53 protein-coding genes (1 of these 53 running past the window's edge) are annotated in these 57671 nt (G+C 59.8%); 15 read left to right on the top strand and 38 right to left on the bottom strand.

The window, feature by feature from the left end:
• Window positions 1–1843, bottom strand: partial view of a lytic polysaccharide monooxygenase gene (locus G547_RS23095; RefSeq protein WP_169449447.1) — the 5' portion only. It extends 17 nt beyond the left edge of the window; 1843 of the gene's 1860 nt are visible here — the first part of the coding sequence; its start codon is at window positions 1841–1843; its stop codon lies beyond the left edge, outside the window.
• Between the two features lie 776 nt (window positions 1844–2619).
• Between G547_RS23095 and G547_RS0112165 the strand changes: the two genes are divergently transcribed.
• The 6 genes from G547_RS0112165 to G547_RS0112140 all read left to right on the top strand — a co-directional run bounded on the left by G547_RS0112165 (window position 2620) and on the right by G547_RS0112140 (window position 9177).
• On the top strand, window positions 2620–3213 hold the full coding sequence (locus tag G547_RS0112165; RefSeq protein ID WP_027330095.1) for a uracil-DNA glycosylase family protein: 594 nt from the start codon (window positions 2620–2622) through the stop codon (window positions 3211–3213).
• Window positions 3214–3314: 101 nt separating this feature from the next.
• A complete protein-coding gene (locus G547_RS21255; RefSeq protein ID WP_084645957.1) occupies window positions 3315–5168 on the top strand; it encodes an extracellular solute-binding protein in 1854 nt (617 codons plus the stop codon).
• A gap of 30 nt (window positions 5169–5198) precedes the next feature.
• Window positions 5199–6269: a microcin C ABC transporter permease YejB gene (locus G547_RS0112155; RefSeq protein ID WP_027330094.1), complete on the top strand. Its 1071-nt coding sequence runs from the start codon at window positions 5199–5201 to the stop codon at window positions 6267–6269.
• A 14-nt stretch (window positions 6270–6283) separates the two neighbouring features.
• Window positions 6284–7306 carry an ABC transporter permease gene (locus tag G547_RS0112150; RefSeq protein ID WP_027330093.1) on the top strand — a complete coding sequence of 341 codons (1023 nt, stop codon included), beginning with the start codon at window positions 6284–6286 and terminating at the stop codon, window positions 7304–7306.
• A 2-nt stretch (window positions 7307–7308) separates the two neighbouring features.
• Window positions 7309–8922 carry an ABC transporter ATP-binding protein gene (locus tag G547_RS0112145; protein WP_027330092.1) on the top strand — a complete coding sequence of 538 codons (1614 nt, stop codon included), beginning with the start codon at window positions 7309–7311 and terminating at the stop codon, window positions 8920–8922.
• Between the two features lie 63 nt (window positions 8923–8985).
• Window positions 8986–9177 (top strand): CPXCG motif-containing cysteine-rich protein, encoded by a 192-nt coding sequence (locus G547_RS0112140; RefSeq protein ID WP_027330091.1) that lies wholly within the window; start codon window positions 8986–8988, stop codon window positions 9175–9177.
• 401 nt (window positions 9178–9578) lie between these two features.
• On the opposite strand, the gene G547_RS0112135 is transcribed toward G547_RS0112140, so the two are convergent.
• From G547_RS0112135 to G547_RS0112115, 5 genes are all read right to left on the bottom strand, one after another.
• Entirely contained in the window at window positions 9579–10343 is a 765-nt protein-coding gene (locus G547_RS0112135; RefSeq protein WP_245573475.1) for a slipin family protein, read from the bottom strand.
• A gap of 63 nt (window positions 10344–10406) precedes the next feature.
• Window positions 10407–11840 (bottom strand): NfeD family protein, encoded by a 1434-nt coding sequence (locus G547_RS0112130; RefSeq protein ID WP_036188366.1) that lies wholly within the window; start codon window positions 11838–11840, stop codon window positions 10407–10409.
• A 171-nt stretch (window positions 11841–12011) separates the two neighbouring features.
• Complete coding sequence (locus G547_RS0112125; protein ID WP_027330088.1) at window positions 12012–13598, bottom strand: hypothetical protein; 1587 nt, start codon at window positions 13596–13598, stop codon at window positions 12012–12014.
• A 26-nt stretch (window positions 13599–13624) separates the two neighbouring features.
• On the bottom strand, window positions 13625–16111 hold the full coding sequence (locus G547_RS0112120; protein ID WP_027330087.1) for a LamG domain-containing protein: 2487 nt from the start codon (window positions 16109–16111) through the stop codon (window positions 13625–13627).
• A 2-nt stretch (window positions 16112–16113) separates the two neighbouring features.
• The gene (locus G547_RS0112115) at window positions 16114–17340 is read right to left on the bottom strand and encodes a hypothetical protein (RefSeq protein ID WP_027330086.1); all 1227 of its coding nucleotides are present in this window, start codon (window positions 17338–17340) and stop codon (window positions 16114–16116) included.
• A gap of 495 nt (window positions 17341–17835) precedes the next feature.
• Here G547_RS0112115 and G547_RS0112105 point away from each other — a divergent pair, with 495 nt between their 5' ends.
• From G547_RS0112105 to G547_RS0112080, 6 genes are all read left to right on the top strand, one after another.
• Window positions 17836–20646: an HzsA-related protein gene (locus G547_RS0112105; RefSeq protein WP_036188362.1), complete on the top strand. Its 2811-nt coding sequence runs from the start codon at window positions 17836–17838 to the stop codon at window positions 20644–20646.
• A gap of 419 nt (window positions 20647–21065) precedes the next feature.
• A complete protein-coding gene (locus tag G547_RS0112100) occupies window positions 21066–21752 on the top strand; it encodes an SH3 domain-containing protein (protein ID WP_245573474.1) in 687 nt (228 codons plus the stop codon).
• Window positions 21722–22363 (top strand): outer membrane beta-barrel domain-containing protein, encoded by a 642-nt coding sequence (locus tag G547_RS0112095; protein WP_027330082.1) that lies wholly within the window; start codon window positions 21722–21724, stop codon window positions 22361–22363. The genes G547_RS0112100 and G547_RS0112095 overlap by 31 nt, the downstream gene beginning before the upstream one ends.
• A gap of 23 nt (window positions 22364–22386) precedes the next feature.
• Window positions 22387–22863, top strand: coding sequence for a TlpA family protein disulfide reductase (locus G547_RS21250; protein ID WP_036188358.1), 477 nt, complete (start codon window positions 22387–22389; stop codon window positions 22861–22863).
• Complete coding sequence (locus G547_RS0112085) at window positions 22860–23093, top strand: DUF4266 domain-containing protein (RefSeq protein ID WP_036188355.1); 234 nt, start codon at window positions 22860–22862, stop codon at window positions 23091–23093. Before G547_RS21250 ends, G547_RS0112085 begins: the two co-directional genes overlap by 4 nt.
• Window positions 23080–24258, top strand: a complete 1179-nt coding sequence (locus tag G547_RS0112080) for a DUF3570 domain-containing protein (protein WP_027330080.1) — start codon at window positions 23080–23082, stop codon at window positions 24256–24258. Before G547_RS0112085 ends, G547_RS0112080 begins: the two co-directional genes overlap by 14 nt.
• 33 nt (window positions 24259–24291) lie before the next feature.
• Here G547_RS0112080 and G547_RS0112075 read toward each other — a convergent pair whose 3' ends face one another.
• The 30 genes from G547_RS0112075 to ftsY form a co-directional block, all read right to left on the bottom strand.
• Window positions 24292–25125, bottom strand: a complete 834-nt coding sequence (locus G547_RS0112075; protein WP_169449446.1) for a putative porin — start codon at window positions 25123–25125, stop codon at window positions 24292–24294.
• Between the two features lie 209 nt (window positions 25126–25334).
• Window positions 25335–25517: a PLDc N-terminal domain-containing protein gene (locus G547_RS0112070; RefSeq protein ID WP_027330078.1), complete on the bottom strand. Its 183-nt coding sequence runs from the start codon at window positions 25515–25517 to the stop codon at window positions 25335–25337.
• A gap of 75 nt (window positions 25518–25592) precedes the next feature.
• Window positions 25593–26561, bottom strand: coding sequence for an AgmX/PglI C-terminal domain-containing protein (locus G547_RS23410; protein ID WP_027330077.1), 969 nt, complete (start codon window positions 26559–26561; stop codon window positions 25593–25595).
• The gene (locus tag G547_RS0112060; RefSeq protein WP_027330076.1) at window positions 26561–27073 is read right to left on the bottom strand and encodes an ExbD/TolR family protein; all 513 of its coding nucleotides are present in this window, start codon (window positions 27071–27073) and stop codon (window positions 26561–26563) included. The genes G547_RS23410 and G547_RS0112060 overlap by 1 nt, the downstream gene beginning before the upstream one ends.
• Window positions 27070–27588 carry an ExbD/TolR family protein gene (locus G547_RS0112055; RefSeq protein ID WP_027330075.1) on the bottom strand — a complete coding sequence of 173 codons (519 nt, stop codon included), beginning with the start codon at window positions 27586–27588 and terminating at the stop codon, window positions 27070–27072. The genes G547_RS0112060 and G547_RS0112055 overlap by 4 nt, the downstream gene beginning before the upstream one ends.
• Window positions 27589–27635: 47 nt before the next feature.
• A complete protein-coding gene (locus G547_RS0112050) occupies window positions 27636–28322 on the bottom strand; it encodes a MotA/TolQ/ExbB proton channel family protein (protein ID WP_027330074.1) in 687 nt (228 codons plus the stop codon).
• 174 nt (window positions 28323–28496) lie between these two features.
• Window positions 28497–28793, bottom strand: coding sequence for a hypothetical protein (locus G547_RS21245; protein ID WP_051235363.1), 297 nt, complete (start codon window positions 28791–28793; stop codon window positions 28497–28499).
• Entirely contained in the window at window positions 28790–29458 is a 669-nt protein-coding gene (locus G547_RS0112040) for a tetratricopeptide repeat protein (protein ID WP_051235360.1), read from the bottom strand. The genes G547_RS21245 and G547_RS0112040 overlap by 4 nt, the downstream gene beginning before the upstream one ends.
• A complete protein-coding gene (locus tag G547_RS0112035) occupies window positions 29445–32297 on the bottom strand; it encodes a tetratricopeptide repeat protein (protein ID WP_027330072.1) in 2853 nt (950 codons plus the stop codon). Before G547_RS0112035 ends, G547_RS0112040 begins: the two co-directional genes overlap by 14 nt.
• Window positions 32294–34177 (bottom strand): tetratricopeptide repeat protein, encoded by a 1884-nt coding sequence (locus tag G547_RS0112030; protein WP_027330071.1) that lies wholly within the window; start codon window positions 34175–34177, stop codon window positions 32294–32296. Before G547_RS0112030 ends, G547_RS0112035 begins: the two co-directional genes overlap by 4 nt.
• Window positions 34174–34743 (bottom strand): hypothetical protein, encoded by a 570-nt coding sequence (locus tag G547_RS0112025; protein ID WP_051235383.1) that lies wholly within the window; start codon window positions 34741–34743, stop codon window positions 34174–34176. The genes G547_RS0112030 and G547_RS0112025 overlap by 4 nt, the downstream gene beginning before the upstream one ends.
• A gap of 111 nt (window positions 34744–34854) precedes the next feature.
• Window positions 34855–35859, bottom strand: coding sequence for an FAD:protein FMN transferase (locus G547_RS0112020; RefSeq protein ID WP_027330069.1), 1005 nt, complete (start codon window positions 35857–35859; stop codon window positions 34855–34857).
• A 15-nt stretch (window positions 35860–35874) separates the two neighbouring features.
• Window positions 35875–36654, bottom strand: a complete 780-nt coding sequence (locus G547_RS22735) for a type II secretion system protein N (protein WP_051235357.1) — start codon at window positions 36652–36654, stop codon at window positions 35875–35877.
• A gap of 15 nt (window positions 36655–36669) precedes the next feature.
• Complete coding sequence (gene gspM, locus G547_RS0112010; protein ID WP_027330068.1) at window positions 36670–37152, bottom strand: type II secretion system protein GspM; 483 nt, start codon at window positions 37150–37152, stop codon at window positions 36670–36672.
• Window positions 37149–38402 (bottom strand): type II secretion system protein GspL, encoded by a 1254-nt coding sequence (gene gspL / locus G547_RS0112005; protein ID WP_027330067.1) that lies wholly within the window; start codon window positions 38400–38402, stop codon window positions 37149–37151. The genes gspM and gspL overlap by 4 nt, the downstream gene beginning before the upstream one ends.
• A gap of 15 nt (window positions 38403–38417) precedes the next feature.
• Entirely contained in the window at window positions 38418–39488 is a 1071-nt protein-coding gene (gene gspK / locus G547_RS21235; RefSeq protein ID WP_051235354.1) for a type II secretion system minor pseudopilin GspK, read from the bottom strand.
• Between the two features lie 7 nt (window positions 39489–39495).
• On the bottom strand, window positions 39496–40194 hold the full coding sequence (gene gspJ, locus G547_RS0111995) for a type II secretion system minor pseudopilin GspJ (RefSeq protein ID WP_027330066.1): 699 nt from the start codon (window positions 40192–40194) through the stop codon (window positions 39496–39498).
• On the bottom strand, window positions 40178–40591 hold the full coding sequence (gene gspI / locus G547_RS21230) for a type II secretion system minor pseudopilin GspI (RefSeq protein WP_051235352.1): 414 nt from the start codon (window positions 40589–40591) through the stop codon (window positions 40178–40180). The genes gspJ and gspI overlap by 17 nt, the downstream gene beginning before the upstream one ends.
• Window positions 40588–41163, bottom strand: a complete 576-nt coding sequence (locus tag G547_RS0111985; RefSeq protein WP_036188350.1) for a prepilin-type N-terminal cleavage/methylation domain-containing protein — start codon at window positions 41161–41163, stop codon at window positions 40588–40590. Before G547_RS0111985 ends, gspI begins: the two co-directional genes overlap by 4 nt.
• Window positions 41163–41615: a type II secretion system major pseudopilin GspG gene (gspG, locus tag G547_RS0111980; RefSeq protein WP_036188346.1), complete on the bottom strand. Its 453-nt coding sequence runs from the start codon at window positions 41613–41615 to the stop codon at window positions 41163–41165. Before gspG ends, G547_RS0111985 begins: the two co-directional genes overlap by 1 nt.
• Before the next feature lie 33 nt (window positions 41616–41648).
• Window positions 41649–42884 (bottom strand): type II secretion system inner membrane protein GspF, encoded by a 1236-nt coding sequence (gene gspF / locus G547_RS0111975; RefSeq protein ID WP_027330063.1) that lies wholly within the window; start codon window positions 42882–42884, stop codon window positions 41649–41651.
• Window positions 42885–42896: 12 nt separating this feature from the next.
• Window positions 42897–44459 (bottom strand): type II secretion system ATPase GspE, encoded by a 1563-nt coding sequence (gene gspE / locus G547_RS0111970; protein WP_027330062.1) that lies wholly within the window; start codon window positions 44457–44459, stop codon window positions 42897–42899.
• A gap of 3 nt (window positions 44460–44462) precedes the next feature.
• The gene (gene gspD / locus G547_RS21225) at window positions 44463–46466 is read right to left on the bottom strand and encodes a type II secretion system secretin GspD (protein WP_051235350.1); all 2004 of its coding nucleotides are present in this window, start codon (window positions 46464–46466) and stop codon (window positions 44463–44465) included.
• Between the two features lie 15 nt (window positions 46467–46481).
• On the bottom strand, window positions 46482–47543 hold the full coding sequence (gspC, locus tag G547_RS21220) for a type II secretion system protein GspC (RefSeq protein ID WP_157209858.1): 1062 nt from the start codon (window positions 47541–47543) through the stop codon (window positions 46482–46484).
• Between the two features lie 300 nt (window positions 47544–47843).
• Complete coding sequence (gene trmB, locus G547_RS0111955) at window positions 47844–48539, bottom strand: tRNA (guanosine(46)-N7)-methyltransferase TrmB (RefSeq protein WP_027330061.1); 696 nt, start codon at window positions 48537–48539, stop codon at window positions 47844–47846.
• Window positions 48540–48630: 91 nt separating this feature from the next.
• Complete coding sequence (locus G547_RS0111950) at window positions 48631–49014, bottom strand: DUF423 domain-containing protein (RefSeq protein ID WP_342664692.1); 384 nt, start codon at window positions 49012–49014, stop codon at window positions 48631–48633.
• A 94-nt stretch (window positions 49015–49108) separates the two neighbouring features.
• Window positions 49109–49966, bottom strand: coding sequence for an RNA polymerase sigma factor RpoH (rpoH, locus tag G547_RS0111945; protein ID WP_027330059.1), 858 nt, complete (start codon window positions 49964–49966; stop codon window positions 49109–49111).
• Window positions 49967–50119: 153 nt separating this feature from the next.
• Window positions 50120–51127: a permease-like cell division protein FtsX gene (ftsX, locus tag G547_RS0111940; RefSeq protein WP_027330058.1), complete on the bottom strand. Its 1008-nt coding sequence runs from the start codon at window positions 51125–51127 to the stop codon at window positions 50120–50122.
• Window positions 51124–51792: a cell division ATP-binding protein FtsE gene (ftsE, locus tag G547_RS0111935; RefSeq protein WP_027330057.1), complete on the bottom strand. Its 669-nt coding sequence runs from the start codon at window positions 51790–51792 to the stop codon at window positions 51124–51126. Before ftsE ends, ftsX begins: the two co-directional genes overlap by 4 nt.
• 16 nt (window positions 51793–51808) lie before the next feature.
• Window positions 51809–52888 carry a signal recognition particle-docking protein FtsY gene (ftsY, locus tag G547_RS0111930; RefSeq protein WP_027330056.1) on the bottom strand — a complete coding sequence of 360 codons (1080 nt, stop codon included), beginning with the start codon at window positions 52886–52888 and terminating at the stop codon, window positions 51809–51811.
• Window positions 52889–52967: 79 nt separating this feature from the next.
• On the opposite strand from ftsY, the gene rsmD reads away from it, so the two are divergent.
• From rsmD to G547_RS0111915, 3 genes are all read left to right on the top strand, one after another.
• The gene (rsmD, locus tag G547_RS0111925) at window positions 52968–53564 is read left to right on the top strand and encodes a 16S rRNA (guanine(966)-N(2))-methyltransferase RsmD (RefSeq protein ID WP_027330055.1); all 597 of its coding nucleotides are present in this window, start codon (window positions 52968–52970) and stop codon (window positions 53562–53564) included.
• Between the two features lie 100 nt (window positions 53565–53664).
• Window positions 53665–54156 carry a pantetheine-phosphate adenylyltransferase gene (coaD, locus tag G547_RS0111920; protein ID WP_027330054.1) on the top strand — a complete coding sequence of 164 codons (492 nt, stop codon included), beginning with the start codon at window positions 53665–53667 and terminating at the stop codon, window positions 54154–54156.
• Window positions 54157–54159: 3 nt separating this feature from the next.
• Complete coding sequence (locus G547_RS0111915) at window positions 54160–55089, top strand: DMT family transporter (protein ID WP_027330053.1); 930 nt, start codon at window positions 54160–54162, stop codon at window positions 55087–55089.
• A 13-nt stretch (window positions 55090–55102) separates the two neighbouring features.
• On the opposite strand, the gene G547_RS21215 is transcribed toward G547_RS0111915, so the two are convergent.
• Together G547_RS21215 and G547_RS23600 are read right to left on the bottom strand one after the other, a co-directional pair.
• Window positions 55103–56968: a ShlB/FhaC/HecB family hemolysin secretion/activation protein gene (locus G547_RS21215; protein WP_051235346.1), complete on the bottom strand. Its 1866-nt coding sequence runs from the start codon at window positions 56966–56968 to the stop codon at window positions 55103–55105.
• Window positions 56969–57008: 40 nt separating this feature from the next.
• On the bottom strand, window positions 57009–57671 hold a 663-nt coding region (locus G547_RS23600), incomplete at its 5' end, for a hypothetical protein (protein WP_036188342.1).

Here is a 57671-nt window from a genome sequence, read left to right as displayed (position 1 = left end):
CAGTGACTTCCGGCACGTCTGCGGCGCCTGAGCCCTGGAAACCAAACTCTACAGACTCGCCCGGCTGAATGGTGCCGTTCCAGCCCATATCACTGGCGGTGTAGGGGCCGGAGCCCGATACTTCCGCGTTCCAGCTGTTGGTCACCTGAGTGCTGCCACTGTAATCCCAGGAAACGTTCCAGCCATCGATCGCGCTGGAACCGTCATTGGTAATCACAATAGCGGCGGTGAAACCACCGTTCCATTGATTCTGGATAACATACTCGCAGTTGCCACCGGTCGGGGCGCTGGAGGATGCAACAGAGCTGGCTACGCTGGAGGCGACCGAGCTGCTCTGAGAAGAGCTGCTGTCACCGCCACCGATGATGCCGTAAGGGTCCGGCTGTCCGCTGCAAGTGGTTGCGCCGACGCAGCTCTGCCCATTCTCATAACCCCAGCCGGAGTCCTGACCGTCACACAGCGGAGTGGTCGTTCCGTACCAGTTGCACTGCTGACCGGTGGTCGGCTCGGAGCTTGAAGAAGAGGAGCTGGAGTCGTCCTGCGTTTCGATCTGCAGATAAGCGCCCGTGTAGTTGGACGGCACCTGTGCAAACACCCGATTCTCGGTTGCACTGTTCACCGCTTCAACATCACCATTGTCATTGAGCACGCCTACGCGAACGTCGGTATTCTCGCTGTTGACCTCGTTGGCGAGCGCATAAGACCAGGCGCTGGCCGTCGTGGTATCGCTGGAGATAACGAGGGGATTGGTAGGCAGGTACACGTCCTCACCATCGTTGGTCACCAACCGCAACTGCACTTCGTCACCCTCGGACAGGTTTTGTGCCTCATTGGTGAGAGGACCGATGGCTTCCCAGCTGGTGCCAGTAGCCGGTATGTGAGTAAAGATGTAATCGGCACTGTCACTGCCATCACTATTGCTCACTTGCAGACGAACGGTTACGTCATTCTCGACATCAGTCTCCGCCAGAGTCAACGTCGTGCTCACACCATCGGTGCCACTCAGGCTATAGGTGGCATCGTCACCGGGTTCAACACTCCAGTTATAGCTGAGATTGCTGCCCTGAGAGTTAGAGGCGCTCAGCTCAATCGTACCCGCACCAGCAAACACGCTGTTGCCCGGGTTGGCATTGATGCTGGCCACCACCGGATCCGGTCCGCCATTGCCACCGCCGAACTCAACGTCCACGCAGCTGTGGAAGCGCTCATAGGTAAAGTAGTTCCGGCCCCATTCGGCGTAGATCACGTGACGACCTTCGCGCTCGGGTACCGTACAGGTGGTGTGGAAAAGCGATTCGCCTTTCTCCGGAACGATGTTTGGTGTGGCACTGGGGTTGCTGTCGTCGTAACCGGTCAGGTCACAAAACGGTTCGCTTTCGAAATCATCCCAGCTCAGGGGCTCACCAACCTGATAGTCAAAGCCCGGCTTGGTAATGTAATAAACAAACTCTTCAGTATCGCCGAAGTGCGGCCCCCAGGAGATATCCCAAGTGAAGGTTTGCTCGCCCGCACTGATCTGGTTGGTGGGCCAGTCGATGGGTTTGTCCCAGGGGGTAGCGCCACCATCCCAGGTTTCACTGTCAAAACCACAGACGTTGTCGGGCAGTGGCGTTACACCTTTTCGACCCACATCGTGCGTGAGAATGCTCATGAACTGGTAGCCGCTGGTAAAATCATTTTCAAACGCCTCGGCGCAGGCGCTACCGGGTTCTGCTGTATCCGGCTTGGTAATCGCGCCACAAAACCAGGCGCGCGAAGCCGGCTCGGATACCAGCCCGTGCCCCACCGCACTGGCCGATAATGCTAAAGCCATTGAACCGAATAACACATTTTGATACCGCATAGATTATCCCTCTTATTGTCGTTGAGCGAATTCGCTCGTTCATAAAATACGCACGCTGCCGTTCACCCGTTTCATTGCTCGGGTACCGACAACCGACGCGTATCGGACTTACCTGACGTCAGCGTGACTACGCCACTCCCAGGGCCTACGACTGACGCTGCTTCGGTCGCACTTACCGGCGCGACCGACTCCTTTAACAAACTGCTTGAAGCCAATCCATTGTTCTACAATCCATTGCTTCGAAGGGATGCTGAGTTTCGAAAAACGCTTATTGCGTTTTTGAATGTGACGTCGACGCCCTTATTTCGGCTATTATTGTAAATACCGCGTCCATCAAGCATCCGAAAAACTAGCACAGACCCTCTCACTTACCCATGGCTCTGTTAGACGGATTCTTCCTAACCGAAGCTCACTTATGGTCCTAATAAACATAACAGATTCAGGCAAAATTATGAGCCCGTGACCCTAAGTCAGGGGCTCACACATTTTTTTGTTTTCAGGACGCCTAGCTTCCAGATTTTGGCGCACAAAAAATATGAAACCGCCCACATCTCCGACAGAGAGTGACCGAATATTCGACATATCGACGTCAAATACCACAAAGCGATTTGAGGAGAGGGTTGAACAAATCGTGAGATGGCAATTTTAACGCCGTGCCAGCATCGTCGTTCATTTTGTAAAACGCGGATAGAAGTGGGGCGGGCAGTCCTCTACAATTCGACATTTACCAATTCGACATTCAGCGTCCCTAAGTTTTTTGGAGAACGTCCGCCCCTATGAGCCCGACCAATGACTGGCGTTCGTTATTGAAGGATGTGCGCCAATGCACACTCTGCTCCGAACACTTGCCGCTGGGCCCGCGCCCGGTGCTTCAGTTCAACCCCGCCGCCCGGATTCTGGTGGCGGCCCAGGCCCCCGGCAAACGCGTTCACGAAACCGGTTTACCCTTTAACGACCCCAGCGGCGACCGGCTGCGTGGCTGGTTGGGTATCGATCGCGACACCTTTTACGACCCCCAGCAACTGGCCATCATCCCCATGGGCTTCTGCTACCCCGGCACCGGCCGCTCGGGGGACATGCCGCCGCGGCCCGAATGCGCCCAGACCTGGCACCATCACCTGCTGGAAAGGCTCCCAAATCTGGAGCTGACTCTAGTAATCGGCCAGTACGCCCATGCCTACCACCTGGGGAAAAGCCGGGAAACCCTGACCCAACGGGTCGCCCACTGGCGGGACTACTGGCCCCAGAAGCTGCCCATGCCTCACCCCAGCCCCCGTAACAACCTGTGGCTGCGGCGCAATCCCTGGTTCGAGGCGGAAATCATTCCCATGCTCAGAAGCCGCGTGTCCGATATACTGGGACGCGAGTAAGACCGATGAGAGATGGAAATTGGCGCTGAATTACCTTAGCCTTGAACATCTGACCGTCTCCGGACTCTAACACCGCTGCTACGACCATCGTGAGGGTAACCATGTCCGATCTGAACCTTGTCAAACGCTGGACTACGCTCCTGATCGCGCTGCTGCTGATCAGTCCCTGGAGCATGGCGGAGGAAGAAAAGGGAAAAAGCACCGACCCGGAGGTCGAGATCATCAAAAGCCGCTCCTTCGCCGTTCAGGGAACGCCGAAATATCAGCCCGACTTCAAACACTTTGACTACGTGAACCCAAACGCCCCCAAGGGCGGAGAGCTGCGGCTCTCCTCGGTCGGTACGTTTGACAATTTCAACCGCTATGCCATGCGGGGCAACCCCGTTGTCAGAAGCGACGAGCTGTACGACACCCTGATGGTTCCCAGTCTGGATGAGATCGACGTTCATTATCCCCTCATTGCTGAATCTCTGGAGTACCCGGAAAACTTCGCCTGGGTCATCTTCCACATTGATCCTCGCGCTCAAGACCACTCCGGGAATGCCATTACGGCAGAAGATGTCGCTTTCAGCTTCAACAAGTTCATGACCCAAGGTGTACCGCAATTCCGTTCATACTTCAAAAATGTGGAAAAAGCGGAAGTGCTCGATAAACAACGAGTAAAGTTTCATTTGAAAGAACCCAATCGCGACGACATCGCCAGCCTGATCAGCCTCACGGTCTTCCCTAAACACTACTGGGAAGAGCGCAGCCTGGAAGATCCGCTGAGCGAACCTCCGGTCGCCACAGGCCCCTATAAAATAGCAAGCTACAAGATGGGCCAGTCTGTCACCTATGAGCGGGTAAAAGATTATTGGGCCAAGGATATCCCCAGCCGAAAGGGCACCATGAATTTCGACACTATCCGGTATGACTACTACCGCGATACCACCGTGTCTCTAGAGGCTTTCAAGGCGGGGGAATACGACTTCCGGCAAGAAGGCGTCGCCAAACACTGGGCGGAAGATTACGACATCGACGCCGTCAAGCGCGGCGACATAGTGAAAGAAGAGCTGGCTCACAGTGAACCGCAGGCTATGAAGGCCTTCGTGTTCAACACGCAACATGAGTTGTTTAAGGACCGGCGAGTCCGTCAGGCGCTCAACTACGCACTTGACTTCCAATGGTTGAACCAGAACCTTTTTTACAACCAGTACGAGCGGACCGTCAGCTACTTTCAAAACACCCCTTACATGGCGAAAGGCAAGCCATCAGAAAGGGAGAAAGACATTCTGACCCCCTTCAAGGAATCAATTCCCGAAGAGGTGTTTGGAGAGGTATGGCGACCCAACGTCACCGACGGTAGCGGCAACATTCGTACCGCCCTACGCAAAGCTATGGCGCTTTTGAAAGAAGCAGGCTGGGAACTTAAAGACGGGAAAATGGTGCATGGTGAAACTGGCAAACCGTTTTCCTTCGAGCTCATTTATTACAGCCCGACCACTGAGCGGTATGCCTTGCCCTTCAAGCGCAACCTGGAGCGTTTGGGCATTGAGGTCAACTTGCGCCAGTTGGACTCTTCTCAATTTTTGAGCCGCATGCGCGACCAGGATTACGCCATGATTGACCGGGGCTTCCAGGCAAGTCCTTATCCCTCTAGTACGCTGCCCATCGTGTGGCACTCGGACTATATGGATTCCAGCTACAATCAGGCGGCCGTGAATGATCCCGTAGTCGATGCGCTCATGGAGGCAATCGTGGAGCACCAGCAGGACCCGGAAGCTCTGTTGGCCCATGGCCGGGCATTCGATCGGCTGGCTCTGTGGAATTTTTATGTTATTCCGCATTGGCACTCCGGCGAATACCGGGTCGCGTACTGGAATCAGTTTTCCCGCCCAGAGCAGCGCCCCAAGTATGACCTTGGCCTGGAAACCTGGTGGTACGACGCTGAGAAAGCCAAGTCGGTCGAACGCTAAACACGGTTAAGACGCAGTAAGGAGTTTTCGTTGACCGCTTACCTGATCCGTCGATTGTTATTGCTGATCCCAACGCTGCTGGCCATCATCACGCTCAATTTTTTTATTGTCCAGGCGGCCCCTGGAGGGCCGGTTGAGCAAGCCTTGGCCCAGAGCATGGATATCCAGTCGGCCGACATGCAGCGCCTCGGTGCGGGCGAAGCGTCCGAAGTCGCCAACTCTGGAAACAGCCGTGGCTCCCGTGGACTGGACCCGGAAGTCATCGCTGAAATTGAGCGTCAGTTCGGTTTCGATAAGCCAATATGGGAGCGCTATCTGACGATGATTGGCAGCTACCTGCGATTCGACTTTGGGGATAGTCTCTTTCGCGCGCGTTCAGTCATCGACCTGATCATTGAACGACTCCCCGTCTCCATTTCTCTGGGGCTCTGGAGCACCCTGCTCATCTATACGATCTCAATCCCACTGGGCATCCGAAAGGCTGTTCGCCACCATTCTAGCTTTGACGTATGGACCAGTTGGGTGGTGGTAATTGGCAACGCGATTCCCAGCTTTCTGTTCGCCATCCTGCTGATCATCTTATTCGCGGGCGGGTCCTACTTTAACTGGTTTCCGTTGCGCGGCCTGGTGTCGCAGAACTTCGACGAGCTGCTTTGGTATCAGAAAATACTCGACTACTTCTGGCACATGGCGCTGCCGGTTCTGGCCATGACCATTGGCGGGTTCGCCAGCCTGACCATGCTGACCAAAAATTCGTTTCTGGACGAGATCAACAAGCAGTATGTGATGACGGCGAAAGCGAAAGGGGCGACCGAAAAGCGCGTGCTTTACAAGCACGTATTCCGCAATGCCATGCTGATTGTCATTGCCGGCTTTCCCGCGACCTTTATCAGTCTTTTTTTCGCCGGTTCGCTACTGATCGAAGTAATTTTCTCCCTGGATGGCCTCGGCCTGCTTGGGTTTGAGTCAACACTGCAGCGCGACTACCCGGTGATGTTTGGCACCCTGTACATATTCGGCCTGCTTGGTCTGTTGATCGGCATCATCAGCGACCTGGCGTATACCTGGGTCGACCCACGCATTGATTTTGAATCCCGGTAGGTTTCCGATTGGTCATGACGTTAAGCCCACTGAACCGAGAACGCTGGCATCGATTCCGCAATAACCGTCGCGGCTATTGGAGCCTGTGGCTTTTTCTGGGACTGTTCGCGGTGAGTCTCCTGTCGGACTTTATCGCCAACGAAAAGCCGCTACTTGTCAGTTACCAAGACTCGCTTTACTTCCCGCTCTGGAATGACTATACCGAGTTGGAGTTCGGGGGTGACTTTGCCGTGGCGGCGGATTATCGGGACCCGTATATTGCCGAGCTCATTCGGGACAATGGCTGGATGATCTGGCCTCCGATTCGTTTCAACTACCGCACGATCAATTACGACTTGCCGACCCCAGCACCCAGCCCTCCCACCACGGAAAATTGGCTGGGGACCGATGATCAGGGCCGGGACATATTGGCCCGACTGCTCTATGGTTTTCGAATCTCCGTGATTTTTGGTCTGGTTCTCACGGTATTGACCTCGATTATCGGTATCGCCGCAGGCGCGGTTCAGGGTTTTTACGGAGGCAAGATTGATCTGTTCGGGCAACGACTCCTGGAAGTCTGGTCCAGTGTGCCCACCTTGTTTGTGCTGATCATTCTCGCCAGCTTTGTTCCCCCGAGTTTCTGGGTTCTGCTGTTCATCCTGCTGCTATTCGGCTGGATGGCTCTGGTCGGTGTGGTGCGGGCCGAGTTCTTGCGCGCCCGCAACTTCGACTACGTGCTGGCGGCCCGAGCCCTGGGCGTCTCTGACCGGGCCCTGATGTTTCGCCACCTGCTCCCAAACGCCATGGTAGCCACGGTGACCTTTTTGCCGTTTATTATGGTGGGCTCCATTACCAGTCTGACCGCCCTGGATTTCCTCGGCTTCGGCCTGCCACCGGGCTCACCTTCACTCGGCGAAATGGTCAGCCAAGGGAAGAACAACCTGCACGCACCCTGGATTGGTATTTCCGTATTTATTGTGCTTTCACTGCTGTTGACGCTTCTGGTATTCGTGGGCGAAGCCGCCCGCGACGCGCTCGACCCGAACCGGACCCGCTAGTCATGACTGAATCGTTGCTGACCATCGACCGACTGTCCGTTCAGTTTCGCACGGGAGACAACTACAAAACCGTGGTCTCCGGAGTGGGCTTTTCGATCGACAAAGGAGAGATTCTGGCGCTGGTGGGAGAGAGCGGCTCCGGGAAGTCAGTGACCGCGCAGTCAATCCTTCGGCTGCTGCCTGAGCACAGCGTCCGCTACCCCGAGGGCGCGATCCACTTTCAGGGGAAGGACCTGCTTCAACTCCCCGAAAGCCAGCTGCGGCATGTGCGCGGCTCGAAGATAAGCATGATTTTCCAAGAGCCGATGACCAGCCTGAACCCGTTGCACTCCATTGAAAAGCAGCTAGCCGAGGCGGTGTTTCTGCACAAGGGTCTCCCCCGCAAAGAAGCCCGATCGACCGTATTGCACTGGTTGAATCGGGTAGGGCTGCGCGATGCGGAACGACGTCTGGACGCTTTACCCCATGAGCTCAGCGGAGGCGAGCGGCAACGGGTGATGATCGCCATGGCCCTGATCAACGAACCGGACCTTTTGATTGCCGACGAACCGACCACTGCTCTGGATGTGACCATTCAGGCACAGGTTCTGGAACTGATCGAGGACTTGCAGCGTGAATTGAATATGGCGGTGTTATTTATCACCCACGACCTGGCGGTTGTCCGCCGCCTCGCCGATCGGGTCGCCATCATGAAAGCGGGGGAGGTGGTGGAAACCGGCCATACCGAGGCCGTTTTTCAGTCTCCCGAACACGACTACACCCGACGACTGCTCGACGCCGAACCCGAAGGCAAGCCGGACCCGGTCCCCGAGGGTTCGCCGATGCTATTACAGGCCGAGCAGATGCGCATCTGGTTTCCTATGACTCGAGGCGTTTTCAAGCGCGTCTACGACCACGTCAAAGCCGTAGACGACATCACCCTGTCACTACGGCGGGGAGAAACCCTGGGCATTGTGGGCGAAAGCGGCTCCGGCAAAACCACTCTTTCACGGGCGCTATTGAGGCTGATTTCGAGCGAGGGCCATATCTGGTTGTCGGACGAAAACGAACGGTTCGACCTGAACACCCTCGACCACAAGGCCATGAGCCCATTGCGCCAAAAGCTGCAGATCATTTTTCAGGACCCCTACGGCAGTCTGAGCCCACGGATGTCGGTCAGCCAGATCATCGCCGAGGGGCTGCGGGTTCACACCAAGCTGGATGCCCGCGCTCTGGACCAGGCTGTGGTCGAAGCCATGGAAGCGGTGCAACTGGACCCGACCACCCGCCACCGCTACCCCGGCGAGTTTTCCGGCGGGCAGCGGCAGCGAATCGCCATCGCCCGGGCACTCATCCTGGACCCGATGCTGCTCATCCTGGACGAACCCACCTCGGCGCTGGACCGTTCCGTTCAGAAGGACATCATTGAGCTGTTGCGTCGCCTCCAGCGTGAGCGTCAGCTAAGCTATCTGTTCGTAAGCCATGACCTGAGTGTCGTCCGCGCCCTGAGCCACCGGGTGATGATCATGAAGGATGGCAAGGTAATCGAGTCGGGGGATGCTCAGGCGATTTTCGATCACCCGAATGAGGAGTACACTCGTCAGTTGATGGCGGCTATTCCCTCTTTGTCACGATAGGGAACGGCGAAGACCGCACGTCGTCCAATAGAGATACCCTGTATGCGGTTTTGGGAGGTTGCTATGGCGGACTTGGTTGAGAAGAAAATTCTGTGTCCTTACTGTTCTGAGCCCATTGGGCTTTTGATCGATACGTCGGTTTCAGAGCAGTCGTATGTGGAGGATTGTCAGGTCTGTTGTCAGCCCATTCTGTTGGATGTGGTCATCGATGAGACCGATGCGGTTGAGGTGTTTGCGCGGCAGGAGAATGAGTAGTTTGGTGGCCGTCGTCTCGTCTGGGTCGGCGTGGGGTTTGCCTTTGCAGGACACGCCGTAAATACATCCCTGTAGGCTCGAATCGCGGGTCCCCCGCTCCACGGTCCTGCAAAGGCAAACCCCACGCCGACCCTCGGTGCCAACCACTAACTGTTGGAGGGGAGTGGCGGATGCGCTGCGCTTATCCGCCCTACATCTAGCTGCGAGCCAATTCGATGGCACGGAGCGGACGGTAACGCGTAGGGTGGGTAAGGCGTTAGCCGCCACCCACCAATAGTATTTGTGGTTGGTATGTTGGGCCTACTTTTTTGGTAGGTGGCGCTTCGCTTACCTACCCTACGAGCTACATTAGCTGGAAAGATAGATTGGCACTGAGGCCCGAGCCGGGAAGCCCGCAGTGATTAAGAGTTCCTGGACTTAAACTGATCCATGATGCTGCCAATCATATCTACCGGGAGCGGGAAGACAATAGTGGAGTTTTTCTCACCGGCGATATCAATCAGCGTCTGCAAATAACGTAGTGTCATCGCATTCGGATTCTTCGACAACTCCTCCGCCGCCTCCGTCAGCTTAGCGGCCGCCTGAGACTCACCCTCCGCGTGAATCACCTTCGCGCGGCGAGAACGCTCCGCCTCCGCCTGGCGGGCAATCGCGCGGATCATACTCTCATCAATGTCCACATGCTTGATTTCGACATTGCTGACCTTGATGCCCCAACTGTCAGAACTTTGATCCAGAATCTCCTGAATATCCTGATTCAGCTTATCCCGCTCCGCCAGCATCTCATCCAACTCGTGCTTACCCAGCACCGAACGCAGCGTCGTCTGAGCGAGTTGGCTCACTGCCTCATAGTAATGCTCAACATTAATGATCGACTTCTGCGGGTCCACCACGCGGAAATACACCACCGCGTTCACCTTCACCGACACGTTATCCCGGCTGATCACATCCTGGCTGGGGACATCCATCACAATCGTCCGCAGGTCCACCTTCTCCATCGTCTGGATAAACGGAATGATGATGACCAGCCCGGGGCCTTTCACCGACTGAAAGCGGCCCAGAATAAACACCACGCCTCGTTCGTATTCGCGCAGGATGCGAATCGCATAGGCGAGCAGAAGCACAACAAACGTTGCCAGTATGCCAAAAAAATATTCAACCATCATCGGGAATACTCCCTCTTCAGTGATTCAAAACGGTTAGCGAGATACCACTTTTTCAACATCCGATTACGACTTTGGGCGAACCTTCAAGTGTAGCCCGTCCTGATCCACCACCTCGACCTGATCTCCCAGTGTCAAAGGTTGTTCACTGGTGACGTTCCAGAATTCCCCATCAATGCGTACCTTGCCCGAGTGTCCGGACACTTGGGCCAGCTCGGCTTCGCGGCCCACCATCGCGTGGGCCGCGTCCCGACGAGGCATCCGTAAACTTCGGCCCACCATGGTGACGATACCCAACACCGCGAGTGAACCAACCGCCGCGACGGCGCCCACAATTTCGTAGGACACTTCCATGCCCGGCACGTCGGTGTCCACCAGCATGATGGAGCCGAACACCAGCGCCACCACCCCGCCAATGCCCAGCACCCCGAAGCTGGGGATAAAAGCCTCAGCCAAAATCAGACAACCGCCCAGCACGATCAGCGCGAGGCCGGCGTAGTTCACCGGCAACACCTGGAGGGCGTAAAGCCCCAGCAATAAACAGATAACGCCCACAACCCCCGGTACCATGGCGCCGGGGTTGTAGCCTTCAAGGATCAGACCGTACACGCCAATCAGCAGGAGAATGGACGCCACTTGTGGGTTGGTGATGATGCTCAGCAGCTCGTTGCGCCAGTCCGGCGCGTAGCTGCGGATCGGCAGATCCGCCGTCGCCAGAGTGACCGGCCCGCGCTCAAGCTCGACTTCCCGTCCGTCCAATTGGGCCAACAGGTCCTCTCGGTTGTCCGCCACCACATCGATGACGTTCTGTTCCAGGGCGTCTGTAGCGGTCAGGCTGACTGCCTCGCGTACGGCCTTCTCGGCCCAGTCGGCATTGCGCCCGTAGCGTTCTGCCAGGCCCCGGATAAATGCCACAGCGTCGTTGATGACCTTGCGCTCCATGGCGGAGCCCGGCTGCGGCGTGGTCTCGCTGTCCTGGTTTTCGTCAGAGCCCGCGGCCGCTTCTTCGCCCCCGGTTTCCGAGGCTCCTTCCTCACGGCCGGGCTGTTGCGGCTCACCGCCCGGCGAAGGTAGCCCGCCCATCTGCACAGGAGTGGCGGCGCCAAGGCTGGTGGACGGTGTCATGGCGGCGACATGGCTGCCGTAGAGAATGTAGGTACCCGCACTGGCGGCTCGCGCGCCGGCGGGGTGCACATAGGTAATAACCGGTAGGGGTGAAGCCAGAAGGCCTTTGATGATATCGCGCGTGGCGGCGTCGAGGCCGCCCGGGGTGTCCATGCGGATCAGTACGGCGTGAGCGCCGTTTTCTTCAGCTTCCTCGATAGAGCGGAGCAGGTAATCCTTGGTGGCGGGGCCGATGGGTCCGTCGATCGTCAATTCAGCGACATGGGGCCCCTGTGGCACGGCTTCTTCCGAAGCCTGCGCCTGTAATAGGCCCGCCCAGACCAGTAACAACAGCCCAAGGCCGACCACCAACAGTCCATCGCCAAGTCGTCGCATAGAACCGAACCTCCTCACAGGAGATTAGCAGATTTTCACAACACTCTACACTATACGTTCGTCAGGGAAAGAAGGGATCAACACGCCGTAGGGCGGATAAGCGAAGCGCATCCGCCGTCGCCCTATGTCGGTGATGGCGGGTGCGCTTCGCTTACCCGCCCTACGGAAGGTTTAGGTCGGTTGGTCGATGGTGCCGTTGCAGATGGGCTGGAAGCCCGTCAGCCGGTCCATCATGGTGCTGTTGCCCAGGCCGTGGCGTTCGAACTTTTGCTCGAACTGTGACTGCTCGCCGTGGAGCGCCATGTAGTTGAGCACCACGGTTTCCACCAGCAGGTTGACGTTGTTGGCGGCGGGCGTCGAGGCCGTCTCCACGTCGCCGCTCGGGCGCATATAGCCAATCTGCTGATGAGTGGCGGTGCCGCCACCGGTGTCCATCAACTGGGGCCGACCTGTCGGGTTGTAAACCAGGAAGAAGGAAGCGGCGGTCTGCTGGTTGTCACCGGTCCAGACGCCTTTGCCTCGGCCTTCGGGGGAATCGTCGATCATGCCGTTACTGAACACCGAGCCGTCACTGAAGACGTAAATCATGATGGGCACATTCTTGCGCGCCGCGTACTCCAGACAGGCGCCGATGCAGCGCCCGGCCCGCAGGTCACGAATCTCGCCCGTGGCCCGGTCGCCAGTGTGGTAGTCGTAGCCGCCCATGGTGACCGTTCCGGCCCCGGCACGCCCCTCCACCACCAGCTTCATCACCGAGGCGGTCTTGCGGAATTCCCGGTCGCTCTCGAACTCTTCATCGGAGAACACGCCGGTCGGGCCGACAATATCCGCGTCCGATTCCGGGTCGATGGAGGCGGGATCACCAAAACGGGCCGCCAGGTCGGCACTTTTCACGTAGCCACAGCTCAGCAGTTCCTTGAGCTGTTCGTCCTGGGAGGTATCAAAACTGAGGTTATTGAGCCGCTCGCGGCTCATGCGGGTCATGGACTCCATCACCCGCACGGTATCCTCCTGGCTGAGCAGGTTTACCAGATCGCCGGTGTCCACCAGGCCGGTCACATCGCTGGGCTGGTCCACTTTGGTGGGCCGTGCTTCTGGATTGATCAATGACGCTGGCGCCATGGAGTTGCCCCCGGAATCGTTGGCGCGCGAGCCAATCAATGCCAGCAGCTCGCCGTTGGCACCGGCGCGGTTGATACCGTACATGGGGTTGTGGGGGTTGTTGCCGGTGTCGTTCTCCGAGCGAGCGGGAATCACACAGCCATTGACCAGGTCCGAGCGGCCGCCGGCCTTTTCCAGAATACCGGCGAGCATCTGACTGTCGCTGTGGAAGGCCAAACCCAGGTCGGTGTTGACGAAATCCTCGGTGGAGGAAGACGGGGTCATATCCCCCGGCAGGCCCTGCTTGTTATAACCGGCGGTGCTGAGGAAATCCATCTGGCCGCCCGGGCCACCCACCAGCACATTGGAGCCGGCCATGTTGGCGCCGCCCGCCAGGTCAAAACAGATAAACGGGATTTTCCCCGCTCCCGCACTGGCGATACCGCAGGCCTGACGCAGCGCTTCGATATCGTTGGAGAGATTCACCTCCTGAGCCAGAGCCGAGTTCACCATGAGTCCGCTCAGAGACCCGCCGACAATGGTGCCGGCGCCCGCCTTGAAGCCATGGGCAATCAACTCCCGTCGAGTCATGGGCCGGTGATGCCCTTCCAGCAGCAGAGGTGCATCCGGATGCAGTGGCGCTTTGCGTAGTTTCATAAGAATCTGCCTATTCCAAATCCGGTTTATTGCAACAGCGTCAGAGCGCTGCCCATGATGGCCGCACAGCTGGCGGTGACGATGCGGTTAGCGCGCTGAGTATCGCCACCGCCCGCGGTCATGGTATCGATCAGACTGTTGAGTTCGGTGCGCAGCGCAGCGGGGTCGGCCTGACTGGCCAGTGGCTGACCCTCGATCTCCGCCGCCAATAAATGGCTGAGTAAGGGCTCTATCACGGCGCCCCGACCAGCGTCGTCAAAGGCGGTGCCAACACCGGCGTTGAAATTGAAACCTTCGAAGTACTGAGTGCGGCGACTGGCATCGGCTACCAGGGCCGAGCAATAGGACACCGCCAACTGGGTCACCCCCATCTGGTGAGCCGCAACAAAGCCGTCCACCTGGGGTTCGGTGGGCATCTGCTGGCGGACTTTCTGGTAGGTCTCGGCCACGCTTGTTGTGGTTTGCGGCACGGTGGTCACCGTCGACAAGGTCGCGTTAATGGCCGCAAATGAGCGCAGGCCCAACGTGGGCTGGTCTTCAATGATCGCGGGCTCCGATGGCGCTGGCGGCTCGGCATCGACGCGCACAAACTCGTGCTCACCCAAGCGGTCGAAGGTCAGGAAAAACTGGTCACTTTCGGGCCCCTGTTGCAGCTCGATCACCGCCCCCTGCCCCGACAGGCTCTGGCGGCCATCGACCATCGCGTCTGTGCTCAGCTCGGTATCCAGCGCGGCAAACACCTGACCGGTGGGGGACTCACGACCGTTGACGCCGATGCGAATACCCTCGACCGGTGTGGGCGGCACAGAAGTGTCGCTGTCCAGCGTCAGGAAGAAAGGCTCGGCGAACAGGTAACCATAATCGTCGAATTGCTGAACTTCGAAGCTGATATAGGCTCCGTCGACATCAATCAGGTGGGAGATATTGAACAGGAGGAAGTAACGCGCCCCCACCCCGACATTAAAGTTGGCGCTGATCGCTTCGGGGCTCAAGGCCCGGTTATGGATGGCCAGGAAGCGAATACTGCCGCTCCAGGCGTACTCGGAGCCGGAGACCTCATTGCCCAGCACAAGAGCGAAGGTCTCACTCCACTCTTCCATGGCCGCACCCGCCAGCGGATCCGTGTCTCCGGTAAATTCACCATTGACGAAGATCTGACGACCGTCCACCGGATCAAACGTCACCACCACGTGCTGCAACGTGGCCTGCAAGCGCTCGTCGGCAGCGTTGGTGGCCAGAGCCGGCAAGCCGTTCACGTCGGTCTCGCTGCTGCGGTTGAGGAATTCATAGTTGTACTGCGTCTGGCCCAGGGTAAAGTTGCGGACATCATTGCTGCCCGAGTAGCTGACAATGCGGGCGGTGTCGCCGCCGCCATCGCCCTGAGTGACGTTATCCGGGATGACCCAGGCTTCAATGCTGTATTCGCCGGTGGCGGTGAGCAGATCGTGCAGCTTGCGACTGCCACTTGTGGCCGCTTGGGCCTTGCCGTCCGTTCCGCCGCTGTTCAGGCGAACCCCCCAGGAACTCATCCACGCCACATCACCGCTCAGGTTCAGGTTGGCCGCGGGCTCAACACCGCTGGTGTCGTAGGCGATAGCGCCATCACCGGTTTTGAATTCGTATTTGGCGATGATATGGCTGTCTACCCGACCGCCGTTGCTGGCGACAATGCCATCGCCCAAGCCCAATGCTTTACTGACAACCAGGTCGGGATCGATTTCAGTGACCGGAATGCTGTCGGCAAAGTCGGCAATGGCCTGCGCCATTTCATTGGCGTCGGCCTGGCAGTCATCGCTCCAGCAGTTGTGGCCTTCATTGCCGAGGCGCTGTACCAGACGGGAATCGGCCGGTGCATCCAGGCGCATCCGCGTACGAGCCGCTTCGTAGGCAATGTCGAGGGAGGGGCTGCCCAAATACGGTTGCTGTGCGGTCGGGGCGCTGCGGGTATGGCACTCACTGCAGAAATCCCGCAACAGCGGATACACCGTGGAGGAAAATTCGCCCGGCTCCGAGGGCATGATTTTGCTGCTGCCCACGTCCTGGTCGTCCGGCGCTTCAAATACGACGCGATTGACCACGGCCCCGGACGCGCTCGCCCAGCTTTCAATGTAGCCGGCAATAATATCGGCACAGGCATCGGCGCTGGCCTGCCAGCAGTTGTGACCCTCGGCCACCTTGGTAACCATTCGGGAACTGGCGGGGCTGCTCAGATCCACCACCGCGTTGACGTCGGAGTAGGCCAGGTTGATATCATCCGCGCGGACAAAGGTCGGCTCCTGCCCGCCAGTACCGTGGCAGCTGCCGCAGCGGTTTTCGGTGGCAAGTGGGTCCCAAACCGAGAGTTTGAACTGCTGCACATCGTCAGTCTGCGGCGCCGGACCGGTGTAGTTCACCGTAGGCACTTCATCATTGGGGTCGACGTTCTCCTGAACATCGGAACCGCTGTCGGAACCACAGGCGGAAAGCAGAAGCACCGCAGCCAGCGTCATGAGGGAATGGCGGATGTAAGTCATGCTTATTCCCCTTTACAGTAGCTGGCGGTGGCAATAAAGGCCTGACGCAAGTCATAGCCGCTGGACGCCAAGGTGCTTGTGGCGCTATCAATCAACTCGTGGTCGGCTTCGCTGCCGGGCTCGCGCAGGCAGACCTGTTCGAACACTTTTTCCACCTGACAGCTGGCGAACGCATCGCTGTGAGCCAGCTCGCGGCCCATGCTTTTCGCCCCTTCGCCACTGCCGGGCAGAGCATCGCTCCAGCCCAGCACGCGGTTGTTGCCCTCGCGCCAGTAGTTGTCCCAACCATCGTCCATGGTGACGTAGCCGTAGCGGAAGGTGTTGGCGTTGATGTGGTACTTGGGCACCACGCGGGTTCCGGTTTCAGGCTCGACTTCGCCCTCGCGGTTGTAGGTGATCTGGCCGTTCTCGCCGGTGGGATCGGCTTCGGCATCGTAGTCCCAGTTGTAATAGGCGTAGGCTTGGGCCAAGGGGTCCATGCCGTTGTGACAACCCATGCAGTTATTCAGGAATACGCGACTGTCACCACCGGGGCTGCGACTGACGTCCTGGCGAATGCGATCGGGGGTCAGGCTGGTGTCGTGCACCTGCTCCAGGTCACGGCACAAGTGGTTGAGCAGCGTGAAACGAAACATGGCCCGGTTGGTGCCGGCATAGAAGAAGGCGCGCGCGGCCGCCCGGCTGGTCATGATGCCGGCGGTGGCCTCGGCTGGCAGGCCGGTGACGTCGGACTGAGTCCGCTTGACCAGGGTCTCGGGATCCCCCAGGGGCAGACCCTGCTCTTCCAGGGCTTCGTAGTGGTTGTTGTTGTCGTTGGCGTAGGCGGGCAGGCCACTTCCGTTGCCGGTGTAGAGAATGTTGTCGTAGAGCAGCCCGCGGATGTCTTCGCCGTCGCGCACCATGCCGATGAAGGTGGCGGTGTAGTCATTCAACGGGGCGAAGACGTTCATGTCCCGGTTGGTCCAGGGGGTGGCCATGTTTTTGAGGGTGACGCTGTAGAAGCCCTCGTTCTCCATGGCTTTTTCCACGGCGGCGTCGACGTTGCCCTCGTCGATGAGTTCGGCCATGTCGAGCAGCACGGCTTCGCTGGGCGGAACGCCGGCGATGCGGTTGTGGATTTGCAGGGCCTGTTCGCGCGATCCCGCATTGGCGGCCAGACTGGCGCCTATCAGCAGTGCGCAGAGGCCCAGACGCGCGGCTTTCGCCGTGGGTGGGTGGGTGTTTTTCACGGTTGCTCCCCAAGGCCAAGGCTTGCCTCTATTGCGGCCTGGGAGGGCGGAGGCAAGGTGGTGGCGGTTGCGTGTTTAATAATGTCGCGCTTTTGTCTCATTATAGGGGTGAAGGGGGTCACTTCCTGTGCTTGTATAGCCAGTGTTTTTGTTAAGGCCGTCACAAATACGGCATTCAATCCCGCTTTTTGGCGCCAGACCCCATTCATTCGGGCGGGAAAGCGTCGATAATGAGTAACTTTATTGGTAGTGGGCTCTTGGGAGTAACTGAACCCCGGCCAGCTGTGAGGTAGATCCCATCAAGACACGCTGCAAGTACATCCCTGTACGCTCGCAACCGCGAATCCCGCGCTCTACGGTCTTGATGGGATCTACCTCACAGCCGGCCTCCGCACGTTGTAGTTACCGATGTAACGTTATTGCATACCAAGGTTCGCGATGACCGGTTAGGGCTCAATAAACAACGACATAACCCTCTTCATAGAGATTGACTGCATGTCACTTGCCACCTTTCACCGTCTATTACTACCTCTGCCCTTGACCTTGGCCCTCGTCGCCTGTGGCGGTGGCGTCGGTGAGCCTGTTCAGGGCGAGACCGGTGGGGACCAGGAGGCGGATCCGGTGGTGGTGGATTTTCCGCTGGCGTATGTGGTGCGGCCGGTGCCTCGGGATGAGGATTCCATGGAGATTCTGCCGGAGGTGCTGACGGATCCAGCCGAGTTTCGGCCGGGGGCTCGTCTGTTTTTTCAGGATCGGGCCACGGCGACGGCCGGGCGGCGGGAGCTGACCGGTGAGTTGTTTGAGGGCGAAGCGCTTTATGATGTGAAGGATTTGTCGGTGCATCCTGACGGGGACCGTTTTCTGTTTGCTTTGCGGGCGCCGGAGATTGAGGATGCAGACGAGGACGAACAGCCCACCTGGAACATCTGGGAATACAGCCTCGAGACCGAAGAATTGCGGCGGGTGATTCCGTCGGATTTGAGCGCCGAGGGCGGTGAAGATGTGAGCCCTCACTATCTGCCCGGCGACCGGATTCTCTTTACCTCTACCCGTCAGACCCGGAGCCGTGCGGTGTTGCTCGATGACGGCAAACCGCAATTCGCCGCGCAGACCGAAAATGACAATCAGGCGGCGTTTGTCTTGCATGTGATGGACAGTGACGGGCGCAATATTGAGCAAATCAGTTACAACCAGAGCCATGACCTGCAGCCGTTGGTGAACGATGAAGGTCAGGTTCTGTTTTCCCGCTGGGACGGTTTCGGACAGGACCGGATCAGCCTCTACCGGATGAACCCGGACGGCACGACTCTCGCCCCCGAGTACGGTTACCACAGCCTGGCGGACGATGAGACACCGGCGCTGTTCTATCCCAAGCTGATGTTGGACGGACAGCTATTGGCCATCGCCAAGCCCCGGGAAGATTTGCTGGGCGGTGACCTGGTAAAGGTGGACATTACGGCCTTTGTCGAGGCTAACCAGACGGTCGATGGTGACGAAGGCGGCCCGGCGCAAACGTCTTTGGCTGACCAGCCGATTCCGTTGAACGGCGACCTTTCCCGCGCGGGTCTGTATCACAGTGCCTACCCCATGCAGGATGGCAGTGAGCGTTTACTCGTGAGCTGGAGCCCGTGTCGGCTGTCGTTGCCGGAAGAAGAGCGGTTGGTGCCCTGCACCGACGAGTGGCTGGCGACCGACGGCACCGAACCGGCGCCACCGGTGTTTGGCCTCTGGGTCTTCGACCCGGAAGGCCCGACCCAGCAGCCGGTGGTGCTGGCCGAAGAGGACCAGATGGTCACCGAGCCGGTCGCTCTGGAACCCAGCCCCCGCCCGGACTATCAGGAGCCCGCCGTGCCCAACACCGATTGGGTGAACGAGGGTGTGGGCGTGCTGCATATTCAGAACGTCTACGATCTGGACGGCACCCTGACCGAGGATGTGGACACCCTGATGGACCCGGCACAAACCACCGCCGATGAGCGCCCGGCCCGCTTCCTGCGTCTGCTCAAAGCGGTGTCCACCCCCGACAACGACACCCTGAACGACCAGGATGGCGAAGTGTTCGGCAACCGCTTCAACGCCAATCGCGGTCTACTGGAGATTCTGGGCTACGTCCCCATCGAGCCCGACGGCTCGGTCATGACCAAGGTCCCCGCCGATGTCGCCTTCAGCTTCGACATCGTCAACGAAGAGGGCACCCGCATCATGCCCCAGCATCGCAACTGGTTGCAGCTGCGCCCGGGCGAACAGCGCCAGTGCGCCGGCTGTCATACCGGGGACAGCCAAGTGCCCCACGGCCACCCCGAGTACGGCCCTGACGCCGCCTACAGCGGCGCAGAAACTTCCGGCCAGCCTTTCCCCAACACTTTGCGAACCGACGCTTTCGGCACCCCGGTGTTCCCCGACATGGGCGAGACCATGGCGCAGTTCGATGCCCGCATTGCGGTGGAATGCAGCAATCCGGAAGACCCCGGCACCTGCACCGAACGCGGGCCCCGGGAACCGAACGTCAATATTATCTATACCGACGACTGGACCGACCCGACCGTGCGTGCGCCGGATGAGGAGCATCAGCACCTGTACAGCGCCCTGGCCGCCGACCGGTACCGGACTTATGTCAACGGCGAAAACGCCGACGAAGGTCTGACCGTTTCGATCACTTACCCACCCACCACCGAAGGCTGCCTGACCCAGTGGACCCCGCAGTGCCGGGTGATCATCAATTACGAGAATCACATTCAGCCATTGTGGGACCGCACCCGTCTGCTCACCGAGAACAACGCCGATGGCGAAGCGGAGTTGGTGCTCGACGGCCTGGGCGAGCCCATCGACCACACCTGCACCGGCTGTCACACCCGCTTCGGGCCGGATAACGAGCCGAGGATCCCGGCGGGCCAGCTGGAGCTGGTGAGCGATGCGGCCGGCGGTGGCGAAATGGTGTCTTATGAGGAGCTGCTGAACCGGGACAACGAAGTCACGATCGTCGATGGCGCGGTTGTGGATCTTTTAGTGGAAACCGGTGAATTCCTGACCGACGAAGAGGGCGAGTTGGTGTTGGATGAGGAAGGCAACCCCATTCCAATTCTGGCTCCCGTGCCGGTGCAGTCTCCGCTGTCCCGCGGCGGGGGGGCCGCCAGTGCGGCGTTCTTTGCCCGCTTCACCCAGGAAAACGACCTGAGCGCTCCCGGAACCGTAGACCACCGTGATATGCTCAACCCCGATGAACTCCGACTCCTGCGGGAATGGCTCGATACCGGCGCCCGCTATTACAACAATCAATTCGATCGGGCGCGACAGGACGAAGAATGAGGGACTTGGTTTCTTTGTTGTCTAGGTTTTTACCCTTTGGTGCGGCATTGCGACCGGTCTTGGGTGGGGTATACCCTTCCAGGACACGCTGTGAATACATCCCTGTACGCTCGAGAGTGCGAGTCCCTCGACTCACGGTCCTGGAAGGGTATACCCCACCCAAGACCTCAGCACGCTGTAGGCACTCAAAAGCCAACCCGACCCAAGGTAGGAGTGGTGGAAAATGCGAGCTACGCAGCACTGAGGGACAGCGAGGGAGAGACCTTTCCAAGACCGTAGAGCGTGGGATTCGCGGTTGCGAGCCTACAGGGATGTATTCACGGCGTGTCTTGGAAAGGTCTCTCCCTCGCTGGCCCGGACCCTCCGCCGCAAAGAAGCTTATTTCGTCTCTAACGGCTGTTCTCCTCACTCTATTCTGTTTGAGTGCCCAAGCCGATGATCCGAAAGTCACCGTCGCCAATACCTTTATCGACGTCCACACCGGCCCCGGTCGTGGTTATCCCGTTTTTTACATCATCGAAAAAGACGAAGAAATCACCCTGGAAAAACGCCGCACCGACTGGATCAAAGTGACCACACGGCGCGGCAAAAGCGGCTGGATCCACATCGACAACCTCGCCCACACCCAGGACGCCAGCGGCCAGGTCCCCGACATTGCCGCCGCCACCCAGGACGACTACCTCGAACGGCGCTGGGAAATCGGCTTCGCCACCGGCGACTTCGACGGCGCCGACGCCCTCAGCCTCAACGCCGGCTTTCGCTTTACCGAACACCTGACCGCCGACCTGCGCCTGTCGCAAAACACCGGGCAATTCTCCGACAGCCAGATACTCAGCGTCGGCCTGATGCACCAACCCTTTCCCGAATGGCGCGTGTCCCCCTACTTTCGGCTCGGCACCGGACAAATACGGATCGAACCCAGCGCCACTTTGGTTGAAGCCGAAGACCGGGAAGACAACCTGTTTCAAACCAGCCTCGGCACCTACGTGTACCTGACACGGCGCTTCTTCCTGCGCCTGGACGCCACCCAGCATCAGATACTCACCAGCCGTGATACCAACGAAGAGGTCATCGAATGGCAAATCGGTTTCAACGTCTACTTCTAGGGCTCGCCCTGGCCGGTAGCGCGCCGCTGGCCGTCGCCCAGGACGATGGCCCGTTGGGCGATATCGTCGGCCCGGACGAAGAACGCCGGTCGCTCAGTGAACGGGATCTCGATACCGAGAACTTCGAGTTCGGGGTGTTCTACGGCCTGATGAGCGTGGAGGATTTTGGCAGCAACGACATCGCCGGGGCGAGCCTCAGCTATCACGTCAGTGAGGATTTTTTCCTGCAGGCCAACTACGGCATTACCGAAACCCGCGAAACCAGCTACGAGCTGTTAAGCGGCGCCGTGGAGCTGTTGACCGAAGACCAGCGAGAGTACACCTATTACAATCTGTCTCTCGGCTATAACTTTCTGCCGGGGCAGATCTACCTGAGTGAAAACTGGAGCTTTAATACCAGCGCCTATGTGATTGGCGGCGCCGGCAATACCGAGTTCGCCGGGCAGGAATACTTCACTTACAATCTGGGTGCCGGCTTTAAGCTCTTTGCCACCGACTGGCTGGCGTTCGATTTGGGCATGCGCGGGCACGTGTTTACGCACGAATTGTTCGGCCGGGAAGTGGAAGTGAATAATCTCGAGGCGCGCTTGGGCGTCTCGGTCTTTTTCTAGTGTTGATACAAGAGGGCAACCCCATGAGATTGGTTCGTATCCTGTTACTCGCCACCCTTGGTTTTACCGCCATGGCTCACGCCGAAACGGCGCCGGACTTCACCCTGAAGAGCGACAGCGGGGAAAACATTCGCCTGGAAGAGCAGCGCGGCAAGGTCGTGATGATCAATTTCTGGGCCTCCTGGTGCGCGCCCTGCCGCAAGGAAATGCCGCTACTGGACGATTTGTACGACCGCTATAAAGATGCGGGCTTCACCCTGTTCGGCGTCAACGTCGAGCAGGACCCTGCCGCCGCCAAGAAATTTCTGGAAGACGTGGGTGTCTCCTTCCCGATTCTGTATGACCCGGAAAGCGACGTCAGCCGCACCTACCAGGTCAGCGCCATGCCCACCACCGTCATGGTGGATCGCGACGGCGAGGTTCGCTACGTCAACCGAGGCTATAAAGAAGGTGACGAAGAAAAATACCGCAAACAGATCCGGGAATTGATTCGGGAATGAAACAAAACCATTACAGCCGGGCATTCCTCCTCTGCGCGCTGTGCGCTTTCCTGGGCGCCTGCAGTGTGCAGCCCTGGGTGCAACCCTACGAGCGCCAGAAACTGGCCGACCCGATCATGAGTTTTGACCGTGACCCGGCCGCCAGCAGCTACCTGGGTCACGTTCACGACGCTCGGGAAGCCGGTCGCGGTGCCGACGGCAGTGCGGGAGGCGGCTGTGGCTGTAACTAAGCAGCAGCTCAAGTGCTGCTTCGCCCTCCTGCTGATTCTGTTCAGCACCCCGGCGCTCAGCGCCGTGCTGCCGGAGGAGCGCATCGATATCCTCTATCACAGCTACGACGGCGGCGGCGTAAAAATCGACGGACCGTCAGTTCTCGTGCGTAAGAGTTTGGGCGAGTCGGTATCGGTGTCCGGCAAATACTATGTGGACACCGTCAGCGGCGCGTCCATCGATGTGGAAGCCGCTGGCGTCGATGTAAACTCGGCCGCGAGCCCCTACGCCGAAGAACGCACCGAGTACAACGCCGGTCTGCAATACCTGAACGACCGGACCCTGATCAGCCTGGGTTGGGCGTCCAGTGAAGAAAACGACTACGACGCGACCACCTACAGTTTCGGCATCACCCAGACCTTTTTTGGGGACCTGACCACCATCAGCCTGAACACCAGCTATGGCGACGATGTGATCGGCCGCAACGATCGTCCCGACTTCGAGCGTTTTCTTGAACGCCGTCGTTATGGCATCAACATTTCCCAGATCTTACGAACGGACCTGATCGCCGGTTTCAGTTACGAAGCGGTGGTGGATGAAGGCTTTCTCAATAACGCCTATCGCCAGGTCCGTTACCGCGACCCCACCAGCGCGCGCGGCTACAGCTATCAGCCGGAAGTCTACCCCAACACCCGCAACAGCGACGCCTACGCCCTGCGGGCCATTTACCACCTGCCCAACCGGCGCTCGGCCATTCGGGGTGAATACCGCTACTTTGAAGACAACTGGGCCATCGAAGCGGACACCATTGAGCTGCGCTACACCCACAGTCTGCAGGACAATTGGCTAGTGGAACTCAAATGGCGGGATTACCAACAGACCAGCGCGGATTTCTATAGCGACCTGTTTCCGTTCCGGGATGCCCAGAACTATATGGCCCGCGATAAAGAGATGGGGCCGTTCAACTCGACAACATTAGCGGCGGGGGTGACCTACACTTTGCCCAGAGGCGCTGTTCCCGGCTTTGAGAAAAGCACCATCAACCTGTTCTGGGATCACATCCAATTCGAGTACGACAACTTCAGAGACGTGACCGTATCACCGGAAGAATACGCCGCCGGCGAAGAACCCTTGTACGAGTTCGACGCCAACGTCATTCGGTTTTATTTATCGTTCTGGTTTTAACATTATCCGCTTGTTCGGATAACGCCTGCATAGTTAAAACCGGACCGCAGCCTCGACACCGAAACCGTCCAGCTCTCCAACGTCATAGTAAAAGCCGGAGAGGCTCCACCGATCGGTAAAGAATTTTCTGACGCTCAGCTGATGGGTATCGGTCACCCTCGGCCCACTACCCACTCCCTCAGAGCGTCGATAGCCCACGCTCAGTGTCCGGTCGACATAGTAATCCAAGGCGAGCGACGCCTGGTCTTGACCGAAGTCGCTGTAATCGTAGTTTGCCCTGATGGCTAGCGTTGGCCCGAAATGATCAAACACATACTTGGCGTTCAGGTTCCAGCTCTCGTCCAGATCCTGATCCTCGTAAAAGGAACTGTATACCAAAAGCCCCTCCATCGGCGTCAGGCCAAGCGATGCGTTCCAGGTCGTGTCACTGGACAACGGCAAGCCCGACCCATAGTCAAAGCGACGGGCTGTCAGTCCAACATAAAAAAGGTCACCCGGCACATAGACCTCGGCACTGACATCCGTTGTATCGATCGTTGAGTCCGTGCCGCGGATGGTATAGCTGCCAAGCTCCGTCGTGATCTCGCGGTCGCGAGATGAACGATCAACACGAGACTGCCTGACACTCAAGCTGCTCCGGCGCTCCAGAAACGCCGCTTCTGCTAAAGGGTGATCACGAGTCTCCACCGGTGAAAAATAATACGTTCCCGAGACGGACATATTGTCTATGTCCGTCGTTGACGTATCCGTTTGATGAAAGTGCGCATCGAGCTCCCACTGATACTCATCAGCGAGGCCATTAGCGGCGGGAAGCAAAAACACTGCAGGGAGGATATACTTCGTTATTCTTTGCGTCGTTCTAGTCATAAAAATCTCCATAAATCGCATTTCATCGATCTGGCAAAAACTCCTGATGCCATATCCCGTAACGGCCCCTCACTCTTGGGCCCGACTGGTTAGTGTACGCAAATGATTTGTAAGTTCCACAACCTCGCCATGCGTTGACATAACTTTTCCAGGGCAGTCGATGCTAAAACGGTCTTGTGCGACAAAAAGACAAGACCTCCATGCCGGCGTTACTTGGCGCGCGGGCCGATAAACAACCAGATGACAAAACCGAGGAAGGGGATGAACAGCAGGGCGAGGATCCAGACCAGTTTGGCAGTACTGGATTCACTGCTCTGGGCGACTTGCAAGAGGGCGTAGATCACACAGATGAGAAGGATCGCACCCAGAATACCAGTTACTTCGATTGACATAACGCTCACTCCTTTCAGGTGTAAGAGATCTCTGATAATCCCACAAGTCAATGAGACTATCAGAGATTCCAGCGCTTACCTAGGCAAGAAATCGAAAGTATAGTTCACTTGGGTGACAGTCACATCCGCATCCGGGAAGGTGATCAGGAGGATGCGAGCCAGCAGGCGCTGCTCCAGAGTGTCGTTGTTGAGCTCGCTGGAGACGATTCTCGCCTCGGAAATTTCACCACTGGGCTCGATCACCATCCGCACCACCAATTTCCCCTTCAGCAGCGGATCAGACCGGAGCTCCCGGTTGTAGATGGCGAAAATGCCGCCCATATGCTGGTCAATCACCTGACGAATCTGCTCGTCGCTGCGCGCCGCCCGCTCGCGGGAACCACCGGCCGTCTCCTCCGCTGCCTCGGCGGCGGCCAGGATTTCCGATTCGTTCGTCACCTGGGTGGTCTGACGCTGGGCCAGTTCACCGCCACCACCGGTGTCCCGGCTCAGGTTATCGGTGGTGATGCCGCCGCTGTCGCTGGCGACCTGGCCTTCGATAACGTTGCGCTCGGGACGCTCCGCTTCGGACTGGCCTTCCGACAACGCTGCCTGTTCCACCCGACTGGTGTCGAGGGTATCGCGCATGGCGGCCAGGGCATCCCGGTGTTGCATCAGGCCGCTGCGCGAGGCGGTTTCCCGCGCTTCCTGAACGCGACTGGGTGGCGGCGGCGGAGGCGGCTCTTCCGGTTCCGGTTCCGGCTCGGGCTCCGGTTCGGGTTCCGGTTCTTCCTCGGGCTGCTCCGGTTCCGGCTCGGGTTCGGGCTCTGGCTCCGGGGGTGGAGGCGGCGGCTCCTGTTCTTTTTCCAGAATCACCCGCGCCAATTGCGGAGGCAGTTCCTGCTTCTCCTCCCGGCTGATTTCCGGCAGGGGCACGAAAGGAACAATCAACCCCAGCACCAATAGCACAATCAGCAGCGCGCGCAGCAGACGCTTGAAGGTCCGGTCTTCCTCGACGCTGGATTCCCAGGGCAGTTCGGTATTGGGGCCGAGGTACAGAGCCATTACTCCTCACCCCCGGACGCCACCTGTTGATCCACCGCCAGCGAGATGTCCCGGTAATCGGTTGCGGCGCAAGTCGCCATGACCTTTTTGAGTAGCTGATAGGGAATGCCTTTGTCACCCATGATGGTGATCGGCCGACCAACGTCTTCTTCCGCTTCGGTCAGTGGGCGGGCCTGCTCGGCGCGGAACGCCAGCTCTTCCGCCAGGCCGGGAATTTCTTCCTCCTCCTGGGCCATCACCTCGTCCACCGAGGCCACGGGGCGACCATTCACCAGAATCTGGTCGCCGCCCACCACCAGCAACAGACTCTCATCCGGCTGCTGGTCCGCCACCGAGGCGGGCAGCTCGATGTTTTTGTCCCGACTCAGCACTTCCACTTCGGCGGAATTGACCAGCAGAAAGAACACCAGGATGGTGAAGATGTCCATCAGGGACACCAGGTTGAGTTTGGGCAACTTGCTCATCCGCCGGTGGTGCCGGGCCATTCGGCGAGCGCGCATGGACTGTTTCATTCGCTCGCCTCCTGCGCCGGGGCATCACCCAGGGAAATCACCGGGAACAGCTCCGCATCCACCACGGACGCCGCCACGACCGCCTTGAAAGAGCGGGCGGTATCCATGGCACTGACCAGCGTCTGATAGGGGGTGTCGGGCTCTGAGAGAATCAGGATATCGTTTTTCTCAATGCCTTCATTTTTCAGTGTCTGCTTGACCGACTGCAACAGTTTGGAGAGCGCTTCGGTATCCGGCTCGCCGTCCACAAACGGCACCCGGTCTACCGGCTGGCCGGCGGGGAAGTTGACCTGAAAGTAGTCCTCGCGAATGACCAGCTCGAGCCGCTCGTTGGGTTCGTCGGACTCACTCGCTTCGCTGGTCACGCTTTTGGGTAACTGGATATCGAGCACGGTGATCCGCGCGAAGACCATACTCATCAACAACACCGGCACCAATATGATCATCAGATTCATAAAGGAGGTGATGTCGAGCTCGGCCTCTTCTTTGTGTCGATGGCGCCGTCGATGAAACATCGCGTTTGCTGTCCTTTAGTGGTCTCTGAAACCGCCCCGGGGGACGATCAACCTTTGCTCGCGGCGGTATCGGCAGTACCGGGCTTGGTGGCGGTGCGTTGCACCGTGCCGACGCCCATGAGGTTGAGACACTTGACCCCGGCCATTTCCAGACTGTCGATGATCTCGGTGGTCTTGGTCTGCAGGGTCGCATGGAACAGCAACAGCGGGATGGCTGCCATCAGGCCAAAGGCGGTGGTGTTCATGGCCACGGAAATACTGCCCGAGAGCATGTTGGCTTTCTCGGAGGGGTCGGCTTCGGCCACGGCGGTAAAGGCGGCGATCAGACCGATGATGGTGCCGAGCAGGCCGAGCAGGGTGGAGATGTTGGCCAGGGTCGCCAGGTAGGGCGTGCGCTTTTCCAGGCGGGGCATGGCTTCCAGGACGCCTTCTTCCATGGCCAGTTCGATATCGTCCCGGCGCTGGGATTGACTCATACGGGCCACCCCGGCACTGATGATACGGGCAATCGGCGCGCTGGAGGTCTGTCCGAGCTTCATCACGCCGGCGTAATCGCGCTTTTTCAGCAGCGGCATCAGCTGCTGAAAGGCCTTGCGATTGGAGCTTTTGGCGTGGCTGAGATAGATCCAACGCTCCAGCGCGACCGCCAGGCCAACCACCAGCACGATGGCAATGGGGTACATAAAGGGGCCGCCGTTTTGAAAAAAGCGCAGCGGTACAGTGATGAAATCCATGCGTATTGCCCTCAAGATTCAAGCGTGTCGTCGGCCCGTTCGCTGCCAGTCGGCAAAGCGGCAAAGGCCCATCGTTTGTTGTCGTGTCAGGCTGGCGCCCGTCGGATGATTATGCCGACTTGGCCACAGCCAATCTGTGATTCAGGTTGTATTTTTAGAGGAATATTGCGCCGTCTATTGATCAACGTCACTCGATTCCTGCGATTGCTCCAATGAACGCTGCAGTTCGTCCCGCTCCAGATGCCCAAAGACCGTGTCCAACTGGCGTTGCAGCGGATTGTAGCCCGGAACCGGACTGTCCGGCGTCTGCCAGGGCACCACGTTAAAGACTTGAGGCTGCTCCCGATTACCGGTGACCTGGGATTCCAGTTCAATAATCGGCCCTTGCAAGCGCTCCTCGTCCTGGGCCCAGGCAATAGGTGTCAGCAACAGACTCAGTCCTGCCGCAAGCCAGCAACAAACACGTATCATTGTTCCTCCTCAGCCGCCAACCGGCGCTCCAGGTCCACGATCCAGCCGGCCACCTGCCGGTCCATTTCTTCTTGGCGCTGCTGATACGCGCGATAATGCAACAACGCTTCCTGACCCCGTCCCCGATACAGATCCAGCAACACCCCCAGGTTCAGATGGGTTCGAGCGTGAAACGGCCAGACGCTCAGGGCCCGCCGATAGTGTGCCTCGGCTTGTTCGAACTCACCCGCTTCGCGCTTGAGCAGGGCCAATTGGTTGTAGGCATCCAGGTTATTGGGGTTAAGCGCCACTGCTTTTTCCAACGCGGTCACCGCCTCGTCGGAGCGGCCGGTTTGCGCATACACCTTGCCCAGGTTGACCCAGGGGCCTGAGAGCGTCGGGTACTGCTCGGTCATCGCCAGCAGGCGTTGCTCGGCCTCACCCCACTGCTCGCTCTGCATGGCGTCAAGCGCCCGTTCGAACTCGGCCCGCGCCTCGGCGCTGACGCTGACTTCCATCTGTGCGTAGGGGTTGGGCGTGACCGGGCCTTCCGGCAGAGCCGAAGGCGCACTGGCTTCACTGGCATCGACCGTCTCCGGGGCCGTGTCGGGCGCGGTCGCACAACCGGTCAACAACCCGATCAGAATGGCGGCCAGCGCGAGGCGGCGGCGATCAATACACCCCACGACTGACCTCCGCCACTTTTTCCTCTTTGCCGTAGCGCGCCGGCAGTATCTGCGCCAGCGCCTCGAAGCTGCGTTTCACCCACTGATCGTAGACGCCCCGCTGAGTGCGCCGGGCGTTGATTTCATACAGATCGATGGCTTTCTCCTCGAAGGGGTAGGCCTGCTCTTCCAGCAGGATGTCGTACTGCTCCAGCTCCAACACCCCCAGGCCCTCGGGTCGCTCGGAGTCCATCAGGTCCCGGCTGAGCTGGTGGTAAATGGCCGCCATCCGATGGCTGGCACCGGTGCTGAACTCGGCCACGCCGTAATCCAGAATCGCCTGCTGTTCCGCGAGGGCTTTTTCCAGCGCGGCCCGTTTGCGATCCAGGCTGGGTTTCAGGGGCAGATTCAGCTTGATACGGGAAAACGCCTGGAAGCTGTCTTCGGCCAATTCACTCGCCGCGAACGCGGCCAGATAGGTGGATCGACCATCGTTCGCATTGTGACTGTCCACCAGGCGCTGCAACCAGAAATCCCGCTTCTCGGGCTCGCCGGTCTGGCGGTAGAGCTCGGTCAACTGGTATTCCGCTTCGCGCCGGTCCGCGGCCGGCTCCAGGTAGGTGTGGGCGTAACGGCGGTAGCTGTCGATGGCCTGCTCCACTTCGCCCGCCTGCTGATAGAGCTCGGCGGCCAGATAGAGCGACTCTCTCTGCAACGCGGGATCGTCCGAGGTCTGCTCCAGCCGGCGGAGCTCATCGGCGGCGGCCACCCAGTTTTCCTGCTGTCGGTAGACCTTGGCCAGCCGGGCCGGAATCTGGGACTGCAGCGGGCTGTCGGGATACACGCGGCGAAACCGCTCCAGGGCCTGTTGTGCTTCGTCCCAACGCTCCAGTGCCAGCAGGTAGTGGGCGGCGTCGAACTGGGCCTGAACCGCCACATCGGTACTGGGCAGTTCGTCGGGAATGCGCTGCAGCAAGGCCACCGCTTCGGCCGTCTCGCCCCGATCGAGCTGCGTGCGCGCCCGCTGGTAGAGACTGGCGGCGATCCGCTCCCGGACTTCGGCCTGCGTGGGCGCGCCGTCCGAGGCGACGCCGGCGGCCGGCCAGCGCTCCAGCACCTGCCAATAGGCATTCTCGGCGGCGGCGTACTGGTTCAGGTCAAAGCGGCTGTGGCCCAACACCAGCCAGCCGGTAAATTGCTCCTCCTCGCTCGCCGGCGGATGCCAGGCCAAAAGCGATTCGGCCAGGTCCGACGCCGACTCCAAATAGCCCCGTTCGAGCTGCCCGCGGGCCATACTGGCGAGCACGGCAGTGGAGCGAGGGTCTTCAGGGTAGCGTTGGGCGAATAGCCGACCGACGGTCATACGGCGCTGCCACCACTCCAGGTTCTCGGGGCCAGCCCGTTCGGAGAGCTGTCCGGAGAGCAGTACCGCGGCGTAGCCGGCTTCGCGGCCGTACTCCGCGTCCCGATGAACGAAGGCGACCTGCTCATAGTTTTCCAGCGCTTCGGGCCACTGCTCGGCCTCGTTGAGCACTTCCGCCAGCAGGAATTGTTGCTCGGGTACGGCCGGATCGTTCGGGAAGGTGGCGACAAACTCCCGGTACCAGGTGGCGGCATTGGCAAAGGCCTGGCGACGTTCCGGCGCGCTGACGCCTTCATCGGCCAGGCGCTGGGCCCGGGCGTGCTGGTAGTTGGCCAGCTCGGTCAGGAAGTCGTGCAGGTGCTGCTCCACTAGCTCGCCCGGCTCACCGCCGCGCTCAAACCAGAAGGCACTGAGCAAGCCGTAGCGGCGGACAAAGGACTGTTTGGCGGGTAGGATCAGACTGGGGAAGCGCCCTTCCCGATAGGTCTCGATTTCGCTCAGGCTGAATGCCGGTGCCAGATCGCTGTTGGGGTTTTCCTCCACATAGCGGATGTAGGTATCGGCGGCATCGCGGAAACGCTCCTGCTCTCGGTAGGTTTCCGCCAGGCGCTGATAGAGTTTGTGTTCGTAGACCCGGGGGCCGATGCGCGCCTCCAGTGCCTGAATACTATCTGGCCCTTCCAGGTAGGCGAACGACAGTGCCATGGCGCGCAGCGCGTCGCCGGCCACTTCCGCTTGGGCACTATCGAGCCTATTCCAGGCCTGCTCCAGCGCCACGGGGGTGTCCGTCTCTGGCAATAAGTAATCGAGCACCTGAGCGAAGCTCTCCAGTGCCCGCTCGTACTCCGCCTGCTTGAACTGCGCCCAGGCGCGCATATAGAGCGCGTTCTGGCCAAACTCGGGCATGGGCCCTTCGCCGGGCAGCAGCTCCCGATAAAGCGCACCGGCCGTGGCGTAGTCCCCCACGGAGAAGGCCCGCTCGGCCCGGCGAAACTGCGCTTCGGCGTAGTAGGGCGATTCCGGGAAGCGCTGGGCGAGGGACGCCAGCGTGGCGTTGGCCTCGACCATGCGCCCGTCCAGGGCGTAGGCCTTGGCCAGTTGATAATAGAGACTGTCCGCCTCGGGCAGGCCCTCGGGCCACCGCCCATTCTCGTAATCACCAATCAACGCCCGGTAGCGCTCAATGGGCGCTTCGAACTGAGCTTCCACGCTATCGGACTCGGCGAGCGCCCGTTCGCTTCGCGCCATGGCCAGGTCCGCCAGGCGCCAGCGAATATCGGTTTGCATCGCCGGGTCATCGGTCGCCACCAGGGCCTGCTCATAACGGCGGGCGATGCGATCCGCCGACTCGGGTGTGATTCGTTGTCCCCGTTCGGGCAAAGTGGCTTCGGGCAGCGCGGACAGCCCCTGGGAGCGCGGCGCAAAGTTTCCGCAGGCGGACAGGAACAACGTGCCACCCACCAGCGCTATGGTGAGGGACAAGCGGGAGCACTTCATTGGCCGGCCTCCCCGGCGCGCAGCGCCTGATCCTGCAGCCGCGCCGCGCCCAGGCGCACCCGGGCCAGGTATTGGGTCAAGCGCTTCTGATGCCGATCGAGATGCCCTTGCAGGCTATCGGCAAGAGCCTGGGCCCGACTCTGGCGCGCCGCGCTCAGGCGGGCACGTTGATCGGCCACACGAGCTTCCAGGCCGGCCATTCGCGCCAGGCTTGGAGCGATATCCGGATTCTCATTCACGATCGCACTGACCCGCGCCTGACGTTCCGCCAGTGTTTCCAGTGCCCGGTCGAGATCCCGCAGGGGCTTCTCGGTGCGCCAGAGGTTAGCGGGGTAATTCTGGGCGGCCCGCCACAACAGGATGCCCTCGTAGAGTTTCAGGCGCGCGCGCTGTTCGCGTGCGCCATCGGTTCTGCCCGACGCGATCAGCCGCTCAAGGCGGGCCAGCGCTCCCTGAGTGCGCTCATAGAGCGCACGGGTGTTCTCGTCTGCGAGCGCGATCACATCTCGCTCGCGCTTGATGCGGGCAAGCTCTCTGGCCAACGGCGCCCGGCGCTGGCGCAAGGTTTCGGCCTGCTGCCAGAGGGACTCACGCTCAACATCCGCCTGCCGGGCCTGGCGCAGATCGCGCTTGCTCTTCAGTAACTCGGCGTAGTGAGACAACTTGTCCGGCCACTGCGCGAGCAGGTGCTCCTGATCTTTCAGGTCCGCCAGCGCCTGAACCCGGGATTGAAACCGGCTCTGGTTAACCCAGTCCGCGAGGTAAGGGTCGGGGCTCAGCGCCACCGCGGTTTCGGTGAGTGTCAGCCAGTTTTCCTGGCCGCGCATGACAATATGGCTGTCGGCCTCATCGCTCCCCAATTGGGCCAATAGGTACTCGGGGGTCAGCACTTGGGCCAGTTCACGCACTCGTGCCAACTCGGCCTCAAGACGCTGCTCCGCACTGTCGTAGGCTGCCAGGGCCGAGGCGGGCGCCTCCAGTTGAGTGTAAGCATAGGGAAGTGCCACCAACGCTTCCTGAGCCGCGCTCTGGGTCAGTGAGCGCTTGCTGAGCGCCTGCCAGGCACGCACGGCGGTGCGCGGGTCGCCGCGCTCGAGCGCGGCCCAACCGTAACCGAGCAGAGCCTGTTCGGCATCGTCGCGGGTCAGACGGACCTGATCGAAGGCCTCTTCGGCCCGAGCGAACTCGCCAGCAAGTAGATGACTGAACCCCAGGGCAGTGAAAGCGCGATCGCGCAGGGCCAGGTATTCGGTATCGGAAAAGAATCGGGGAGGCGCGGAGTCCACCAGGGCCCGGTAGTAGACTCGAGCCTGCCGGTGATCTCCCGCACGGGCATAGGCGCCCCCCAGGTTGTACAGAATCTGGGGAGCCCAGTCGCCCAGCTCGTCCCAAAGGCTATCGGCGTCGACCGGGCGCGGAGCATTGGTACGCAGCCGCCACTGCCACTCGAGCGCCCGCTGCTCGCGGGCCAGCTCGGGTGCCAGGGCATCGAGGTCGGTCAGCCCGCTCCAGACTTCGGAGGCGGCCTGCCAGTTACCACGCAGGTAGTGCAATTTCCCCAGGTAAAAGGTGGCGGCCGCTCGCTGTTCGGGCTTGTCCTGAAGGGCAGGGTCAAGCTGGCGCTGGGCACTGCCGGACATACCGAATGCGAGGCGAATGGCGCCTTCGAGAATCGCGCCCCGCCCCGCCTCGAGTTGCCCCCGGGAGCGGGCCACCATCAGCTCGCTCAGGGCCGACAGGTACTCCTGTTGATAGTAATGGTAGCGCGCCACGCCTTCGTGCAGCGCCGCCTGCCCGTCAGTGGCTTCCTGCGCCGCGCTCAAGGCGGGCAGGAGCAACGTCACTGACATCAGGCCCAGCCGACGCAACCCTTGCTTCATTGCAGCGCCCATTCCTCAATGGCAAACACCGGTTGGAGCTTGGTGGTGGAGTCGACGATCTTCAGTTCCAGAATCAGGGGCTCCTGGCCTTTCTCTACCTCGAGCCGGGCACCACGCTTATAGTCCCGGCCATCGGGGCCGATACCGGTGAACACCGCGCTGATTTCGTGGCTTCCGGAGTTGAGATTGCCCAGGTACAGGCGTTGGACACCGCCGCGGTGGAGAGCCTCGCGCTGGGCATCGGTATACAGTTGCGCCGCTACCGGCTCGCTGTCCACCTGCACGCGAACGCTGTCCAGATGAAACAGCTCGCCCAGGTCCATTGAGAGGTACACCGCCACCTGACTGCTGGCGGGGTAGAGCAGCTCTTCTTCGAGGATCAACAGATCGCGATTGAGCGCCAGGGTATCTTCTTTCAGTTGTTCGAGGGAGGCCTCCAGGGCCGCCTCGTCCGGTTCCTCTTGGGCCGTCACCGTCAAGGGCAACAGGCACAAACTGACGAGCACCAGACACCAGCCCGGCAACAGGAACAGACGCCGCCGAGAGCGGGGTGAGTCAGACGACATGGAGTGTTCTCCCAAGCGAAAATAACGCGCGTGCTGGCGCAGCATACAACGGCTTTCTATTCTAGTGGCCCCAAGCCTTTGGAATTGTGACGGCGCGCACACTTGGCTTTCTTAAGGCCCGCTTTCACCCGCTTGAGGAGCCATCAGGCCCTCACTATAGTGCACCTTGCCCTCGGCGGTGATGACAATCGCCTCAAACCCCGCAAGGCCATTAATCAGAGCCAGCCCCGATTCGACGCCCATTACGAACACACTGGTGGACAGGGCGTCGGTATCGATACTGTTGGGCCCAAGCACCGTGGCGCTGGCAACACCCCGGGCAGAAGCACCGGTGCGCGGGTTCAGAATATGATGAATCCGCTCTCCTTCCTCGTTGATAAAGTAGCGCTCATAGTCCCCGGAGGTGGAAATCGCCTCATTTTCAAGCGGCAACATGATCGCCACATCATCGGGCGCGCGCGGATTCTTGATGCCCACCCGCCAGGGGCGACCCCGGTGATCGCCCAGCAGGCGGGTATCGCCGCCGGCGCCGACGCTGGCGTGCTCAATGCCGCGCTCGCGCAACACTGCAATGGCCCGGTCCACCGCATAGCCCTTGGCGATACCGCCAAGATCCACATAGAGTTTGGGGTGCTCGAAGTAAACCTCCCGCGCCTCGGCCTTCAAGCGAATTTTGCGGTAGTCAATGGCGGCCAGAAGCGCCTCCCTCGCCGCCTTATCCGGCTGCTCCCCTTTGCGGTAATCGTAATACCGACCCACCGAACCAAAGGTCACGTCGAAGGCGCCATCGGTCAGCTCCCCATAACGAAGGGACTGGGCCAGGAGCCAGGTGAGTTCTTCACTAATGGACAGAGGGGATTGTTTTGAAGCGGTCACCGCTTCGCGATTCAGGCGGGAGAGTTCACTGTCTTCGAGATAGGGGCTGAAGTGGCGGTTGATCCGGTGCATTTCCTCCATAACAGCCGCTATGGCGGCCTGAGCCACCTCGGCGTCGGCGTGCCAGAGGCGAACGACAATCTGGGTCCCCATGATGGATTGCTCATCACTGAACCACTCCGCCGAGACTGGCAGACTGAGCAGCAGCCACGCGAGCACCGCGACGAGTCGGGTTTTCATGGCACCCCCGGTTTGTTAGAACTGCAGGTCGATGTTATAGCGGTTGTCCTGCTGATGGTCGAGCACCATCGGCAGCCACTCGCGCGCCTGAATCTGGTCACTGAAGTCGTCGGTTATTTCCATCTGACCTTTGACAAATATGCCTCCGGCCAGCGGCAGGCGGGTTTCCGCCTCAATGTCGATGGGCCCCTCCAGGTCAAAGACGTCCGCGACAATGGCGTTCTGTTCCGGATCAAAGCGGGCTTCGGCGGCATAGCTACCCAGGGTCACCCACGCTCCTTCGGCCTGGACCCGAGCCCCGGTCCAACTGAGGTTGCCTTTGAGATTCTGCATCTGCCCGCCCGCCATGGCCAGGGACTGGATATTGGCGGAGAGTTGCCCATCCACCGGAAACGGCAGACCGGCCTGTACGAGATTGGCGGGCGCGTCGATACTGGTGTCGCTCACCCGAACCTTGCCGCCGAGTCCGGCACAGACCCGGCCTTCAATGTTTTGTGTCTCCAGGCTGGCATTAACGTCCGCACAGGGGGTCAGGGTCAACAACGACAGCGGGCTCAAGTCCCACTTCAGGGTGCCCAGAGAATAGTGCTGCCGGTCGATTTCAATACTGGCCATCCGAGCTTGACCTTCCCAGACGGTGCCTCGTACCCCGCTCAGGCCGAGGGTGTTGCCCTGGGTCATAAAGTGCGCCGCCCAGGTGGCGGGAATCCGGGCGATGGCGAAAATCAACGTCAACACCACGAGCACCAGAATCCAGCGCAGCGAGGGAATGAATTTGGAAAAGTTAGTCCACATAGTCAGGTCGTCGAGTTAATTCTTTTGCAGGCGAATGTTGACGGTTACCCGGCCCTGTTCACTGGCACCGGCCATGGAGAAATCCACCACGCTTACGTCGTGCTGGTATTCCATTTCATACAGCCACTGCATAAAACGGTCGTAAGGTACCTCGTCCAGACGGACCCGTACCTGGCCGCCGGTTCCCGGTTGAAAGCCACTCATGCTGAGGTTGTTCGCGCGCAGGCTGGAGTCCACCAGGGCGCTGATGTTGCTGTCGTCGCGGGTGGCCGATTGCGCCTGTTGTTCGGCCTGGCGCATTTGCGCCGCCAGCAGCTCGACGCGCCCAAGGCTCTGGCTCACGGCGTTATTGGAGCGCACCTGCTGCTCGCGCCACTCGGACACCGGCACCAGTACCGCTTTCCACAGGATATAAAGCACAACAGCAATACCGCCCACCAGCATGACCGTCTGTTCGCGCCGGTTGTAGCGGGAGAGCCAATCAAAAAAAGCCTTCATGAGCGACCTCCGCCGACTTTCAGCCGGGCGTTGTAAGCATCGCCCTGCGAACTGGAACTCAACAGTTGAGCCTCCAGCCCTTGCTCCTGCATCTGACTGCGCAGGGTTTCAATGGCGTTGAAGGTCTGGGCGCGGATGTTGAGGCTCAGTTCACCGCTGCGGGCGGAGTAGGAAACTGCACTCACTGTCACCCCATCAGTCCCCGCCAGCACCGGAAAGACATCCCCCAAAAACGGAGTCACCCGGCCGCCACTCGCGGTGGGTTGCAGCTCCGAGAGGCGCTGCTTGAGCTGGCGCTCGGCGTCCACCAGGTTGCCCTGACCGGCGACGCCCCGGTAAACCTGCTCGATGTTGCGGCGAAGCTCGATATTCTCCGCCTCCAGGGTTTTCACTTCGTACACGGTGGCGCCGATGTAGAGCACCAGGCAGGCGGCCGCCGCGGCCACCACCCCTTGCCAGTCCCGCCACCAACGCTCCACCGGCAGACGTTGGGAAAACTCGCCCTGGCACAGGTCGAGCAGCCCGGTTTGGTGCAGGTCCAATTGCCAGAGCTGCACCACCGCCTGCTCGTCGACCCGGTCTTTTAGCTCTTCCGGCAAGAGCGACTCCAAGGCCACCAGATCCGCATCGGTGGCAGCCCGCAGGGACAGGTGCGGCAGGTTGTCCACCCGATTCTGGGCGGTCAGCAACATCTGCAGGCTCATCCGGGCCTGCTCGCGCTCGACACTGAAACCGAGGTTGGGCGCGTAGCGAACCATCAGCACGTCACCCTCGAGCTGAAGTGTCCAGTAGGGGTAGGACTCCGCCGGCTGCGGTTCCTTGGGTAGTGGCAACGCCAGTGGCAGAGGCCAGGCATGCTGGATTTCGATGTGGTGTTCGGATAGACGGCCAAACAACTCGTGCAACCAGGCGCTTTCCATATAGGCGGTAATCACCCGACCGTCTTTCGGTTGACCGAGGGCAAAGTGGAACTGATCGATATCGCCGATGACGCTCTCTTCCAGTTGAAAGGGCAACAGCTTGCGCAGGTGCTTTTTCTCCGCCTCGGCGTATTCCAATTCGCGCGTGACCACCTGATTACCCGGCACCAACAGCCAGGCGCTGTGATGCCCCTCGCCCAGGGTATTCACCAGCGTTTCCAGGTCCCCGGAAGCCGAGCTGTCCAGCAGCGGCCGGGATTCGCTGTCGAGCCAGCACCAGCGGAACTGGTCCTGGGCCCGATTGACGTAAAGCACAAGTTGATTGGCCATAAACTGTGTATTCGCTTATTGCTGTGTCGTCGCTGATTGAGAGTTCGCCGGCATTGCCGTTTCCGGGAACCGGGTGATTTCGTAAATATCTTTGCGCTGTATCGATTCAACCGTGTCGTTCTGACGCTTCAAGATACTGCGCATCGCACGTCGTTGCTCATTGATGGTGGCTTCCGCCTCCAGCATGAAATAACTGGTGGTGACACCAAAATCCGACGTATTCGGGGTCACGCCCAGGCTCTGCCAGATCTGACTGCCCCGAAAGGTGTTCACGTCCTGATAGAAGCCCTGCTGCGCCTTATCCTGTAGCAGCATTTCCACCTGCATCGGATCCAGCGGCGTCAGGTCGTTCTCCCCATTGATGGTGCGCAACAATCGCATGGGCATGGTGTTCACATTCATCGGCACCGTCGCCTGCCCTTGGCCGGGCAGAACCACCAGGTAGGGCCGGATCAATTGCATCAAGTCCTCGCTCACGTGCCGTACCAACCGAAGTTCATCGACCGAGGAGAACGGTTGGTTCGCCGGCTGATACTCGGTTTCCAGGCCGATGTAATAGTCGGCTTCGGCCCCGGCGAAGCCGCTGGGGGTATTGTCTGTATCCATCCAATCGACGATCGCTTCCACCACGGCCGCGGCCTCCGCCGGGTTTAGAGGAATCTGGTCCTCAAAGGTCTGCAACAAACGGATAAACCGCCGCTGGGCCGCCGAATACCGGGTCGGGTCAGTGATGGCTTTGTCATCCGGCAGATCTTTTCCAAGGCTGTTCAGATCGATATAGCTCTGGGCATCGGTAATGGCCACGGTCACCCAAACGCCGTCGAGCTGAATATCCTGGGTCACACCCCATCCTTCTTCGTAATAATCCACCGCCGGGTCCGGGTCCATCTCTTCCGATAGCACAAACTCGGCAATGCTCTCCGCCGCCAGCAAGTGACTGCGCGCCTGCGCCCCGAGCCAGCGGCTTTCCGCTTTGGCCAGACCGAGCTGATAGTCGGCGGTAAACTTGACCGCCAGGCCCGCCACGACGCTGACAATCAGCAGCGCCATAATCAGTACGGCACCGGTTTCTCTGCCCGGGCCCACCGCCGCCCTAGGGATTGACGATTTCGAACAGGCGTTCACTGACTCCGACCCCCTCTACTTCAATCCGCAGCAGCACCGCATAGGGCAACGCCGCCGGATCACCGCCAACCTGATCCGGGTCCGGCCAGGCCTTGGACCAGTCGCGGGTATAGTCATCGCCCTGCAGAGCACCTTTACCAGAGCGGGCTACGTAGGCCTGAGACAAAAACCGCATCTCCAGGAGTTTCACGTCCTCCAGCAAACGCATCTTGACGGCCTCTTCCTCAAACTCGTACTCATCGTAGGGCTCATTTCGCTCCGGCCGGTAGAGGCGCCACAGGGTCCGGTCCTCATCAAGCCAGTACTGTACTTCCTGCAGGTCGCTGCGCAGGCGCTCCAATGGGTTGGCCCAGGAGTGTCGCGTAAACCGCAGGATGCGCTCCTCGTTCGCCAGCGCCCCTTCGGGATCCCCCTCAAAGGGGTTGCTCAGTCCCGTTGGCCCCATTTTGGGAACCACGATGTGCCGAAAGTCCTGCCCGATCAACTGCCAGGCCCGATCCAGGCTGTTGATCTGGTCCATGATCTGCCGACTGCGCTCGGCCCCGTTGCTGGCGGCGGTCAAACCCTGATAGGCCATCACCGCAATGGCACCGGCAATGGCCAGCGCCACCATCATTTCCAGCAGGGTAAAACCTTGCTGACGCACGCCGCTACGGGGTCGTTTCACGAAAGACTCCCGTCAGCCTGGCCATGACATTGTCTTCCTGGGCTGCAGGCGATACTGAAATTTCGATCTGCCGAAACTCGGGCATCTCGCCGAATTCCCCCAGCTTCATGGGCCCATTTTCCAACTGCCAGCGCCACTCCAGGCCCGCCTGAGTGACCGTGCCCTGTTGCTCGTCGGGCAGGCGATAATCCGTTCCGTACTTTTTAAGCAACCGTAGCCGGGTCAGTTCGTTTTCCGCGACCCAGTAGGCCATGGTTTTATCGCGAATGGACGCAGTGCCATCGAGCTGGGTCATGACCAACGTCAGAAACGCCGGCAGGGCAACGGCAACGATAATCAGGGCCACCATCACCTCGACCAATGTAAACCCTCGCTGACGCTTGGCTTTGGGGCTCATAAATCCTGCTCCCATTTCCGCCGTTCTTCGCGATTGAGCCAGGTCACATCCCCCAGGGGCGACACTTCGACCCGCTGGGCCTCACCGGCATCGACCCCATCGGGCAGTATGGCCATTTCGTAGGCCGTGGCTTCCCCGCTCGGGGCAAAAATCAGCACCGGCGAGGGTTCCTCATCCCGCGGGTCATATTCCCACTCTTCGCCTTCCACCCGGATTTCCAGTTGCATGCCCTCGGGAAGGCAATGCTCCTCGAGAGCATCACTGACGGGAGTCCATTCCTGATAGCGCTGTTGCCGCCACTCGTAACACCAGCGCTGGCGGGTGCTGTTTCCGGGCGTTCGCGGCGTCCAGAACAGGCCGATCAATTCGTAGTCGAGCACCGCCTGCTCCGAAACGAATCTGGCCTCCAACAGAAACTTTTCAATTTCTTCTTCGGCCCGGCTGGCGGCATCGTCACCGCCGATGGACAGGGTCGCCATGGAAATGGCGATGCCGATGATCATCATCACCACCAACAGCTCGACCAGGGTAAACCCCGACTGACGAGTCTGTTGCGCGGCGACGGTGTTCATCAGTTGCCTTGCGCGCTCTCGTCCCAGACGCTGATATCGGCATTCTGGTCTTCGCCCCCGCTGATGCCGTCGGCACCCAGGGTGTAAATGTCGTACTCGCGGGTCTCACCCGGGCTCAGATACTGATAGGGCGAGCCCCAGGGGTCCTGCGGCAGCTCATCCAGGTAGCCACTCTGTTTCCAATTGCGCGGCTCCGGGGCCATGGTCGGTTTGTTGACCAGTGCTTCCAGTCCCTGCTCCGTGGTCGGATAGGTGTAGTTATCAATCCGGTAAAGTTTCAGTGCGGTCTGAATGGCCTTGAAGTCCGCATGGACTTTTTGAATCCGCGCTTCATCGGCACGGTCGAGCACCGCAGGGGCGACGATACTGGCCAGCAGGCCGATGATGATGACCACCACCATGATTTCAATCAGACTGAAGCCGCCCTGGCCGCGTTGGATGTTCCGGTTCATAGCTGTTACTCCGCTCACTGTGTCGTTCTCGCGTTAGATTAGACTGTTCATTTCAAAAATTGGTTGCAGGATCGCCATCACGATCAGGCAGACCGCGCCACCCATAAATACCACGGTGAAGGGCTCCAGCAGGCCCATGGCCATGCCCAGCATCATTTCCAACTCCCGTTCCTGGTCCTGAGCGGCGTTTTCCAACTGTTCAGGCAGAGTGCCGTTGGTTTCACCACTGGCCACCAGTTGCACCAGCAGGGGTGGAAAAAAGCCGGAGTTCTCCATCGAGCGGTGCAGGCTGGTCCCTTCCTGAACGTCTTCGGCGACCCGCTCGCAGGCCTCCTGCATGATCTTGTTGGTCATCACCTGCCCGGCAATGCGCAGGGCCTGAAGCAAGGGCACACCGCTCGAAGACAACAGCGCCAGAGTCGCCGCAAACCGGGCCGAGTTGATCTGCAGAATCAGGTTGCCGATCACCGGCATTTTCAATTTGATCTGGTGCCACCGTCGCAGCCGGGATGGGTTACGCAGCAGCCGGTTAAACCCGTACACCAGGGCAACCAGTACCAGCAATGTGTAGTGCCCGTAGCTGGTGATAAAGTCACTGGCCGAGATCAGAAACTGGGTCAGTGCCGGTAGATCCCGCTCGCCCTGCTGAAACACGCTGACCAGTTTGGGCACCACAAACGCCATCAGGGCGATAATGACCGAGACGCTGATAAACAGCAGCACCAGCGGATAGATCATGGCCATTTTCAGGCGCTGCTGAATCTGCTGGTTGCTCTGGGTGTAATCCGCCAGGCGCTCCAGCACCGGCGCCAGAAAGCCCGAACTTTCCCCGGCCTTCACCATGGCCCGGTACATATTGTCGAAGGCGCCCGGAATTTCCCCGAGGGCCTGGGCCAGGCTGAAACCTTCGAGCACCTTGGTGCGCACCTGAAGCAGTATGCGCTTGTTGTTGGGCTTCTGCTGCTGCTTCGCGGTCGCCTGCAACGCCTCATCCAGGGGCAGCCCGGACTTGACCAGGGACGCCAGCTGCCGGGTAACCAGGCTCAGATCCCGGGCGTTCATCTTGGCGCGCCAGCGCTGGCGCATACCGCTGATGCCATCGCCACCCGCCGCCGCGGCTTTGCGCCCGCCGGATACGCTGCTGACCGAGAGCGGCTTCAGTTTTTTCGCGCGCAGTTGGCTGCGGACCTGGCGCTCGGAGTCTCCCTCGAGCATGCCTTTGACGGTCTTGCCGGCTTCGTTCAGCGCTTGATAACTGTAGGCACCCATGGTCTATTCGTCCTAACTCGCGGTGGTGACCCGGAGCACTTCTTCCAGGCTGGTTACGCCATCCAGTACACACTGGCGCCCGTCGTCGCTGATGGAGCGGCTGTGCTTGCGCGCCTCCGCCAGCAGGTCGTGCTCACCGGCCTGTTCGTGAATCAGATGGCGCATCCGCTCGTTGATTTCGATCAGCTCGTAAATCCCTTTCCGGCCCCGATAGCCCATGTTGTTGCACTGCTTACAGCCCACCGGCTTATAAATGGTGGCCCCTTCGGGCAGGTTCATCAGTTGCCGCTCGGCTTCATCGGCGGGATGGGGCTCACGACAGGCCGGGCACAACTTGCGCACCAGCCGCTGCGCCATGACGACCTCCAGGCTGGAGGCGAGCAGGAAGGGCTCAACCCCCATGTCTTTCAGACGCATCACGGCACCAATCGCCGTGTTGGTGTGCAGGGTCGACAGCACCAGGTGACCAGTCAGACTCGCCTGAATGGCGATTTCCGCGGTTTCCCCGTCCCGGATTTCCCCGACCATGACCACGTCCGGATCCTGACGCAGGATGGCACGCAGGCCGCGGGCAAACGTCATGTTGACCTTGGAGTTGACCTGGGTCTGGCCAATGCCGGGCAGCAGGTATTCCACTGGGTCTTCAATGGTCAGAATATTGCGACTGCGGGTGTTGATATGGCTCAAGCCGGCGTAAAGCGTTGTGGTTTTACCGGAACCGGTCGGCCCGGTGACCAGGATGATGCCGTGGGGCTTGAGCAGAGCGCCGGCAAGTTTGTCGCGCACACCGTCCGGCATCGCGAGCTGCTCCAGAGTGAGTTGTCCGGCGGCCTGATCGAGCAGGCGCAGCACAATGCGCTCGCCGTGAGCCGAGGGGATGGTCGACACCCGGATGTCCACCGCGTGACCGGCCAGACGGACGGTGATGCGACCATCCTGAGGCAGGCGCTTCTCGGCGATGTCCAACCGCGCCATCACCTTCAGGCGTGAAACCAGTACCGGTGCCAGTTCCGCCTTGGGCGAGAGGATTTCACTGAGGACGCCGTCGATCCTAAAGCGCACCGACACCCGGTCCTCGAAGGGTTCGAGGTGAATATCCGAGGCGCCTTCGCGCACCGCCTGAGACAGAATGGCGTTGATCAGTCGAATGATGGGGGCGTCGTCGTTGCCGGCCAACAGGTCGGTCCGGTCGGCCAGATCCTCGGCCATGGAGGACAGATCGTATTCCGCCCCCAAGTCTTCCGCCGCCTGTTGCGCCGCGCCGTCGCCACTTTGGTAGACCTGGGTCAGGCGACGTTGGAAGTCTTCATTGGGAATTTCTTTCAGCCGGAATTCGGCCCCGAGGTAACGCTGGAGCTCCAGCAACACATTCAGGTTCAAACCGGGACGATAGAGCAGTGTGGCCTCGTTTTCCTCCTCATCGAGCATGACGCCATGGTTGGAGGCGAACGCAAAGGGGAGCCGGGCGTGGGCGACATCATCGCCCGCGCTGGCGGCCTGCACTTCATCCTCGTCCTCTTCCGACGCGGGGACTTGCGGCTCTTCGTACTCCTCCAATATCGACTCGGCAGTCACGGCTTACTCCTCGGCCTCGGCGGCATTGTCCGGTTCGGTGCTGCCCTCTTCGCCCTCGCCACTGCGGGGGCTGAGCATGCGGATACGTTCGGCCTCGTCCACTTTCTCCTGCCATTCGGGCAGCACCGGAATCTGGTCGCGACCAAACAGCATTCCCCCTTCCCGTCGACGCTGCTCCTGCTGAGCGCGCAGCGCCTTGTATTTTTCGGCGGTGGCGCCGGTCAGCATCTTGTCGTCTTCAATAACGGTCGCGCGAATGAATATCAACAGATTGGTTTTGCTGACTTCATCGCTCTGGTTACGGAACAGCCGCCCCATCAGGGGAATGTCCCCCAGAAACGGAACTTTCTGGGTGGTGGTCTGGATTTCTTCCTCAATCAGGCCGCCCAGCACGACGGTTTCCCCATTGCCGGCCAGCACCTGGGTATCCAGTTTACGCTGATTCGTAATCGGGCCATCCTGGCTATTCAGAGCGGAAAGGCTGGATACCTCCTGACTGATATCCAACACCACGCTGTCGCCAGCGTTTACGTGCGGTGTTACTTCCAGCAGGATGCCCACGTCCCGGCGCTCGATGGTCCGGAAGGGATTCCCCGGGTTGGCGGTGTTACCGGTGGAAGCGTAGGAGCCAGTGGCAAACGGCACGTTTTGCCCAACGGAAATCGATGCCGTGTGGTTGTCCGTCGTAAGCAGGTTCGGCGTCGAGAGAATGTTGGTGGAGCTCTGCTCCTGCAGCATGTTCAGAATGCCGAGGAAGTCGGTGCGCTCACCCAACCGCCCGATGCCGAAGGTTTGCCCGGCGGCTCCGGACAAGGTCTCGGCCAGACTGACCAGACCTTCGTCCGTATCGGACAAGGCACCAGCGCCCAATGCGCCAAGCTGGCCGTCTCCCGTGGTAGAGCTTCCAAACCCGGCCTCATCGTCCCGATACATCCACTGAACGCCCAGTTCACGACCATCGGTGTCTTCCACCTCAACGATAATGGCTTCCACCAGGACTTGTGCGCGACGAATATCGAGCCTGTCGATCACCGCGAGGAGCGATTCCATGGTGTCACTGTCCGCGGTCATCAGAATGGAGTTGGTGTCTTCATCCGCCTGAACGTTCACTTCCCGACGCTGATTCTGGTTTTCCTCAGTGCGGGCCATATTCTGCAGCACGCCGTTCAGCACTGTGGCGACATTCTCCGCCTTGGCGTATTTCAGGTAAACCACACGCACATTGCTGTCTTTCGTGCGCGGTCGGTCAAGCTGCTCAATCAGCTGCCGGATGCGCTGGCGCTGCAGGTCATCCCCATGAATCAACACCGAGTTGGTACGTTTGTCCGGGACCACAGTCAGCTCCGACTGACCACCGTCGGCGGCACCGGGCTTTTCAATTTGCGTCACATAGCGAGCGACGTCTTCGGCCATGGCAAATTCCAGCTCCACCACCTCGGTTTTCAATATGGACGACTGATCGATCTGGGCGATGATTTCCTTCAGCCGCATGATATTCGAACGGGTATCGGTGACGATGATCGCGTTGCTCGGGTCGTAGGCGGACAGGTGGCCGTGCTGGGGCACCAGGGGACGAAGCGTGGGCAGTACTTTCGAAGCACTGATGTTTTCCAGCTTCAGTACCTGGGTGATGTAGGTGTCGTCCCCGACGGGCTGCTGCCCCATGGTCGTCGGTACCGGCAGGGAGCGGGCATCCCGGTTGGGGACAATACGCACCACATCGCCATTTTCAACAGCGGTGAAGCCCTGCACATCCATCATGGAAAGGAAAAGCTGATAGAGCTCTTCTTTGTTGACCGGTTCCTGGGAGATGACGCGGACCTGCCCCCGTACCTTGGGGTCGACCACAATGGTCTTGCCGGTGGCATCGGCGACAAACTTGATCACCTCCTGGATATCGGTGTCCTTGAAATTCACCGTCCAGGTCTGTTGCCCCCAGGCAGACAGGCTGACACACAACAGAGCCGTCGCTATGGTTCCCGCCAGACGTTGCACACACACTTTCACTGGTTTTCCTCGCTATTATTCGAGCTCGATATCGATGGTCAATTCTTCGCCGCCCCGCTCAATCAGTAGGCTTGCGGAGCTGGCATCGCCCATCTCGCGATAAATTTCCATGACTTTCTGGGGGCTGCTCAACGCCACCCCGTTAACCGCTTTGACCACGTCATTGGCTTCAAGGCCGAGGGAGTCAAACAGAGCCCGGTCGCGACCGGGGCGAATTTTGTAACCGACGATCTGGCCGTTTTCCCGGTGAATGCTCATGGACACCACATCAGACAGGGAGCGGCTACCCATGCGCTCGGCGACGTCGTCGGCCGCCTCGTTCAGTACCTCTTCCCGAGGGCTGGGCTCCGACGCATCGGGCTCCTGCACCGGAGTATCATTGACCGTTTCGTCATCGCCCTCCCAACTTCGGCTGGGGGTATCCGGCACAGGGCCGCTTGCCGCCAAGTCAGAGGCCCAGTCATCATCGGAGTACAGCCAGAGCGACTCGTAGCGGCCGGCGTTGTTGAGGATGACCCGCAACGGCAGCACTTTCTCCAGCGTCACACTGCCTCTGACCGGCAGCTTGTCACCGGGGGCGTAAATATCCTGTTTGGAACCATCGGCAATAATCGCCCGGGCGGCCTTCTCGTCGTTGCTGCCCATGACCCCGCGTAACACCAGTTTGAGGTCGGTATCCACCGCCTGGTCTTCAATGCTGGGGCCGCTGGGGACTTCGGTCTCAGCCAATGCCTCGGGGGCGTCGCCCTCAGCCGCTTCCCCGAAAATTGTCAGGCCCGAGAGCGCCGCAATGTCGACCTCGCGCGCGCCACCGCCGGCCCGCTCGGTGCTCAGCGCATTGGGGGCGATTCGGGCATCGGGAATCTTGGGAGCTGGCGCTACTACCCAGACCAACTGGGCCAGGGTGTGGCTCAACCAAAGGACAATAAGAAGTTTGGCGCAAAACCGCCAGAAGCCCGCCGGAATACGGCCCAGCCACACGCTGCCCTGCCGCATCCAATGGGCCAGCCGCTCACTGCGCCAGTCCGCCGCCATACCGGAGGAGGACTGGTTTTGTTGTATTCCCGTATTCGACAAAATTGACTACTCCACGCACGCTGGAACGCGTTCCCCACAGGCACCTTGCAGGCGGCACTACCGTGGTCTTATTCTTATTCAGCCAGCTGATTGTACCTCAGCCTGACCAGACAATTAAAAATACGCCAAGGATGCACAGGCTTTTAACCGATGAGTATGACAGTCTGATGCCAAGGTAAATTCCACCGGCCGCGCAAACGCTTGGCGAGCATACCGTCTCTGCCGGGCAATTGAAACCGAGTATGGGTGAGAATCGCGACAGAAGTCACGTTTGGCGCGGCCCTCAGAGCCGCCGGGCAATCAATCTTGCGCCAAACGCCGGTAAAGCAGATCCCAGACTCCGTGCCCCAGCCTCGCCCCTCGCTGCTCAAACTTGGTAATCGGGCGATAGTCGGGCCGTTCAGCATAGGCTCCGGGGGCGACGGCGTTCTCCCAGCCCGGAGCGGCTTCCATGACCTCCCGCATCGTTTCCGCGTAGTTTTGCCAGTCAGTGGCCAAGTGAAAAACGCCGTCGGCTGTCAGCTTGCCACGGACCTTCTGCACGAAAGCGGGCTGCACGATCCGACGCTTGTGGTGCTTTTTTTTGTGCCAGGGGTCGGGAAAGTACAGCTGGAAGCGGTCCACACTGGCCTGGGGGATGCAGTCATCGAGCACATCAATGGCATCGGCCATGTACACTTTCAGGTTGGTGAGCTCTGCCTCTCCCGCCCCCTTTATCAAGCGCCCCACACCGGGTGGATGCACCTCAATACCAATAAAGTTCTTCTCCGGCTCCTGCCGGGCCATGGTCAGAAGGGAATCTCCCATACCGAAGCCAATCTCCAGCACCAGCGGCGCCTGCCGCCCAAAGGTCTGCTCAAGGTCAAGAAGCCCATCGTGCAGGCTCAAACCGTATTCGGGCCACCACTGATCGAACGCCGCACGCTGGCCCTCGGTGATTCGGCCGGCCCGAATCACATAGCTGCGAATCGCTTTGGGCTTGTATTCGGGCCTGATGGACAGTTGCGCGTCTTGCTCACTCATGGGTTCTGGGCTACATCTTTGAGTTGAAATCATTTTATTAGAGAAGGGGAGGGGCGCAGGCGCACTACCCCTTAAAGGCGCGGGCAGCCACAACAACCAGAGCCGCCCACCCCACCATAAACAACAGACCGCCGAGGGGCGTGACCGGCCCCAACCAGCGCGGGCCGCCGAGCGCTAGGCCATAAAGACTACCGGAGAACAGCACAATACCCGCCACAAAGGCCCAGCCAGCGACTTGCAGAGACAGGGTCGGGCCCAGCCAGCGCATCAGCGCCAGCACCCCCAGCAGCGCCAGGGCGTGGTACATCTGGTACTGGACTCCGGTTTCAAACGCCGACAATGCGGACTCACTCAGGCGGGATTTGAGACCGTGGGCGGCAAAGGCGCCCAACATCACGGCAGAGAGGCCACTCAGGGCCGCAAGCATCAAAAACAGAGGGGCCAACATGGCATTGTCTCTCGGAGGTCAGTCATCGGTTGCGCGGTGACACAAAAAAGCCGCGCTCGGCGCGGCTTTCGCGTTCAACGAACCAGTGCCCGTATCAGGCCGCCAGTATCGCCGTTTTCACTTTCTTCATGGCGTTTTTCTCAAGCTGGCGAATACGTTCGGCGGAAACGCCGTATTCGTCGGCCAGCTCGTGCAGTGTCGCCTTGCTTTCGCTCAACCAGCGGCGCTGCAGAATCGCGCGGCTGCGCTCATCCAATGTTTCCAACGCGCGCTCAAGGTTATTGACGCTACTCTCTTCCCAATTGGCATCTTCCAACTGGGTGGCCGGGTCGTACCGCTTGTCTTCCAGGTAGTGCACCGGGGCCACGTAGTGGCTATCGTCGTCATCTTCCTCGCCCGCATCAAAGGCGGCGTCATAAGAGGACAGACGACCTTCCATCTCGCGTACGTGTTTGACATCTACGCCGAGATCTTCAGCGACCGCGTGGGCTTCGTCGTTGTTGAGCCAGGCCAGACGCTTCTTGGCACCGCGCAGATTGAAGAACAGTTTGCGCTGGGCCTTGGTGGTGGCCACTTTCACAATGCGCCAGTTGCGCAGGATGAACTCATGAATCTCGGCCTTGATCCAATGCACCGCAAAGGAGACCAGACGCACACCCTTCTCGGGATTGAAACGTTTGACCGCTTTCATCAGGCCGACATTGCCTTCCTGGATCAGATCGCCCAAAGGCAGACCATAGCCGTTATAGGAGCGAGCGATGTGAACCACAAAGCGCAGGTGCGACATCACGAGGTGTCGGGCCGCTTCCAGGTTGCCGTTGTAGTACAGATCCTCCGCCAGGCGATTTTCCTCTTCTGCGGACAGAACCGGGAAACCACCGACAACCTGAACGTAGCCATTGAGATTCGAGCCGGGGGACAAGACCCCAGCTGGCATTAGGCCAGTGTTCATTCACTTACCTCCTAGGTATTTGACTAGCGAGTGTAGCACTACGGCGTTAGACTGCCAAGCCCCGGAAAGTTCCGCCCAAAACCACAAAAGCCTTTTAAATCATAAGGTTAGAGACGGCGCAAAGAACCAGCGCCCACCATGATGAAATATACGTCAGCGAGGTTCGATCTGGATCAGGTGCCGCGCCACCGCCAGCCAGGCCCCCAGAAGACCGAGCACGCCGGAAAGGAGCACCAACTGCAGGCTTTCCGTCAGGTCCAGACCCCGGAGCCGAAAATCGCTCTGGTAGAGATCCGCCAATCGCGCCACCGGGCCGGAGAGCCACCAGAGCCCGGCGCCGAGCAGCACCAAGGCCAGGATCCCACCGCCCAGGCCGTACCAGAGCCCGGTATAAAGAAAGGGACGCCTGACGAAGGCATCGGTTCCGCCCACCAGCTTGACCACCAGAATCTCGTCCCGTCGGTTTTCGATCGCCAGGCGAATGGTATTTCCCACCGCCAGCAGCACGCCCAGCGCGAGCAGGGTCGCCAGGGCCAGCACGACGCGCTGGCCGAGGGCCATCATTTCCTGCAGCCGTCGTACCCAGGCCATATCCAGACGAACTTCTGCCACCAGGGGTTCGGCGGCGATGGTCTCGCGTAGCTCACCCAGGGCATCGGGATTGTTGGTGGCGGGGCGAATCAGCAGGACATCGGGCAGGGGGTTTTCCTCCAACCCCTGCAGCACGCGGCCCAAGCCGGAGTAAGCTTTGAACTCTTCCAGGGCGTCGTTCGGAGGCACATGAGACACCTGATCGATGCGGGCATCCTCGTTCAGCGAGGCCAGCAGGGCGTCAATGGCTTCCGGGCGAACGTCCTCTATCAGAAACACCGACATCTGGCCTGAGTCCTGCCAGCTGTAGCCAAGGTTCTGAATATTGTTCAGCACCAGGTACAGGGCGGCGGGCAGAGCTACCGCCACAGCGACCACCAACCAGGTCAGCAGGCTCTGCAGGGGCGTGCGAAACAGGCGCTGCAGACTCTCCACCGCCGTGGTGCTGTGGTGGGCCTGCCAGGAATCGAGCCGGTCCGCCAGCCGGGTGCGGCTCTGGCTGGCGCCTTTGGGGCGTGGCTTGGGTGGGGGTTTGGGCGCGGTTCTGGGCAACGGACGACGCGGGCTCATGCCAGCACTCCGTCATGCACAATCTGGCCACCGGAGAGCCCGAGCACGCGCTTGTTCATCCGCTTGAGCAGTGACAGATCGTGACTGGCGATCATAACCGTCACACCCACATCGTTGAACTGTTCAAACAGGTTCATGATATCGGCGGACAACTCCGGATCCAGGTTACCGGTGGGTTCATCCGCCAGCAATAAAGGCGGCTTGTTGACCACGGCGCGGGCAATACCCACCCGCTGCTGCTCGCCGCCGGAGAGCATAATGGGGTTGTGACGTTCTTTATCGAGCAGCCCCACCTTATCCAGCGCGGCGCGGACCCGGCGCCCCACTTCCCCGGCCTGATAGCCGGCGATCTGCAAGGGCAGGGCAACGTTCTCGAACACGCTCCGGTCGAACAGCAGTTGGTGGTTCTGGAACACCACCCCGACTTTACGGCGGAAATAGGGAATATGGCGGCGGGAGAGACGGTTGAGGTTGCGATCGTCGATCAGCACCTGGCCTTGGGTCGGCCGCTCCATCAGCATGATCAGCTTCATGAGGGTGCTTTTGCCGGCGCCGGAATGACCGGTCAGGAACAGCATTTCCCCGCTGGCAACGTCGAAGCTGACCCGGGAGAGCGCGTCCTGCCCGCTGCCGTAACGTTTGCTGACGTTGTCGAAGCGAATCACGCCCGGCTCCTCCTATTCAAGAGTCAATAGAGTCACGGCGTTCGCCGAACAGGGCGTCGACGAAGGGCTCGGCGGCAAACGGCTGGAGATCATCCACCCCTTCACCCACACCGATAAACCGCACCGGCAGACCAAACTCCTTACTCAACGCGAAAATCACACCGCCCTTGGCGGTGCCGTCGAGCTTGGTAAGCGCGAGGCCGGTCACCCCGGCGGACTGAATAAACTCTTTTGCCTGGCTGACGGCGTTCTGCCCCGTGCCCGCATCCAGCACCAGCAGGATTTCGTGGGGGGCCGACTCATCGATTTTGCCCATGACACGCTTGACCTTGGCCAGCTCGTCCATCAAATGGCTTTTGTTGTGGAGCCGGCCAGCCGTATCGGCAATCAGCACATCCGTGCCGCGGGCCTTGGCGGCCTGAAGCGCGTCGAAGACCACGGAGGCGCTATCCGCCCCGGTATGCTGGGCGATCACCGGCACCTGGTTGCGCTCACCCCACACCTGTAGCTGCTCCACGGCGGCGGCCCGAAAGGTGTCACCCGCGGCCAACATGACACTCTTGTCCGCCTTCTGCCAGTGCTTGGCGAGCTTGCCGATGGTGGTGGTTTTACCCACGCCATTCACCCCGACCACCAGGACGACGTAGGGCTGTTTGGAGGCATCGATTTCCAGAGGCGCCTCGACCGGCCTGAGCAGGTCCGAGAGCTGCTCTCGCAGTGCCCTGTAGAGCGATTCGGCATCGTTGAGCTGCTTGCGCGCCACGCGCTGGGTGAGGTTATCAATGATGTCGGTGGTGGCCTCGTAGCCCACATCGGCGATCAACAGCTGGGATTCAATTTCCTCAAGCAGCTCATCATCAATGGCCTTGCTGCCCAGGATCAGATTGCCCATGCCTTCGGCAAAGTGGTTACTGGTGCGGCTCAACCCCTGCTTGATGCGGGCAAAAAATCCCTTTTTTGGCGCCGTCTCGGCCACCGGCTCTGGAGGGGCAGCGGGCTCGGCAGGCTCCGATGAACGCTCAGTGACTTGGGTTTCCGGCGCTTCCTGCGGGGAAGCGGACTCTTCGGCCTTTTTCTTGCGCTTGAAAAACTTCATGGACGAATGGCTCTACCTTTATGGTACGGGCGGAAAGGCGCTATCCTACCACTTCTGTCCCGCTGAAAGAGAGGCCCCCTTGAAAGCCGCCAAGCGAAGCGTAAAAAATTCCGCTCCATCCGACACCCGTCCTCTGCGCATTATCGGGGGGCGGTGGCGAGGCCGAAAACTGAGCTTTCCGGCGGTGGAGGGACTGCGCCCCACCGGGGATCGCATTCGCGAGACGCTGTTCAACTGGCTCGCGCCTTACCTGCCTGACTCCCGCTGCCTGGACCTGTTCGCCGGTTCGGGCGCACTCGGGCTGGAAGCCTTGTCGCGCGGCGCCGCCGAGGTTGTGTTGCTGGAGCGGGACCCGGGCGCCGCTCGCGGCTTGAAACAGAATCTGGCGACACTGGACAGTGCCGACGGTCGCGTCACCGAAGGCGACAGCCTGAAATGGCTGGCAAACGAACCCGCCACGGCGTTCGATATGGTATTTATTGATCCGCCATTTCAACAACAGCTCTGGCAAGCGAGCATTGACCAATTGGCGGCCGGTGACTGGCTGGCGAACGAGGCAGCGGTCTACATCGAATCCGAACCAAATACCTCATTTAAGGTGCCCGCGCATTGGCATTTGCACCGGGACAAGACCAGCGGCCAGGTGCGCTATCGTCTATATTTTCTGGAGCGGTAACCCCCTTCAGCCGGGGCGCGACTGGCGCCCGACGGGCAAATTCATTACCATCGCGCCAGCCCGGAAGCACGACACCAACCCCAGACTGAGAGACAACGCCATGCGCACAGTGGTTTACCCCGGCACTTTCGACCCGATTACCAATGGCCACATCGACTTGGTGGAACGCGCCTGCCGCCTGTTTGATCGGGTCATCATTGGCGTGGCGGACAGTGCTCGAAAGAAGCCCCTGTTCAGCCTGGAGGAGCGAGTCTCCCTGGTGCGCGACAACCTCACCCATTTGAACAATGTGGACGTCTGCGGCTTCGACATCCTGCTGGTGGACTTCGTCAAGCAGAAGAAAGCCCAGGCCGTCCTGCGGGGCCTGCGGGCGGTGTCTGACTTTGAGTACGAATTCCAGCTGGCCAATATGAACCGCGCACTGGAGCCGAGCATGGAAAGCCTGTTTCTGACCCCGGCCGAGCACTTGTCGTTTATCTCGTCTTCCATTGTGCGGGAAATCGCCAGCCTCGAAGGCGATGTCAGCAAGTTCGTGACGCCCTCGGTGGAAGCGGCCCTGGCACACAAGTTTGGGCTCAAACCTCACCACTGAGGAATGAGCACCCCTTCCGTTTTTCAAAGCCGTTACGCGGTCATCGCCACCGCCATTTTCTGCTGCTTCTTGTGGGGCAGCGCCTACCCGGCCATCAAGATCGGCTACGGCTGGCTGGACATGGCCGCCGATGACACCGCCTCCCAGATGCTGTTCGCCGGCGTCCGGTTCTTTGGTTCCGGCGTTATTTTGCTGCTGCTTGCCACGCTCATGGGCAAACCCGTCTGGCGCTTTTCATCCCGCCAATGGGGGCAACTGGCGCTGCTGGGGCTGATGCAGACCACACTGCAATACGTCTTCTTTTACATCGGCCTGGCCCACACGACCGGGGTGAAGGCCGCCATCATGGTCTCCACCGGCACCTTTTTCAGTGTGCTGCTGTCGCACTTCATTTACCGTAACGACAAACTCAGCACCGGGCGCAGCCTGGGCTGCCTGATCGGGTTTGCCGGCGTGGTGTTGATCAACCTGGGGGAGCGCGCTCTGGATCTGGACTTTTCCCTGCTAGGGGAGGGGTTTATTACCATTGCCGCGCTGGTGCTGGCCGTGGCGCTGATTTACGGCAAGCGGCTGTCACAGACGCTGGACCCGATGGTCATGACCGCGCAGCAGTTGAGCATCGGTGGTCTGGTGTTGATCGGCATCGGCCTGGGCGGCGGCGGAGCGGTCACCGGGCTGGCTCTGGCCAGTGGCTCGCTATTGATTTACCTGATGATGCTCTCCGCCGCCGCTTTCGCGCTGTGGAGCTTTCTGCTCAAGCACAACCCGGTCGGGCAGGTGGTGCCGTTTCAGTTTCTGATTCCCATTTTCGGCGCCGGCCTTTCGGCCCTGTTTTTGGGTGAGACGATTCTCGAGTGGAAAAATCTCGCGGCGCTGATTTCAGTCTGTACCGGCATCTGGTTAGTAACCCGGCCGGCCAACCAGTCACTATAGCGAGCAACAACCGCTAATAACTGTATTGCAAATCAAAATAAACGCGCACGTCATCTTCGATTTCCTGGCCCTCTTCCAACGCGGTATTACGTGCGCTTAACGGCTGGGCCACGGAGACGGAGCCCCTTATCGCTCTTCCCACGTTGATCCGAAAGCCCAACCCGACATCACTGTATTCGCCCTCGCTTTCGTCGTCGTCCTCCAGAACACTGTAAGCTAAGCCATATCCATAGTCGGCGAACAGCATGGGTTGCACCATATCTTTCAAAGGCCCCACGCCCGGGAAAATCCAGTCGATACCGGTATGAACACCATCATCGGCAAAAAAAGCATTCAGGGCGTAGCCGCGCGCCTTACGCGGGCCGGACAGGGAGAACTGGTTCACGGATGAGAGCGCCGTGCCCGAGTATTGCAGCGAGGTCCGGCTGATAACCCGAGTATTGATTTCGGTGAAGGGAAGCCGCCAGAACGCAAGTAAGGTGTAATCCAGGTTGAGCAATTCCGGCGCCTGGTCCAACTCCGCCTCCTGCTGCGTGGCCTCGACCAGACGGCTGGCGGTGGCACTGATGCCACCCTGGTGCAGCAGGCGACGTTTTTCATCCAGCCGTTCAAATCGATATTCAACCGTAACATTCTCAACCACAGAGTCGTCACCAGAGCTTTGGCCATCAAAAGTGATTTCTGACTCGATTTGGGCCCAATTCAGGTGGAGTGAGCGGTTGCGCAACCGCGTTCGTAACAGATGGTAGTCAAAGCCTGCATCGAGGACCGTTGATTTGCCTTCAATCGTCAAAGAATTGATGTCATCCGAGCCAGACCCAACTAAAAAGTCGTTGTTGGACGCCCCCATGGAGAACTTCAACCGCGGGAAATAGGCAGGCACCCGATAGCGAACCATGCCATAAAGGGAGTTGTCCGGGTCATAGGAATTCAACACCCCGACTTGCAGCTGATCGCCCATGCCCGTCGGATTGTGCCAATACACATCTCCGTAAAGTCGATATTCGCCCGAGTTCTCCGAGCCATGGTTATCGATCCGAAGGTTGGCATCAAGCCGGCGCTCATCGGTGACATTTACAATCATGCGCGAATCACCGACCTGAAGACCGGGCTCGAAAAAACCGCGCGCGCGCAGCCCGGGCAGGTCATTGACAAAAAATAGCCGCTCTTCGATTAACCCTGCCTTCACCGGTTTGTCCAGAATGCCATCGAACAACCGCTCAATGGTCCGGTCGCGGTAGCGCTGGTTGTTTTCAACACGCACTTCCCCGAGATCACCCATGAGCACGGTCAAATTGACCACGCCGTCGCGTACACGCTGCTTCGGAATGTACGCCTTGGCCAGAATAAAACCGCGTTCGCGATAATACTGCGTGATGGTGTCGGCGACGGTCTCAATCATGCCCAGGGTGACGCCGCGCTCGCGCCTCTGCTCACGCACATGAAACACGACCCGCTGGACTTCCAGTGGCCCGACGTGGCGCTCTTTGGTTTCCTCCTCGATTTCCGCAATCAAGTCAGACAAGGAAGCCAACTCTTCCAGCGTGTAACCGGACTCAAGCATCTCGTCCTCGGCCATCATGTCAAAGCGAATGGCTTCAACCTTCTTCATCACCGCTTCACGGGTAATGCCAAGTTCCGGGTATTCCACCAGACCCTGTACTCGAAACTCGCGCACGTTCAGACGCGGCCCCGCTTGCGGGTCCGGGCTTCGGTCCCGCACACCGGGCACATCCATATCCAGCAAAAGGCTCTCTTCCTCATAGCTCGGCACCTCGGTGGTGTCCGGCATTTCCAAGAAGCTGCCTCCCACTGCAGTGCCACTGACAAAGGCCAACATCAAACCACAAAACCAAAATTTTCCGGGTACTGCGTTCATACTCTTTCCGTCTTTTCCTGTTCTCGATTCCCTGCCCCGCTCAGTAGTCTGCGGAGTAGCGCTCATCGTCGTCTTCCTCGTCGCCGTAGCGTTGGTCCGGCGGCATCAGAATGGAGACCTCATCGTAGCTGTAGTTACGCACCTCGGTGAAGATCGCCGGGTCAATCTCTTCCAGGCCTTCCACTTCCACCAGTTGGTCGCCGGCGGTGCTCAAGTCCTGGCTAAACCGAGCGACTGACTCGTCCTCTACTTCCGCCGGAGCGGTATCAAAGGCCCAGCTCGGCCTAAAGCTGCGCTGGCCCCGCATGAACAGGTAATCTTTAAAGTACATGACAAGCGGCCGACTCGCGGAGCCGATGTCGCCATCCACAAAGAAGATGCCCCGCTTGCCCACCAGATCGGGACGGACCGAGCTCCGAGAGCCGAGAGCAATGAGGTTGCCATCCTCTAACTCCATGCGCAGCGTGCCTTGCTCGTAGTTGGCGTTCCCCGTGCCGCCGGCTTGAAGCGCATCCGTGGCCTCCAGATCAAACACTGGCCCATTACGGTTATCCAACACCACGGTTCCCAGGTTTTCGAAGTCTATATTGCCATTATTGGCCAGGCGCTCCACTCTCAGCTCACCGGTATTACCCATCGAGATGGCGCCCCCCCGGTTGGTAGCGTGAAGCTCACGGGTTTCGGTCAACAGGCGTTGCCGGGT

Origin of the sequence: Marinimicrobium agarilyticum DSM 16975 (genome assembly GCF_000423345.1) — a bacterium.
In the GTDB taxonomy this organism is placed as follows: domain Bacteria; phylum Pseudomonadota; class Gammaproteobacteria; order Pseudomonadales; family Cellvibrionaceae; genus Marinimicrobium; species Marinimicrobium agarilyticum.
This window is presented reverse-complemented; position numbering and strand designations above follow the sequence as displayed.

Coding starts and splice junctions, on each gene's coding strand:
- G547_RS0112165 (WP_027330095.1), top strand. CDS start 2,620: ATGAGCCCGACCAATGACTGGCGTTCGTTATTGAAGGATGTGCGCCAA.
- G547_RS21255 (WP_084645957.1), top strand. CDS start 3,315: ATGTCCGATCTGAACCTTGTCAAACGCTGGACTACGCTCCTGATCGCG.
- G547_RS0112150 (WP_027330093.1), top strand. CDS start 6,284: ATGACGTTAAGCCCACTGAACCGAGAACGCTGGCATCGATTCCGCAAT.
- G547_RS0112145 (WP_027330092.1), top strand. CDS start 7,309: ATGACTGAATCGTTGCTGACCATCGACCGACTGTCCGTTCAGTTTCGC.
- G547_RS0112140 (WP_027330091.1), top strand. CDS start 8,986: ATGGCGGACTTGGTTGAGAAGAAAATTCTGTGTCCTTACTGTTCTGAG.
- G547_RS0112135 (WP_245573475.1), bottom strand. CDS start 10,343: ATGATGGTTGAATATTTTTTTGGCATACTGGCAACGTTTGTTGTGCTT.
- G547_RS0112130 (WP_036188366.1), bottom strand. CDS start 11,840: ATGCGACGACTTGGCGATGGACTGTTGGTGGTCGGCCTTGGGCTGTTG.
- G547_RS0112125 (WP_027330088.1), bottom strand. CDS start 13,598: ATGAAACTACGCAAAGCGCCACTGCATCCGGATGCACCTCTGCTGCTG.
- G547_RS0112120 (WP_027330087.1), bottom strand. CDS start 16,111: ATGACTTACATCCGCCATTCCCTCATGACGCTGGCTGCGGTGCTTCTG.
- G547_RS0112105 (WP_036188362.1), top strand. CDS start 17,836: ATGTCACTTGCCACCTTTCACCGTCTATTACTACCTCTGCCCTTGACC.
- G547_RS0112095 (WP_027330082.1), top strand. CDS start 21,722: ATGGCAAATCGGTTTCAACGTCTACTTCTAGGGCTCGCCCTGGCCGGT.
- G547_RS21250 (WP_036188358.1), top strand. CDS start 22,387: ATGAGATTGGTTCGTATCCTGTTACTCGCCACCCTTGGTTTTACCGCC.
- G547_RS0112085 (WP_036188355.1), top strand. CDS start 22,860: ATGAAACAAAACCATTACAGCCGGGCATTCCTCCTCTGCGCGCTGTGC.
- G547_RS0112075 (WP_169449446.1), bottom strand. CDS start 25,125: ATGACTAGAACGACGCAAAGAATAACGAAGTATATCCTCCCTGCAGTG.
- G547_RS0112070 (WP_027330078.1), bottom strand. CDS start 25,517: ATGTCAATCGAAGTAACTGGTATTCTGGGTGCGATCCTTCTCATCTGT.
- G547_RS23410 (WP_027330077.1), bottom strand. CDS start 26,561: ATGGCTCTGTACCTCGGCCCCAATACCGAACTGCCCTGGGAATCCAGC.
- G547_RS0112060 (WP_027330076.1), bottom strand. CDS start 27,073: ATGAAACAGTCCATGCGCGCTCGCCGAATGGCCCGGCACCACCGGCGG.
- G547_RS0112055 (WP_027330075.1), bottom strand. CDS start 27,588: ATGTTTCATCGACGGCGCCATCGACACAAAGAAGAGGCCGAGCTCGAC.
- G547_RS0112050 (WP_027330074.1), bottom strand. CDS start 28,322: ATGGATTTCATCACTGTACCGCTGCGCTTTTTTCAAAACGGCGGCCCC.
- G547_RS21245 (WP_051235363.1), bottom strand. CDS start 28,793: ATGATACGTGTTTGTTGCTGGCTTGCGGCAGGACTGAGTCTGTTGCTG.
- G547_RS0112035 (WP_027330072.1), bottom strand. CDS start 32,297: ATGAAGTGCTCCCGCTTGTCCCTCACCATAGCGCTGGTGGGTGGCACG.
- G547_RS0112030 (WP_027330071.1), bottom strand. CDS start 34,177: ATGAAGCAAGGGTTGCGTCGGCTGGGCCTGATGTCAGTGACGTTGCTC.
- G547_RS0112025 (WP_051235383.1), bottom strand. CDS start 34,743: ATGTCGTCTGACTCACCCCGCTCTCGGCGGCGTCTGTTCCTGTTGCCG.
- G547_RS0112020 (WP_027330069.1), bottom strand. CDS start 35,859: ATGAAAACCCGACTCGTCGCGGTGCTCGCGTGGCTGCTGCTCAGTCTG.
- G547_RS22735 (WP_051235357.1), bottom strand. CDS start 36,654: ATGTGGACTAACTTTTCCAAATTCATTCCCTCGCTGCGCTGGATTCTG.
- gspM (WP_027330068.1), bottom strand. CDS start 37,152: ATGAAGGCTTTTTTTGATTGGCTCTCCCGCTACAACCGGCGCGAACAG.
- gspL (WP_027330067.1), bottom strand. CDS start 38,402: ATGGCCAATCAACTTGTGCTTTACGTCAATCGGGCCCAGGACCAGTTC.
- gspI (WP_051235352.1), bottom strand. CDS start 40,591: ATGAGCCCCAAAGCCAAGCGTCAGCGAGGGTTTACATTGGTCGAGGTG.
- G547_RS0111985 (WP_036188350.1), bottom strand. CDS start 41,163: ATGAACACCGTCGCCGCGCAACAGACTCGTCAGTCGGGGTTTACCCTG.
- gspG (WP_036188346.1), bottom strand. CDS start 41,615: ATGAACCGGAACATCCAACGCGGCCAGGGCGGCTTCAGTCTGATTGAA.
- gspF (WP_027330063.1), bottom strand. CDS start 42,884: ATGGGTGCCTACAGTTATCAAGCGCTGAACGAAGCCGGCAAGACCGTC.
- G547_RS0111950 (WP_342664692.1), bottom strand. CDS start 49,014: ATGTTGGCCCCTCTGTTTTTGATGCTTGCGGCCCTGAGTGGCCTCTCT.
- rpoH (WP_027330059.1), bottom strand. CDS start 49,966: ATGAACACTGGCCTAATGCCAGCTGGGGTCTTGTCCCCCGGCTCGAAT.
- ftsX (WP_027330058.1), bottom strand. CDS start 51,127: ATGAGCCCGCGTCGTCCGTTGCCCAGAACCGCGCCCAAACCCCCACCC.
- ftsY (WP_027330056.1), bottom strand. CDS start 52,888: ATGAAGTTTTTCAAGCGCAAGAAAAAGGCCGAAGAGTCCGCTTCCCCG.
- coaD (WP_027330054.1), top strand. CDS start 53,665: ATGCGCACAGTGGTTTACCCCGGCACTTTCGACCCGATTACCAATGGC.
- G547_RS0111915 (WP_027330053.1), top strand. CDS start 54,160: ATGAGCACCCCTTCCGTTTTTCAAAGCCGTTACGCGGTCATCGCCACC.
- G547_RS21215 (WP_051235346.1), bottom strand. CDS start 56,968: ATGAACGCAGTACCCGGAAAATTTTGGTTTTGTGGTTTGATGTTGGCC.